The sequence below is a fragment of the Pseudocitrobacter sp. RIT415 genome, from assembly GCF_003057695.2.
GTDB classification, from domain to species: Bacteria; Pseudomonadota; Gammaproteobacteria; order Enterobacterales; family Enterobacteriaceae; genus Pseudocitrobacter; species Pseudocitrobacter faecalis.
Map to the genome: position 1 here is coordinate 461,371 of NZ_QBJC02000001.1, position 57,671 is coordinate 519,041.

Genomic DNA, 57,671 nt, shown 5'->3' on the forward strand with positions numbered 1-57,671 from the left:
CTTAACTCGATGGTGCTCACCTTCGGATTCTCTGTGGTCTGGCACATCAGATAGCCCATTGTGGTTAACGGCACGCTGCTGCTGGTGACTTTGGCGAGATCCACAAATTTATATTTACGATCGCCGATACTGTTTTTGTCAGGCGTACTGGAGTCGTATGTTTTCAGAACCGGCCAGCCGTCAACTATATGCCCTTCCCAACTGCCGGCAAGCGTCAGCAGAGCCTCCTCGGAAGGAATAAAACTTTCGCCACAACCATTGTCGTTAGTACTTGCAGCCTGCGCTTCAGTAAACAATGCCCAGGATTCATTATCCTCCTCAGGCGATTTACGATCGGTGGCGGGGCTGCCTGTTAACTCCGCAAAAAGGAGTGGACGTCTGAACGTCAGCCCGCCTGCTGACAATGTTTCCGGCATATGGCCCCACATTTTCGCCTTATCGGAGTCCGGGCTGGTGACTACAGTAAAAATGGTGTCCATAGAAGCCTGAATTGTTGGGTCGAAATAGAGCCCCGCGATGATTGCCGTTTTGGTGCCATGGGTATCCGGACGCGTGATAGTCAATGTTTTCGAACCATTACTGTCGGTGATACCTGCAAACGTAGCGGCCGTGTCATTCAGTGCTTCGCCATTAACAACGACTGAGGAGACAATACCATCGCCGCTGCCTGCGATATGTTTCTCTTTCTGACGGGTAAAACCATCACCACGGTTGATGGTAAACGGCATCTCCGGCATCGGGTTGCCCGCCGCGTCTTTCACCGTGACCTTAAGCTGCAAAGCTTCGCCTTTTTTTAGCTTCGCGGCATTAAGCGAGCTATTCCACTGCGCTTGATCCACCACTTCCAGCGTGATGCTGGCCGCCGGAGCATTCGCCGTAGCGAGACAGCTCATATAGGCTGGCGCGGTATTATTGGTTACCAGCGAACCATTATTCAGCCATTCGACAAACAGATGCGGCGTTTTATCGGCGGGGGTACTGCTCCAGTACTCCTCTCGTTGGGTCGGCCAGCCGTGTACAGTTTGAATCGTATTGCTACTGTTAGCGTCATACAGTGAAGCCAGTTGCGCCCTGCGCGGCACCATGTTGGCTCCGCAGCCGCCTGCATCGGTATTCAGGACATCCGCCTGTGCCACGCGCGTCCAGAGCTCGTTATTTTCGGTAAGCGTGCTCTTTTCATTTGCCACCTCCGCGGCAAGTTTTGGACGCCTGAAAACCAGGGAATCCACGGTAATCGTGTCATCCATATGGCCCCACATCTGTGCGCCAATAACATCCGGGCTGGTCGGGACGGTAAACACGGTATACAACTTAACGCTATTGGGAATGGCTGAATGAATTGGCGTTATGATTAGCGGCGTTCTTAACCCAACGCCCTGCGGCTGCTCAATAACCACTGTCGCGACGCCCTGCGCGTCCGTAATACCGGAATAGACCGCTGAAGGCTGCGAAGCGCCATACTGCACGCCGTTCATCGTCAGCGCGCCATTAGAGGGATCCGTATAACCCGCAGCCTTCCCGGCCCGGTTGAGGCCAATATCTTTAGTAATGGTAAAATCGGTAAAAGGGACAGGCTCATCGTTGGATGCATTGACGGTACGCACCGTCATGGTGATTTTTTCTCCCACCTTCGCTTTCGCTACCGTCGAACCTGTTTCGACATTCTTGTCCGTCGTCACCACGACGCGCGACACCAGTTCGTTGGCAGAACAGGTAAGGTAATTTGTTTTCAGACCGGAATAGCTATCAATGTTGCCGTTGCTCAGATCAACCGAATCATGAGAGTCAGGTTTTTCCACCGCGCTCAGATAATCATTATTTGCCGTTGGCCAACCGTATTCGGTGGCAATGGCATTACCCGGGTTTGCGGAATAGAGGCTTTGCAGCGAGCTTTTAGCCGGGATTTGGCCTTCCCCGCACTCTGCCACCATGCTGCTTCCCTGATCAAACAAGGCCCAATCTTCATTGTGTTCCCGCACAGAGCCAACTTCATTCGCCGTTTCTTCCGCGAGGCGCGGGCGTTTGAACAGGTTGCCTCTTGCAATGATACCGTTGCCCATATGCCCCCACATGCGGGCCTGCGGCACGTCCGGGCTGCTGACAACGGTAAAAATCACGTCTTTCGCGTCAGAGGCGGTAAAATTACTGCGCATTTGTGCCGTAATGCGCGTTTTCACCCCCGCCCCACCAGAGTTGCTCAGCACCAGCGTCGCCTGGCCGTTAACATCGGTGATGCCCTCATAGTTATGCGAATCCACTTTTCGCAAATCGCTGTTGCCGGTTATCTGCACCGGATGCGCTTCCCACTCAGCATTGGTTTCGCCCTTACGGTTGACGCCGTTATCCAGGTGCAGCGTGAAATAGTAGTACGGCAGCGGTTGGTTATTTTCTTTTTTATCGGTAATGGTCAACACCATGGTGGTTTCATCGCCAACCGCTACTTTTACGGCCTGTAAGTCCGAATCAAAATGTTCTGGGGTTAAGGTCAGTTCAGGGTCAACTTCCGGCGCTTCCTTATCCACACAACTCACCAAAAACTTTGCGTTATCAGGCTGTTGCGTTTCGCTACGGTTGGAAACGTCCGCCGCATGGTGCTGGCCGGTCATACCGGCGAGTGACGACCAGTAATAATCCCCCTGCATCGGCCAGCCCAGCACTTCCTGAATGGAAGTGGGGATCACCGTCGCCAGTGCGCCGAACTGGCGCATACCCGGCAGAATATCGCAGTGATTATCGGCCCCGATCCAGGCAAACGTCGACCAGGTTTCGTTATGATCGATAACCGTGCCGTCTTCATTAGAGACCTCCGCCGCCAGTTTCGGACGGGTGAAAGTATACTCCTGAGCCTTTACCGTCTCCGCCATATGGCCCCACATATTGGCCTGGGGGATGTCCGGGCTAGTGAGGACGGTAAAAATAACCGCCGTCTCGCTGAATTGGGAAATACCAGGCAAACTGACGGTAAGCGACGTTTTTGTCCCCGGGCCGCGGGGCTGCGTCACGCGGAGGGTTGCTATGCCGCTGGCATTCGTGGTGCCATGATATTCCGTTGCCGTGGTGCTCAGTTCGGTGGTCTCGACAACCACTGGGCCAGTGTTATTCACTGCATCCTGGCGGTTTTTCGCATCACCGCGTTTAATGATAAAGGGGAGATTGCCCGCAACGTTTCCCGCGCAGTCGTAGGTTGTCACCGTGAGCGTAATGGTGTCGCCAACCTTAGCCTTTGCCGCCTTCAGCGTGTCATCATATCCCGTCGCACTCACCGTGACTAAATCGCCCTTTGCAGCCGCAATATTGAGCGTCACCTGCTTCTCGCTTAACAAAACCGTACCCTTATTTGGTACGCCGGTAACGGTAAACAGAGCCAGTACCGGTAGCGTTTGGCTTGAATCAAATTGAGGGATTGCAACAAGTTTCCGTCCCGCCAGGTTTTGTGCGCAGAATGAGCGATCCACGCGAGGCTGGGGATCTAACGGTACATCAGGCGTGGTGGCGTCGGCCCAGACCAGTGACACAGCGGGAAGCGTCTGATTCTCCCAGCGCAGGGCGGGAGGTGTAGAAAAGCGATCGCCTTCGATATCGCGCGGGTTAAGTAAAATCATGTTGCTTGCTGTTGCGTCGACGCTGAAATCTCCCGGCTTCGCGCTAAAAGCAACATCATGTTCTTCCTCTGGAGAGAGCTGAATACTACCCTGGTAAATCGGTACACTGGCGCTGTCGGCAAGCGGGGCAGAGCCATTAAATTCACCTGTAGATTCGGGGTACATCTGCCAGGCAGTATTAGCCTGTGCAAAATCCGACAGAAAAATAGCCGTCAGTAAGCTAATCAGAACGATAATTTTACCCGGTTTAAGACATATCGACATGCAAGGCACCCCAGCCGAAAAATTGCGATTTCAACCCCTTTTGGTTAGCCTCTGCTAAGCAAAAAAGGCTGAAAACAGCACTCCCTTGCGGGAATGCTGTTTGGCTATGATTAATGGTGTTTATAAATAATGGATAAGGTATATCCCTGAACGCCATCGCCGTTATCCGGAATGGCCAGACCGGATTTACCATTACGATCGCCACCGTTAAGGCTGGTTTTCGCCGCGGTATTCGTTTGAGGAATAACGAGCTCATTATTATCGAAGCTGGAATTCGCAATGCCGCCAGCAGTGCCGAGTTGCTTACTGTTACCGTTGAAGACCCAGGCAAAGTCATAATTAGCGGTAACATCAATATCACCCGTGCTCCACTTGCCGTCGCCGTCTTCATCCGAGAACAATTTGGCCACATAGGTTTTATTAAGCGCAATCGGTGTACTGCCGCCAATAAGGTTGGTATTGGTGCCTTTCTCGAAGATAGCAACTTTCAGATTCTGGTTCACAACCGGGCCAGGATCGACATTATCGTCGTCACTACCACCACCGTTAGCCGTCGTAATATCCAGTAAACTCAATGCGGTTCCCTGATAAGGATTACCGGTTTGCGTCGTAGCCTGAATTTCGACGCCAATATAGCGTCCACGATCGCTATCCGTGATTTTATAGCTCGATTTTCCAGCTGCTGACGTGATCTCTTGTTTATCGGTACCGGCATTATCGCTATAGCTAAACCATTTAATGGTCTCCGTGGTAGCGCCATCGTTGCCTTTTGCCCCGGCATCCACGTCTTCTTCGGTATCGCCAATATCCCAGCCTAAAGTGATGGTATCGCCAACATAAAGTCGTTTATCGTTTTCACTCCCTTGCGGGCGCGCTCCCTGATTATCCGAAGTGACTTTAATGTGACCGGCGTCAGCCGAATTGATGCTTTTATCTCCACCCTCGCGATAAAGCCACGGAATGGTACCCTGAAATTCTGCAGTTGCTCCGCTCGCAACCCAGGCAGCATCACCTGCCATGGCAGAAGGAACGGCGCAATATCCGGCCACCATCAGTGCTAACGTGGCTTTTCTCAACCCACGTTTCATATGAGGTTTCATTAAACACTCTCCTTAGTTAACTTTCAGCGGTGGCCAGATCAGCCATTACGCTGACCCTATTTCTTGCTGTAGCTCACCTGTAACCCGTATCCCTGCACCCCATCACCAGGCTGAGCGTTAAATTTCTTCGCGGCTTCACCATTGGTGGCGGGTATCACAATATCTTCATTGGCCGTTTTAGCCTGTGCGCCCGTCTCGCCATGGGCGCTCTGCCCGGTAAACTCCCAGCGATAGTCATATTGTTTCATCTCTTCATCTGTCAGTTTTTCTGACTGCTGAAACACACCGTCTTTGTTGGAATCGCGCCACAAAACAAACCGATAGGTGCTATTAAGGGGAAGCGGTTCTTTATCGTTACCAATCAGATTGACCGGCTTGTCTGCACCAATCCGATAGATAAAGGCATTGAGCCCGCCAATATCTGAGCCAATAAAGGTGACATCGACATAATTACTGTCGTCATACGGCGCGGCTTTCGCCTTCCAGCGGAAGGTTCCCGGCAGGGTACTTGAGAGGGTTACCGTCCCTTTCTCTTTATCCTGTTTGGCGATAAAGACGCAGGGGTTGTCCGTTGAACAAGGCTTGTTGGTGAGCGTGACTTTCTTATCTTGCGTATCATAAAGCTGAGGAGACAGGTTATCTTCCGGCAGCGCATCGCCGTTACGATCGGTGTCATCACCGAAGCTATCAGTAACGTCGAGATCCATCACCACACCATCGACACCATCCGCCTGCGCGCTGGCTTCATGGCGATGATTGTTTTCTTCAGGCACGTCAGCGATGTTATTGACGATGAGTTCAATTTTACGATCCTGCTGAACCGTAATTTCCACCACGCCAGAGTTCTGCCGATTTCCCTTCTCATCTTCCAGAGCCAGACGTACTCGCCAGGTGTTCAGTTTTTCCTGTTCTGCTTTATCGGAACTGTACTGCCAGGCCGGAAGCACAAGATTCCAGTGATTGTTATTCCCGTCAGTAAGGGTATTTTCTTTTATGACCGGCATGACCAACGTTCGGGCGGCGTTGTTCTTTGCCTGCCAGGAGGCGGCGACGATCTTATAGTGATGATTAATGAGCGCATTTATCGTCCATTTGCATTTTTCCAGACCAATTGCTTCCTCGGGCGTATCTTTAATGACACATTCGGGATGCGTATTGGTGGTATCCGCTTTCAACCACAGAGTGACGTCCAGTGGATCTTTTTCTTTATATTCCAGAACAACGAAATTGTTACGCTCAACAAAGTCCAGCCGGCTACCCATCAGCGAATGGGCTGCACTCACATTGTCAGAATCAAGCTGTTCTTTGAGAGGAACACCGAATTGATAGGTCAGGGTTGCGTTAACGCTAATGTCAGTATTATCGCCGGTGCCGGCCTTGAAATCCGTACCGACAGAGAGTAGCGGAACGGGCTGATATTTCAGACCAACCGTCACGGCATAAGGATCTTTCTCAAGATTATCTGTGCCAAAAAGGGCAACTTCATCGCCATAATACTGCTCGAAAACAATTTTACCGCCCAATTGTGGATAGGATGGCAACCAGGCTTCCGCACGAATATCCCACCCCCGCGCGGGACGCTCTTCATAGAAGTCAAAATCCTCTGAGTCTTGCCAACTGGAAAGGGGATGATAATAGTTCCCGGAGAATTTTAAATAATCCGTCCAGGCTTCCGCTCCTAACCCTAAACGACGGTGCCCTCGGGTAAAATCATAATCATAAAATATATTTCCACCCAGCAGCCACCTCTGAGTATTATGCCTTATGCCAAAACCCAGGTTACCTATCGTTCTGTCATCTTTTCGTTGAGCTGATAATTGACTAAATAATACGTTTTGTTGGTTATCATATAAGGGAACAAAATAATCCAGCGAACTCCCAGCAAGATCGCCGCCCTGACCAAGGGAGAGGTTTGAGCGAACCTTACCAAAAGGAGAGAGCGCCCCTTCAACCAAAGATTGCGCGCCGGACGTAACCTGCCCCTGGACGTAGCTTCTGGCCTGCGACTCCAGAGCCTCTGGCGTCAGGTTATCAAAACCCTGAGTCGCGGAGTTAATAAAGTAGTCTGCGCCTTGTTCTTTAAGGGAATGTCCCTTGTCTTCTGGCGCTTCCTGCTGTGCCGCCTGACTGCCGAGATCGGGAAGGGACGTTTCCATAGTGGACTTTTTCTCAGATACAGAAATATCAGATTCGGCATAAACCGTACCTGATAAAAGCATCAGTATCGTAAGGCGCATCCATTGCACAATAAATATTCCCGAAAGAAAATTTTAACGTGCCAATTTTAATTCCCTGCGGAAATAAGTAAAACGAATTTGTCTCTAAATGAATGCCTAAAAATCATAAAACATGATAAAGAGCAAAGATGTCATCATCAAACAATATAAATACCATATAATAATGCCAGATATATTTATTTAAAAAATACCCGGCATTCTATTAATTAACAGAACCATTAATTCACGCAGGAATACGATATTCCACGCGTTTACGTGAAATCAACCCATGTCCGTTCTGGCAGAAATAATCTACCGCGCCGCAGGCTTTCAACACCTGTAACGGTAGATGGCAGTCAGGGCAACAGGCTTGCAGTTCAACATCGTTACCGCAGGATGGGCATTGCGCATGGGCGCCGTCCTGCTCCAGCAGGTGCTGACATTTAGGGCAGTGCAATTCCATAGAAGCTCCTTAATAATAATGGCCTCATAAAGAGGCCATCGATTAGTAATTACTTACTTTTCTTAATGTGTTTAATGAGACGCTTACGCTTACGCATCTGGGTGGGGGTCAGCGTATTGCGCTTATTCGCATACGGGTTCTCCCCTTCCTTGAACTGGATACGAATCGGCGTACCCATGACATCCAGCGACTTACGGAAGTAGTTCATCAGATAACGCTTGTAGGAATCCGGCAGGTCTTTTACCTGGTTGCCGTGAATCACCACGATTGGCGGGTTATAACCGCCGGCGTGGGCATATTTCAGTTTCACGCGACGACCACGCACCAGCGGCGGCTGATGATCTTCCACCGCCATAGTCATGATACGGGTCAGCATCGCGGTGCCAACACGACGCGTCGAGCTGTCATAAGCTTCACGTACGGATTCAAACAGATTACCCACGCCGCTGCCGTGCAGTGCAGAGATAAAGTGCACGCGCGCGAAATCGATAAAGCCCAGACGGTAGTCCAGCGTCTCTTTCACCTGCTCTCTGACTTCGTTGCTCAGGCCATCCCATTTGTTGACCACAATAACAAGTGAGCGCCCACTATTCAGGATGAAGCCCAGCAGCGACAAATCCTGATCGGAGATACCTTCACGGGCATCAATGACCAGCAGCACCACGTTAGCGTCTTCAATCGCCTGCAACGTCTTGATGACGGAGAATTTCTCGACCACGTCGGTTATCTTGCCGCGTTTACGCACACCGGCGGTGTCGATGAGCACGTATTCACGCTCGTCGCGCTGCATCGGGATGTAGATACTGTCACGCGTCGTACCCGGCATGTCATAGACCACTACGCGGTCTTCGCCGAGAATACGGTTTGTAAGTGTAGACTTACCTACGTTCGGGCGACCGACAATCGCCAGCTTGATAGGCAGCGTTGTCGGGTCGAAATCATCTTCCGGCTCTTCCAGCGCTTCGCCGTTCTGCTCCGCTTCAAATTTCGCCCAGTACTCCGCGTCTTCGTCTACTTCTTCCGGCGGGTTCACGTCATCAACAAACGGCAGCAACACGTGTTCCAGCAGGCTGGTCACGCCGCGACCATGGGAGGCAGCAATCGGGTAGATATCACCCAGACCGAGCGACCAGAAATCAGCGATGGCCTGATCGGCATCAACGCCGTCCGTTTTGTTCGCCACCAGGAAGGTCGGTTTTTCACGGGAACGCAGATGTTTGGCGATCGCTTTATCCGCCGGCATCAGCCCGGCGCGCGCATCGACCATAAACAGCACCACGTCAGCCTCTTCAATCGCCAGCAGCGACTGTTCCGCCATACGGGTTTCCACGCCCTCTTCCGTACCGTCGATACCGCCGGTATCGATACAGATAAACTCACGGCCTTCCACTTCAGCACGACCGTATTTACGGTCACGAGTCAGACCCGGGAAATCCGCGACCAGCGCATCACGAGTGCGCGTCAGGCGGTTAAATAGCGTGGATTTTCCAACGTTAGGGCGCCCGACAAGCGCGACCACAGGAATCATGTTAAAGCCTCATTAACTCAAAATTTGCTTTGCCTGGTGGCGCATCGCCATCAAGCACAAAAACAATAATAATAAAAATAGCAAACGGCCCCTGATTCAACAGGAGCCGTTATTCACTGAATCACCGCACTATTTTAACGCGTAATCGCGTACAGCGTACCGTCTTTTGCCTGAATCAGCAGTTTGCCATCGGCAACCACAGGCTCAGTCAGGAAGCCAGAGCTGTCCACTTTTTGCTGAGCAACAAAGCGGCCATCTTCGGTGTTAATCCAGTGCATGTAACCTTCGCTATCGCCAACCACCAGGTTGCCGTTATACAACGCTGGCGCTGTCAGCAGACGGTGCAGCAGATCGCTTTGCGTCCACAACGTTACGCCGCCGTCAGTGGTGAGCGCCAGCAGGCGGTCATTCTGATCGACCATGTAGATGCGGTTGCCATCGACGATGAAATCATTCACCGAGCCCAGCTCGCGTTTCCACAGGATCTGGCCGCTGCGCAGATCCAGCGCGGTCAGGTTACCGTTATACGCCAGCGCGTAAACGACGCCATTGGCGATAACCGGTGTGGTGTCGACATCGCTCAGACGATCAATTTCAGTGTTACCCGTTGCCTGAGAGATACGTTGCTGCCAAATCAGCTGGCCCTGCTGCATCAGCACGGCGCTAACGCGGCCGTTATCACCGCCCACAATCGCTGCACCGTAAGCGACAGCCGGAGCGGATTCACCGCGCAGAGACAGCGCTGGCATATCCAGGTTGACAGTCCATTTGATCGCGCCGTCTGCTTCGTTCAGCGCCTGCAACTGACCGTTGCTGGTGTGAACCAGCACCAGACCATCGCTGACAACCGGACGAGAGAGCACTTCACCCGCCATAGCCGTCTGCCAGGTGATGGAACCATCGCCAGCGTCCAGAGAATAGACTTTCGCTTTTTCACTGCCGACATAAACGTGACCGCCAGAAACGGTCAGGCCGCCGGAAAGCAGCGCCGGTTTACGAGACAGCCAGCCATCTTTTTCCGCCAGATCGACAGACCAGACTTCTTTGCCGTCATCCGCGTTCACCGCTTTGACGGTACCACGACGGTCAGCCGCATAAACCACGCTGTCCGCATAGGCCGGATGCAGGTTGGAATAGAAGTTGCCAATTCCGTTACCCACCGACACATCCCATGCGGTAGAAGGTGTGAACTGGTTTTCAACCGTCGGCAGCGGGGACATTTTTACGATATCTTCTTCGCCGCTAAACCAGGAACAACCACTCAACAGAGTGACAGAAAGCAGTCCTGGCAAAAGTAATTTACGCAATTGCATCGGGTCCCTCTCAGATGGACAAATTATTAATTTTCATGCGCATCATTTCGCTGAGCGCAGGTGAAGCATCGCTTTTCGCCCCTGCTTCCCAGGCCGCGCGAGCGCCTTGTTTGTCACCTTTGCTGAGCAGAATTTCCCCGCGCAAATCGGCGACGATAGCCGTCCAGCCTTCGCCTTTAATGCTTTCAATGGTCTTCAGCGCCGCATCAGGCTGCTTCATTTGCAGCTGAACGCGTGCCAGACGCATGCTGATAACCGATTTCAGATTCTCATCAGAAGCCGCAGCTAAGCCCTGGTTCAGCTGTTTTTCCGCTTTATCCAGTTCATTTTTGTCTACGTATTGCTGAGCCAGTTCCAGCGAGGCGAAAGCACCGTAGGTGTTTTTCGATTCGGCCGCGAATTTCTCCGCTCCGGCCAGCGCTTCCGGTTTCCCTGAACTGAGAGAAGAAACGGCATTTTCATAGGCCTGTGAAGATTCACGCGCCGTATTCAGCTGATGGGACGTCCAGTAACGCCAGCCAACCAGCGCTCCAATCCCTAAAATGACCCCAACGGCCAGGGCTTTACCGTTTTCGGCAAAGAAACGCTTAAGCGCGTCAACCTGGTCGTTTTCATTATTGTACATTTCCACGCAGTCCTTCTCCTGATAAAAATGTCCGGGAGATTAACCCAGAATAGTGCGCAAATGCGCGGCAACGCCGTCCTGCGTTACGGTTGTCTGTTCGCCAGAACGTAAATCCTTCACGACCACATTCGCTTGTGCGACTTCAGACTCACCTAACACCAGAGCAACGCGTGCACCCCATTTGTCCGCACGGGCGAACTGTTTCTTGAAGTTGCCGCCGCCGTGGTTTGTCATCAGTTTCACACCTGGAATGGCATCACGTACCTCTTCAGCCAGGCGCATTGCGGCGGACTGAGTATCGGCACCTGAGGCTACCAGGTATATATCGACAACAGGATCGGCTTTAAATTCCGGATTAACTGCCTGAACTAACAAAACAAGTCGTTCGAGGCCCATCGCGAAGCCCACCGCCGGAGTTGCGCGACCGCCCAATTGCTCAACCAGACCGTCATAACGCCCACCAGCACAAACGGTACCCTGCGAGCCCAGGCTGTTGGTCACCCATTCAAAAACGGTGCGGTTGTAGTAGTCCAGACCACGCACCAGACGCTGGTTGACGGTGTAAGCAATGCCTGCCGCATCCAGCAGAGCGCACAGCCCGGCAAAGTGTTCGCGAGAGTCATCGTCAAGGTAGTCACCGAGCGCAGGAGCATCATTCAGCAGCACCTGAACGTCCGGATTTTTTGAATCCAGCACGCGCAGCGGGTTGCTGTACATACGACGTTTACAATCTTCGTCCAGCTTCTCTTTATGCTGTTCGAGGAAAGCAATCAGCGCATCACGATAGTTCGCACGCGCTTCGAGGGAACCGATAGAGTTCAGTTCCAGCGCCACGTGCTCTGAAATGCCGAGCGCGCGCCACCAGCGAGCGGTAAGCATAATCAGCTCGGCGTCGATATCCGGCCCTTGCAGACCAAACACTTCGCAACCCAACTGATGGAACTGGCGGTAGCGGCCTTTCTGCGGACGTTCATGACGGAACATCGGCCCGATATACCACAGACGCTGCTCCTGATTGTACAGAAGACCATGCTCGATGCCGGCGCGTACGCAGCCCGCAGTACCTTCCGGACGCAGGGTCAGGCTATCGCCATTGCGGTCCTCAAAGGTATACATCTCTTTTTCAACCACGTCGGTCACTTCACCGATCGCGCGTTTGAATAACGGGGTCTGCTCTACAATCGGCAAACGGATTTCACTGTAACCGTAGCTGCCGAGCACGTTTTTGAGTGTGCCTTCAATGCGCTGCCAGATGGCGGTCTCGCCAGGCAGATAATCGTTCATGCCGCGAATGGCTTGAATGTTTTTTGCCACGTTTATTCTCTTTATAAATATAAAAATGAACCCTCAGCGGATTACCCGCAGGGGTTCAATCATACACGGGAAGTTCGGGTCGTCATATACACTTCATCCTTCAAGTTGCCTCTGCGTTGGCTTGCCGTCTTGACGCAACCTGAATGATTTTATGTATACCTTGAGAACGCGGCCTTCCCATCTTGTTATTTTTCGACCTGCTGAACGTCGATGCGATTAGCTTCATCCAGAATCGTCGCCTTCGCACGAATGCGGGCTTCAAGCTGGTCAATCATATCGTTGTTATCCAGACGGTCTTTACGCACGCCATCTTCGTACAGGCCGCTTTTCTTATTACCGCCTGTTACGCCCAGCGTTGACACCAGCGCTTCACCCGGGCCATTCACCACGCAGCCGATAATGGAAACGTCCATCGGTGTGATGATATCTTCCAGGCGTTGCTCCAGCGCGTTGACCGTACCAATGACGTCAAATTCCTGACGTGAACAGGTTGGGCAGGCAATAAAGTTGATGCCGCGCGAACGGATGCGCAGGGATTTCAGAATGTCGAAACCGACTTTGATCTCTTCAACCGGATCGGCCGCCAGCGAAACGCGCAGCGTGTCGCCAATTCCTTCTGAAAGCAGTAATCCTAAACCGATCGCTGATTTCACCGCCCCGCTCCGGGCGCCACCCGCTTCTGTGATCCCCAGATGCAGTGGCTGATCGATCTGCTTCGCCAGCAGACGATACGACTCAACGGCGAGGAAAACATCAGAGGCTTTCACGCTGACTTTGAACTGATCAAAGTTCAGACGATCGAGGTGATCGACATGACGCATCGCGGATTCCAGCAGCGCCTGCGGCGTCGGCTCACCGTATTTTTCCTGGAGATCTTTTTCCAGAGAACCGGCGTTTACGCCAATGCGGATAGGGATATTTTTGTCGCGCGCGCAGTCCACAACCATGCGGATACGTTCTTCGTTTCCGATATTACCGGGGTTGATGCGCAGACAATCGACGCCGTATTCCGCCACTTTTAGCGCAATACGGTAGTCGAAGTGAATATCAGCCACCAGCGGCACGCTGACCTGCTGTTTGATGAGTTTGAACGCTTCTGCCGCGTCCATCGTCGGCACGGAAACGCGAACGATATCCGCTCCGACGCGTTCTAACGCTTTGATCTGATTGACCGTGGCTTCCACATCAGTGGTGCGCGTATTGGTCATCGACTGTACGGCGATGGGAGCCCCATCGCCAATCGGCACGTTCCCAACGTAAATGCGTTTCGATTTTCTACGTTGAATTGGAGCCTGGTTGTGCATGAAAAATCTCCCGCGTTGCCGTCTGTTACTGTGCCGGTGATTGTTCGGCATTCACGGTCAGACGCGCAACCTGGTTAGTTCTGATAAAACGACTCAGATCGACAGGTTTACCCTGATACTGGATCTGCACTGCAGCCGGCGCGCCAATTTTCAGTTTGTACGGCGCCTGGCCGACGAGATTCAAGTTACCATCTTTACGCTGCAAACCGCTGAACAGTTTTTTACCGGTCGCATCGGTAACTTCGAGCCAGCAATCCGCGGTAAAGTTCATTACCAGCGCATTGGGATCCACGGCTGGCGTAGCAGACTGAGCCGGATCGGTTGGCAGGCCTGTGGCAACCGGTGCGGTCGTTTGCGCGGTCGCGGCCGGGTCGACATTCGCCTGAGACGGCGCAACAACGGCATTATTCTGCGCGTCGGTTGCTGGCGCTGGCGTTGTTGTCTGCGCTGGCGTTTGCGTCGCGGCGGTATCAGCAGGAGCGGTCGTCGGTGCCGTCGCTTCAGGTGCGGCTGGCGCGCTGGTTGCACCAGTGTCCATTGGCACATCCTGAGAACCGGTATTGCTGCTGTTATTGAGTTCTACAGAGGATTGATCCGCCATAGTAGTGATCTCTTCCTGCTGCGCTTTGTGGTTTTGCCACCACCACGCCACCGTAAGACCGACGACCACAAACAGCACCAGCCAGGTGAAGCTCATCAGCCAGCCATCACGTTTTTTACGACGTTTACCCAGCGAGAAGCTCTGCATCGGCGCGACTTTGGCGGCGCGAACCGGTGCCTGCTTTTCCATCATCGGCAGCAGTTCTTCTTCAGGAATATGAACGAGGCGAGCGTAAGAACGGATATAACCACGCAGGAATGTTGAAGCGAGTTCAGCGGGGGCTTTATCTTCTTCAATATCGCGAACGGTGGAAACTTTCAGGCATAACCGTTCAGCAACCGCCTGCTGGCTGAGTCCGAGTTGTTCACGGGCATTGCGTAAACGGGAGCCCGTGGTACGTGCATCTTGTTGATCAGGGTTGGTTTCAGTATTCATTCGCTACAACTGCTGGTTCGTGAAATTAAGACTCTGATGCAGACTACGCCTACACCGCGAAACATCCGATCGTTGACTTCGAACAGACAGGACAAGCTGCCCGGTTAGCGACCTCAAAACAGCACCGAAGACGGTAGCGGCACTGTCATTCCAGGGCTACATACTGCCTCAATACTGGCGGAAACGCACCGTAATTATTAACCAGATCAGTACGTTTCGCCTAATCCTTGCCCATTTAACGTCGCGCACGCCATTTCTGCCGTGCGCGAAGGCAGGGTTACACAGCTTTTACGTCAATAGCCTCGCCCTGCATACGCTTACGCAGGGTACGTTTGGTACGGTCGATAACGTCGCCGGCCAGCTGGCCGCACGCGGCATCGATGTCATCACCGCGCGTTTTACGCACGATAGTGGTGAATCCGTACTCCATCAGTACCTTAGAGAAACGGTCGATGCGGCTGTTAGAGCTACGGCCATACGGCGCGCCCGGGAACGGGTTCCATGGAATCAGGTTGATTTTGCACGGCGTATCTTTCAGCAATTCGGCCAGTTGATGCGCGTGTTCAGTACCGTCATTGACATGGTCGAGCATCACATACTCGATAGTCACACGCCCCTGATTGGCGTTGGATTTTTCCAGATAACGGCGCACCGCCGCCAGGAAGGTTTCGATATTGTACTTTTTGTTGATCGGTACAATTTCGTCACGAATTTCGTCGTTTGGCGCATGCAGGGAGATCGCCAGCGCAACGTCAATCATATCGCCGAGTTTATCCAGTGCCGGAACGACGCCAGAGGTGGACAAGGTGACTCGACGTTTGGACAAACCAAAACCGAAATCATCAAGCATGATTTCCATTGCCGGGACGACGTTCGTCAGGTTCAGCAACGGCTCACCCATGCCCATCATCACCACGTTGGTGATAGGACGCTGACCGGTGATTTTAGCCGCGCCAACGATTTTCGCCGCACGCCAGACCTGGCCAATAATTTCCGAAACGCGCAGGTTACGGTTAAAACCCTGCTGCGCCGTAGAACAGAATTTACACTCTAACGCACAGCCAACCTGTGAAGAAACGCACAGGGTCGCGCGATCGTCTTCCGGGATATAAACCGTTTCAACGCGCTGATCGCCCACCGCAATCGCCCATTTGATGGTGCCGTCTGAAGAGCGCTGCTCTTCAACCACTTCCGGCGCACGAATTTCAGCGACTTCTTTCAGCTTATTACGCAGAACCTTGTTGATATCGGTCATCTCATCAAAGTTATCGCTGCAGTAGTGATACATCCACTTCATGACCTGATCGGCACGGAAGGGTTTCTCGCCTAAGTCTTTAAAAAACTCGCGCATCTGCTGACGGTTGAGATCCAGCAGGTTAATTTTTCCATCTTTATTGGGAACCGCCGGGATGGCGCTCTCAGGCGTGACAATTTGTTCAGACATAATCTTTACCGGCCTCGTTGTTACACGTTATGGCCCCTGGAGGGTTAATAAAAAGAAACGCCCCGGGAGAGCGGTCTGCTCGTCCGGGGGCGTTGCATTGTACAAATTCTGGCGCACGGACGCCACGTCTGCACGTGACATTCGTAAAAATAATCATACCTGTCTCAACCGTAGCCTGATAAGTGAAGCGCCATCAGGTGTCATTCGTTGAAACTGCCGGATGGCGCTTCGCTTATCCGGCCTACAGGCTGATCAATTAGCGAGTGCGCGGGCAGACTTCGCCTTCACCGAAGAAGTAAGCGATTTCGCGCTGTGCAGATTCAACGGAATCGGAACCGTGGGTGCCGTTTTCGGTGAAGCTGTCAGCGTAATCTGCGCGCAGGGTACCTGCCAGAGCGTTAGCCGGGTTGGTCGCCCCCAGCAGATCGCGGTGACGCTGTACCGCATTTTCGCTTTCCAGTACGGAAACGACGATTGGGCCAGAGGTCATGAATTCAACCAGGCCGTCAAAGAACGGTTTGCCATCATGCTCCGCGTAGAAACCACGCGCCTGCTCAACGGTCAGATGCAGCATTTTCGTGCCAACGATTTTGAACCCTGCCGCTTCAAAACGCGCAAAGATGCTCCCAATAACGTTTTTTGCCACCGCGTTTGGCTTGATGATGGAAAAAGTACGTTCAATAGCCATGATTACCTCTAAAATGTGTTCTGTTGTTATGCATACATCGTATGACCTGGCGCGGATTATAATGAGACAAACTCGCCTTGCCTATGGACGAAGGTAACATTTTTTTAAAATAAAACGATGTTAGGCAACAAAGGAATTAGGCTTAATCACGCATGCCGTGAGAATGACGCTGACAAAACAGGCATCGTTTCGTAGTCGCGTTAAGCGACCAGAAGCGTTTATGACAGCAAACACAGTGTGATTCCGAGGCTATAAAATGTTGATGCTCTCTTTGTGAAACGAAAGGCATCAGAGTCAGCGCCTGATAGACGCAAACTGCGGCACAAGCGCCACAGCCTGTACACTTCACATCTTCAATAATCAGTTCTTCACCATTGAATATCATTAATTTTTGCGGACAGGCACGCCAGCAGGCTCCACACAGGGTGCATTTATGCTTGTCTATTGTTACCCGAAAATCACTCATCCAGGCCCACAATTGCCGCCAGCGACGTAAGCCTGGCTGAACTCTGGCAGATGCCGTCTTTTCAGGCCCCACATGAAAAAGTGCGCGTCGGGAAGTGTTAATTTTGCTTTGTGCGGGTCGTGAAAATGACCACTCAGGCTGACCATATTCCCGAAGTCGAAGATTTAGCCTGGCGATTGCCAGCATCCATTGCGGATGGCGGAGCGGATCCATTTCGACGCCGCGGATATGATTTTCCACATGCCAAAAAAGCAGCTCTTCTACCGTTGGGGCAATCACGGAGAAAGGCGCAACCAGAATATGATCGCGAAAAAAACGTTTCTCCGTTTCTACGCCTTCAATCGCCTCAACCGGACACACAAAAAGGCACGCTGCACATTTTACGCAGTGGTCATTGTCTACCACCAGTTTGCCATCTGCGCATGACAACGCCTGCGTCGGGCACACCCTGACGCAGGCGTCACACGAAGCGTAACGAAACTGGCGGCGCACGCAGCGCTCGCCAGGCTCCACGCCTTTTAACAGCGCGTTACTGATCATCAGCCGATACTGAAGAACACGCTACGCAGAACGACTTCCGCCACGAGCAACAGCACACCACCAGTCACCAGCCAGAAGGACGCGGCATTGCGGCGTACACCGCAAGCGAAGCACACAAGCCCTGCGACGCCAAGGCACCAACCAGCGATATGCACATCGCGAAGCTGCTGCAATTGGTGCAATGGAGAGTGTGGGAATGTCACGCTTTCTGTCGCTGCAGCAGTGATATCGTGTACCCAAACAGGCTGCATTAACAGGCGGATCAACATGATAATTACAATGATCCCCAGTACCCAGCGCAGCGACACGACCTGTGAAGGCAGAATGGCGAAACCTCGTAGAGCCGCCAGAACCAGGGCTCCCAACGTTCCTGCTGTACCCGCAAACATCACCAGTGTATTGATATGCTGCCAGCTGATAACCCCGGTATGGATGTAAATCTGCGCCATGCAGAACACATCAACCGCCCCCAACAATGCCGCGAGCCATAGCAGAAATTGCCAGCCTGGTTTACGGACAAATGCAACCACGATACTGAGTCCCAATGCCGCAAGGTAGAAACTGGCAAAGATAATTTCGCGGCTCAGCCATGAACTACCAAAATGGCGAAGCGCATTAAAAGCGTTAAGCGGATAGCCGAGATGGAGCGTGGAGGCCGTCAGGCCAATAGCTGCCAGAATGAAGCTTATTCCCAACGGCCACTGCATCCTGCGCCGCATATCGACAATCTTCTCCGCACGGCGGTGAGTTAATGCAAGGCCAATGGTCATACCGACCGAGCATTGCAACAGCAGCGTGAAGAGGATCAGCGGTAACTCATGCATGGCGCACCTCTTCTTTTTCCGCGCCCTGATGTGGCTTAATCACCAGATTTGGATGAGTGAGCGACGAATCCGGCAACCCCTTAACATCACACAGGTTGCCATTCTTCGCCCTCAATTCCTCAATAGGCCCAAACTGAATAGCCCCCAGCGGACAGGTTGCTACGCAAACGGGTTGTTCGCCCTTCGCCTGAAGGTCAACGCAGAAATCACACTTCGACATCTGCCCGGTCAGCTCATTCATCTGTGGCGCACCGTAAGGGCAGGACCAGGCGCAGTAGCCGCAACCGACACATTTATCCGTATTTACCCGCACGATACCATCGCCGGAACGCTTGTGCATCGCCGTAGTCGGACAGTTTTTAGTGCATATAGGATCAGCGCAGTGGTTGCAGGAAATGGAGAGCGTATAGGCAAAAACGTTATTCTGCAGCCCGCCCTGCCCGGTCGGCATAAAGCCTCCGCCATTGACCTCATAGACACGACGAAAACGACGTCCGACTTCAAGGTTATTTTTATCTTTACACGCCACCTGGCACGCTTTACAGCCGGAGCAGCGGGAAGAGTCGATAAAGAATCCCAACTGCTTGTCGCTCACCGGCGCATACTCTTTAAATTGACTCATACTTTCACAACCTCAACCAGCATCGTTTGATGGGAATTCCCTTTCGCCAGCGGCGTTATCCGTGCAGAACTGAGCACGTTGGGGCATCCGCCATGATCCACCCCTTGTTCATCCGGTTGCCACCAGGCGCCGGCCTGCATGGCCACCACGCCCGGAATGATCCTTGGCGTAACCTCTGCGGGGATCTCACACACGCCTCGATCGTTGTGAACACGAACGATCGTCCCTTGTTCGATGCCGCGCTTCTGCGCATCCTGAGGATTGATCCACAGTTTTTGCGTTTGAACTTCCTGCAGCCAGGGATTGGCGTACTGCGTAGAGTTGGCGCGATTTTTACCTTTCCAGGTGATTAACTGCAGGGGATATTTCGCCGTCAGGGGATCTTCCGGGCCTTCGTGCGCGGGTACATAGTGTGAAAGTGCCGGGATCTCCGCGTGTTTCATCTCATAAAGGCGTTGGGAAAAGATCTCAATTTTTCCTGACGGCGTCGGGAATGGATGATTCTTCGGGTCGCGGATGTTTTCTTCAAACGCGACATAAGGCCGGTCTTTAAAAAGATACTGACGCGTTTTTTGCAGCGTGGCGAAATTCGGTAGATTTTCATCCGGCATTGATTCCACCGTTTGTTGCCAGATGTGCTCAATCCACTGCTTTTCATCTCTGTTCTGACTGAATTCCGCCTCAATTCCCAGCTTTGCTGCAACTTCACGTAACCAGTCATAATCAGAGCGGCGTTCGAATTCAGGCTTAATCACTTTCTCAGACAGGATCAAATAGCTCGCCGTTCCCCAGGTCTCACCAATGTTCCACCGTTCCATAAAGCTGGTTTCCGGCAAGAGCACGTCCGCATACTTCGCGCTTGGTGTCATAAACAGATCGCTTGCGACGATAAATTTTATCTTCGACTCATCCTCCAGCACCTTCACGGCCTGGTGAAGATCAGGGTTCTGGTTCGCGAGGTAATTACCGGCCAGAGAGAAGAGCAAGCGGATATTGCTGTCGAGCTTATCCGCATCCTTCAGGCCCATCTCTGGTGTTACCTTCGAGGCATCATCTGCCGCTTGTACCCAGTTCATTACCGAGATTTTTGCTTTAACCGGATTATCAGGCATCTCTGGGCCCGTGGTGAATTTACGGCTGGCAATACCGCCATAACCCGCGGCCCAGCCGCCTTTTACCCCCACATTCCCGGTGATGGAAGCCAGCAGCGTCGAGCCACGCGCAGTACGTTCGCCACAGTTATGTCGCTGAGGCCCCCAACCTTGAATTAATGCTGCTGGCCTGGTGTTGGCATAATCGCGCGCCAACTGACGGATGGTCTGTGCCGGAACATGGGTAATTTTTTCGGCCCACTCAGGCGTCTTACGCACGCCGTCCTTTTCCCCCATCAGATAAGCGACCAGAGATTCATTTGCCGGAATACCTTTCGGCATACTCGCTTCATCGAAGCCGAGGGTGTAGCGCTGAATAAAGTCGGTATCGTGTAGATTTTCGCTGACGATGACATACATCATCGCATCCATTAGCGCGTTATCCGTCGTCGGCAACAGGGGAATCCACTGGTCAGCCAAAGATGACACCGTATCTGAGTATCGCGGATCGACCACAATGAAGCGTGTGCCGTTTTGCTTCATCTTCTGAAAGTAGTAATTCGTATGACCGAAGATGGTTTCCGTTGGATTATGCCCCCACAGGATCACCAGTTTGGTATCCATCAGTGTATCCAGGGAGCTGCCGCTGGCTGGCGTGCCATAGGTATACGGCGTGGCGGCGGCGGTGTTGCCCATACTGACCGAGTGATAGCTCTCAAGATAGCCACCGGTCAGATTCAACAAGCGCCGGGCCATTTTATCGCCGGAAAAGGTTCCGCCTGAAACAGCGGTACCCACGTGCACATAACGGGAGCTCGGGCCATATTGTTGCGTGATCGCTTTTATATTATCGGCAATAAGCGTTGTCACCTCATCCCAGGTGATACGCTCAAATTTACCTTCACCCCGTTTTCCAACCCGCTTCATCGGATATTTCAGACGGTCAGGATGATAAACAAATTTGCGGTATCCACGCCCACGAACACAGGCTCGCATTATTGGCATTTGCTCGTCCAGAGCTTCATCAGGACGCGTGGAAATACGTGTTACTACGCCGTCACGAATATGCGTGCGAATATCACACTTACCGCCACAGTCAAAGGTACTGCAAGTTTGAACAACACGCTCATCCTGGGCCCCTGATGACGTTTCATTTTTCGCCTGCGCCGCGCTGACGGAAGTTGCAAGAAAGGGAAGCGTGACCAGCGCTGAGCTGGCCTGTAAAAATCCACGTCGGGTTACCGCCGGGAAAATATCATCTTCTGTATTGCCCGTTTTATCCACTGCCACTTGTCCCTATAAATAAAAAATATTCTCTTTTCTTCTGCGGGGCGTGATAATGACAGTAATCAACTAAATTAAGATAATAACATCATGTTACATTATTATTTGTTGCGCCATTATATTAAGCGAATAAATAAATATACTGAAACACATTTACTGAATAAATAAGACAATAAACAGCAAGATAATAAACTTTATTTTTATCTTTCATTCTGGTTTTGTTACGTCAGGAAGGCGGGTTAGGGTCAGATAAAGTCAATTAAGAAGAAATGATGCGACAAAGCCGTCAAATATTAACGAGTTACTTATAACTCTGATAGTTCCTGGTCTGCCCCTTGTTCTGAATAATTTCCAGTCAAAGCTGGGATCCCGATTTAAATGAGAAATGCACCGTAGCCATTTGCCCCGCTTCATCTAATACCACCAGCTGATATTGACCTTCTTTATGCAATACCAGGGTAAAACGGCTACTGGCGCTCTCCTGAGGCTCACCATTCACGAACCACCAGCGTCGTCCCTCTCCGCCGCTGGTTTGCAACGCAAGGGTAACCTGCGACTCGCCGGGTGCACGCTGAATCACCGCGCCTTCACGCACGCCCGAAAGGAGCAATGGCGGCGCGTCCGGTGAAACTTGCGGCGGACAAACGGTTGAAGCAATAGGGAGTCTGGCAGCGCGTCGCTCGCTGACGGGAAGCCAGGGCTCCAGCGGCAGCGGCCAGACATCCAGAGTGGTTTGCCTCGCATCCGGACAATCGGCTGCGACGCGTTTGCCCTGCGCATCCAGCCAAACCGGGAAGCGAATACCACGAATACCTTCCTGACCCGGCAACAGCAGCGTGGGCGGCTGACTGTTGTCCAAAAGCCAGGTGGCGAGACGACGGCGGCAGTTCGCGTCGCCTTCAGGCAGCGACTGCCCACCCGGCCAGCATATTGTTCCACCGCTCACCGAAGCAGGACGTGGGTCGGTCGGTAATCCGTTTTTCCCCGTACTGGCGTGGGAAAGCAACAAATTGCTGACCTGATTCAATAGTGGCACCGCGCTGGCGAAACCAAACTGCCCGGCAACGGGCGTGCCGTCTGGCCTGCCGGTCCAGATACCGATGCTGTAACGCGCATTCAGGCCAACGGCCCACGCATCGCGATAGCCGTAGCTGGTGCCGGTTTTCCATGCCAGCGGAACCACCTGCGGCAGCGAATCATCCGCCATCGGTTGGTCTTCTCCCGCCAGAATACGACGGATGATCCACGCCGATCCCGGCGACAATAGCGGGCGTTCCACCAGCGGATCGTCCGCAAGTAAACGTAAGCGCCCTGCTTTACCATGACGCGCAAAAGCGCTATAGGCGGCAGTGATATCTGCAAGCCTCGCCCCCGCCCCGCCGAGGATCAACGATAAATTCGGCTCCGCGCCAGCGGGCAATATCAACGGCAGACCGGCGTTTCGCAGACGCGCGGCAAACTGTTTCGGGCCGTAGGCTTCCAGAACCTGCACCGCTGGGAGATTCAGCGATCGCACCAGCGCCTCGCTCATACTTACCGGGCCGTGAAAACCGCTATCAAAGTTGCCAGGTCGGTAATCCCCCACCCGGCGCGGAACATCCTGAAGCAGCGAGGCAGGATGGATCAACCCTTCATCCATCGCCATACCATACACAAACGGTTTCAATACCGATCCCGGCGATCGGATCGCCGACACCATATCGATATGTCCAAATCGACTGTCGTCACTGATGTCTACCGATCCCACCCAGCCGCGTACCTGCATTGTACTGTTATCCACGACGATCATCGCCAGCGAACTGCGCGGCGGCAGGCGCGATTTCCAGTTAAGCGCCATCTCTTCCAGCTGACGCTGCAACCCGGCATCGAGCGTGGTGGTGATTTTTTCGGCTTTGCTCATCGTCAGCACTTTGCGCGAGAAGAGCGGCGCCAACTGCGGCATCTGCCGTGGGAACAACCAGACCGGCTCTTCACTCGCCTCTTTCACCACCTGCGCGGGCCACACCTGCTGCGTTTCCATGCGGGCCAGCACTTTATTGCGTGCCGCCTGCGCGCGTTCCGGCCAGCGATCCGGGCGTAAACGACTGGGAGCCTGCGGCAGCACGGCCAACAGCGCAGCATCGGCATAGCTCAACTGTGCCGGCGGTTTACCCAGATAGGCCCAGCTTGCCGCGCCCACGCCCTGCAACGTGCCGCCGAAAGGGGCACGATTGAGGTAGAGGGTGAGAATCTCGCGTTTTGACAGATGCCACTCCAGCTGTAACGCACGCCAGAGCTGACGAAATTTACCGCCGAAAGTACGAGGATGAGGATCCAGCAGGCGTGCCACCTGCATGGTAAGCGTGCTGCCACCTGAGACCACGCGCCCGGAGGTCAGATCCTGCCAGGCGGCACGGAGTATGGACAAGGGGTTAACACCGGGATGATCCCAGAACCAGCGATCTTCATACTGGATCAGCGCATCAAGATAGCGCGGCGACACCTCTTCGATAGTGACCGGATAACGCCAGATTCCCTCGGCGTCAGCAAAGCGCCATAGCGGTGTGCCATCCCGTGCGACCACCACGCGGGCGGGCGTGACTTCATGTAACGGCAGCGGCCAAAGTCGATCGGCCCCCAGCACCGCCAGCCACGCCACCACCGCGCTCGCCGCCAGCCAAAGCCAGCGGCGTTTAAACACAGACCACAACCACATCTTACGGCGTAACGATCAGCGGGCCATCCGCCTGGCCGGTCGCACGCCACTGCGGCACGTACATTGACTCCACCTGTGGCTGCGGCAACTGATAGGTTCCCGGCATCACCGCACGCGCCAGATAAACCAACGTGACCGGCTGGTTCTCATTGACGGCAACGGCTGCCACAAAACGATCGTCGCGGAATTCCATATGCTGAATATCCGCCTGTTGCATCTGGTTGATCAGGTTCTGCGCTTCACCAGCGTTATCCGCAAGGCTGGCACTGCTGTTTGCCAGATTCTGATTTTCCAGCTCCAGCCCGGCAGGCAGCATATCAACGACCAGTGCATCCGGAACGTTCTGGCTGGCGTTGATCTCAAGGCGCACCAGAACCAGGTCACCGCTGCGCAGTGAAGAGATGGCTTTAGGTTTACCGTCTGTACCGAGAATCTGGCGTTCAATCTGCAACACGTTGCTGACCGGCTCCGGTGAATACTCCGGATACCCGGTTGCGTCGAGGCGCAACCACAGAGGCTGGGTGCCGCTATTCGTCACCTGCAACGCGCCCAACTGGTCTGCATCCAGATTACGAGTTTGTGCTTTATCACTTTGCAACGGCGCGGCATCCAGCGACGTTTGTGCCTGCCAGTTGCCCGGTAAATCAGCAAGACCCCGCCCCGCCAGGAAGAGCGAATTGCTCTCCTGGGTGGATAACCAACGCTCGCCAAATGCCTGTTCAGAGAGCGTTTGCAGCAGCGTGTTCTGCGCATCTGGCAGTAGCTTGTTCTCTTCCATCAACGCCAGCATCAGCGCGTTATCACGCAGCGCGCTGCCGTAATCGCCAATCCAACGAGGTGTGTCTGCACGCGGTGTTTTCAGCGCCAATTGAATCGCTTCTTCGCTACGCGGCGCGTCACCCATTGCTTTCAGGGCGACGCCCAGCTGCATCAGCGGCAGGCCGGATTTTGCCTGTGCGTGACGTTCCCAGATTTCGCGCAGTGCGCCAAGCGGCGCCTTCTGCTGACGCGCCAGCACCTGCGCGGCATAAGCCTGCACAGCAAAGCGGCTGGCAGCGTTATCATCGCTGTAGCGCATCGTCATCAACCCTGGCTCCTGCAAATACCGCAGCAGACGGTTGTTGCCTTTGTTGATGGCGTCTGCCGGCACGCTGTAACCCTGCTCGACTGCGCGTACCAGGAAGTCCATCGCGTAGGCCGTCAGCCAGTACTCTTCGGGGCCTTCTTTATCCCACAACGCGAAACCGCCATCCTGACGCTGCATTTGCAGCATACGGGAGATCCCAACGTCCACCGCCGCGCGGCGTTTCTCATCGCTGTCGCCGGTAATACCGAGCATTTTGAGCTGCGCCGCATTGGTGTACAGCGATGGGAAGAGACCGCTGGCAGTCTGCTCCAGACAACCATAGGGATACGCTTTCAACTCGCGAATATAGCGCGCCAGGTTCAGCGGCGGCTTGCCGCTCAGCAGCAGTTGCCCCTGCACCGTTGCCGGGGAGAAATTCGCCAGATAGCCCTGCGGCACACTCCAGCTTTCACCCGGCTGCAACGCCGCGCCGCTGTTCACCGTCTGTGCCGGGAAGGCCGGGCGCACGCCCAGCTTCCAGGATTTACTCACCGGTGGCAGCGTTTCACCCGGTAATGTCAGGCCACTTACCGTGATATCCACCTGACCGTCGCCAAACCCCTCTTTCGCGCTGACTGGCACAAACTGAATATTGCGCACGCCCGGCTGTAACGTAATGGGTGCGGGTTGGGCGCCTTCCAGTTGAATCAGCCCGCTTGCGGCTAATTGTACGTTCAGCGTCTGCGGTTTATCCGTCAGGTTAGTGATATCGAGCGTCAGACGCGCGGTATCGCCACCCGCCAGGAAGCGCGGCATGTTGAGCTCAGCAATGACCGGCGCGGCAACCACCACTTTATCTTCGCTGCTGCCAAAATCTTCATCGCTCCACGCCTGCGCCATCACGCGCAACTCGCCGTTAAAATCGCCGATTGGCAGAGTGACAGTGCCTTCACCATTTTCATCAAGCGTTCCCGGCTGGGCCTGTTGCGCGATAATGGTGACGTGGTTAACCGGCGGCTTACCGCCGCGTTTCAGTTCGTCACCATCACCACCAAAGCGCAGGTTCGCCAGACGTCCCTGCCCTTCAATCACCTGGCCGTAGATATCATAGATATCCGCACCATAGCGTTTCTGGCCGAAGAAGCCCTGCCACGGATCCGGCGTGGTGTAATCAGTAATGTTCAGCACGCCGCTGTCCACCGCCGAAAGCAGTACATTCACCTGTTTCGGTGCAGCGCCTTCTTTGCGATCGACTTTCACTTTCACCGTCAGCGGCTGATTTGGGCGCATTTTCGCAGGCGCATCAAGGGCGATATTGAGACGGCGGTTTTCATCGCCGAGCGGCAGATGCAGTACACCGACCGCGCGTTTTGGTGTAGCGGAACGGGATTTATCACCCGGACGCACCACCAGCGTGCTCAAATAGAGGTCATGACGATTCCAGCTTTTATCCACCGGAATGGAGAGATCCAGCCCTTCCGCCGGAACGGTTATCTCCTGCCACCACAAGGGGCCTTCACTCGATTCCACCATCGCGTAACCCTTGCCCGCCGCCGGTGCGGCAACGTGCAACTTGATGGTGTCTCCTGGTTTATAGGACGGTTTATCCAGCTTCATGGTCACCCGATCCGGACGCGCCGCGCCGCTGCCATCGCTGTTATCCTGCCAGCTGTAACCGGCCCAGAAACGAACACTACTGATGGTGTCGTTCGGCCCTTTGACTTCCAGACGATAAGCGCCCCACTCAACCGGGAAACTGACCTTACCGGTTTCATCGGCTTTTAGGTTAAGGCTCTCTTCGCCTTCCACCAGGTCTTTCTGGTCAAACTGGGATTTCCAGCCTTCATCTTCCGACCAGTTCCAGTAATAGTCGCGACGTTCGCGGATCAAGCGTACCTGAAGGCCCTCAACCGCCTTGCGCTCACCCTGAGCGTTGGCGTAAACGATATCAAATGCGGCCTGACTGTCTTCATCGACAATCGACTGATTCACCGTGGTGTCGGTGCGATAGTCATACACCGCTTTGCTGGCGAACTGCGGACGAATACCCGGCAGTTCCGGTGCAGGCCAGATAGCCTGTTCGGCACGACGCGTCACCGGACGGCCACCCGATTCCAGCAGGCTGGCCTGTAAAATGACCTGCAACGGGGAATGTGCTTCCTGCCACTGGCTGGAGGTAGTCACTTCCCCGCGCCCTTTTTCGTCCAGCGTCAGGCTGGCTTCATCGAGACTGCGCGAGAGATTCTCTTCAGCAATATCGCCAAACTGGAAACCCGGCAGGGCAGCCACCGCATCACGAAGCGGACGCAGGAACAGCTTGCCCTGTAAGGTGTTGCCATTGGCCGGTGCGCCATAGAGGTAGTAACCGACTACGCCAAACTTCACCTCATCTTCTGGCGCCAGCGGGGTTTTCTCGGCGCTCAGGTTTAGCGCCAGACGCTCTGGCATGAAATCTTCGACGTGGAAATCCCACGCCTGACGCTGGTTATCGCCGGTGTTGGCGCGGATATGCCACATCCCGGTCGCCGCACCGCTGTCGAGCGGATAGGTGAACTGATACAGACCGTTCACCGGTTTGCTGACCACGCTGCGCACCACCTGACCGTCAGGTTTCACCACCTCGATTTTGACCGGTTGTTCCGCCAGCGGTTTGCCATCGCCATCGCGAAGCAGGCCGTTAAGAATGACGGTTTCACCAGGACGATAGAGATCGCGTGGGCCAAACATGAAGAACTGTTTGCTAAAGCCAGGCGCACCGGCAATGGCGAATTCTGCGAGATCGAGCGCCGGAAGTTTGAGATCGAGAAGCGTGGTTTGACCATCTTTTCGCGCCAGCACCAGCGCCGCGTCTTTATCGGTTTGCAGCGTGGCGTGGCCCTGCGCATCGCTGTTCGCCTGCGCCAGGGTTTGCCCTTTTTCGTTCAGCAGTTGGACATCGACCGCCCCCTGCGCCGCGCCGTTTTCCAGACTTTGGGTAAAGACGTCCAGTCGATTGTGATAGCGGTGCGCAGAAAGGCCGATATCGCTCAGGGTAAAGAGCGTGGCGGCGTTGCTGTAGTTGTAGTGTCCTGCCTGATTCATCACCGCGATATACACACCGGACTGTTGCAACGGTTTAATATCTTTCAGCGGCAGCAGCAGTTTCTCGCGGGTGTTACGTTCCGGGTTGAGATCGAATCGTCCGGTATAGACTAAATCCGCCATCTTCAGCAGTTCGTCAGATTCCCAGTTACTCAGTGAGTTACGGTACTCCCACGAACTAACAAACGACGCCAGCGATTCCGGCTTCACGCGGTAGAAGTTGACATCGACGTTGTTGATGTTGAGCGCCATCACTGGCAGCCCTTCCACCACTTTACCCGGCAGCAGCGAGCCGCGGCTGGCGAAGCCGACCGTTGGCGCAATATCACGGGTAGAAATGGTTTTTTCGACGCCTTTGCCCAGCGTCTCTTTATTCACCGCGACCAGCTCAGGGTCGACGGTGACAATCAGTTCACGTTTTGGCTCCAGATGCCGCAGACGCAACTCTTTCAGATTTGGGGCAAGCTCCCAGGCACCGTCAATTTTGCCGTTCTTTTTATCAACGACATGGACGGTTTTGGCGAAATCCTGATTGGGGTCGAGCGGCACCGAGAAAGTGAGCACCAGCGCTGACGCGCCTTCAAGCTGCACTTCAGAGGCATCCAGCAGGGTTAAGGCTTTGCCCTGATTCTGTTGAGCCAGTTTGGCTAACGTCGCGCTATCAGGTTTTGCGGGAGCAGGGGCAGCCGTTGTGGCCGCAGGTGCAGGCGCAACGGTTTTCTCTTTATCGCTATTATCACAGCCGGCAAGCGTCGACGCGGCAAGCAGCGCAAGTGCCGCCAAACGGAAGGGTTTCATCCTTAGAACCTCTGGCTATGGAGCCTGTTTGTCATGAATGCTCAATAGTATTACGCGTGAACGGCCTTTTACCACCTCCCCGGACGTTTAAATGACTGTATTTTTCTGAATTATTTATTCAGTAACTTATTCGGTGTTATCACATACCAGGAGTCATTAACTTGTCACTGCCCGGCAAAACGCCGACAATTCGTTTACAACTGATAAATGGAGGCCCATATGAGCACCTCTTTCTTTGTCGCCGCCGACTGGCTGGCAGAACACATTAACGACCCGGAAGTTCAAATTATCGATGCCCGGATGGCACCGCCGGGGCAGGAACATCGTGATATGGCCGCAGAATACCACGACGGCCATCTGCCGGATGCCCTCTTCTTTGATATTGAAGCGCTCTCGGATCACACCTCTTCCCTGCCGCACATGATGCCTCGCCCGGAAGCCTTTGCCGTCGCCATGCGCGAACTGGGCGTCAGTAGCGATAAACATCTGGTGGTTTACGATGAGGGCAATCTCTTCTCAGCCCCGCGCGCCTGGTGGATGCTACGCACGTTTGGTGCGGAAAAAGTCTCGATTCTGGCGGGGGGATTAGCAGGCTGGCAACGCGATGATTATCTGCTTGAGCAGGGTAATGTCGATATGGTCGAAGGCGACTTCGAAGTGAAATTCGACGCTCAGCAGATCAAGCGGCTGACCGATGTGCTGCTGATTAGCCACGAAGGCACCGCGCAAATTGTCGATGCCCGCCCGGCCCCACGCTTTAATGCCGAAGTCGACGAGCCACGTCCGGGTTTACGTCGTGGGCACATTCCTGGGGCGCGCAACGTGCCGTGGGGCGATTTAGTCTTCAACGGTGAACTGAAAACCGTGGATGAATTAACCGCTATTTTTGACCGCGCAGGCGTTGACCTCAACCGCCCAATCGTCGCCAGCTGCGGTTCAGGCGTAACGGCTGCAGTGGTTGTGCTGGCACTGGCAACGCTGGAGGCTGATGACGTGACGCTGTACGACGGTGCCTGGAGTGAATGGGGTGCGCGCGATGACTTGCCGGTTGAGCCGGTAAAATAACGCGGGCCGCAGGATGCCGCCCTACGGGGCGGCCTTCCTCAAAACTAGATAATCCGATTCTGTTTAAAATCACGCAGGAAGCCGCCCCAGCGGCGTTCGTAGAACGGCGTGATGTGTTCGGTAATAAAGTGGCTGATTCCCTTTTCCCCTTTTACCACCTGGCAGATGTCAATCGGTTCATCGCCCGGTAGCGTATCGGTCGCCACGCTGCCTGCGGCGTGAATAATCTCTTCAATATCACCGTCTGCTTCAATACCAATCAGCAGATTCGCTTCGCCTTCTGCGCTCTCTTTAATAGAACAGATAAACGCGCGTTTCACCGGTTTGATGGTTTTAAACAGCGTCGTGAGTGAGTCGACCATTTGGGCTGGCGGCTCCGCCACTTCTGACAGGATCAGCGATTCGCCGCCTTCCAGAATTTCCTGGGTACTGAGCGGATTGCCTTCTTCACCAATTAGATGGCTGATTTCGCGCGGGGTGAACGCTTTCCCGGTTGGCAATTTGGCGTTAAGGAACAGCGTTTCGCCAAGAGTCATTTCAAACAACGTGCGAACGGGCATGACCACGAACGCCTGTTCCTCTTCAACGGCCTGCTGCAAGGCTTCCAGCGAAGTGAAAAAGGGAATAACGGAAGTGCCATCATCCTTTTCCCAGTGCTGTAAATCGAGTGCGCTGTCTTCCACAATTTGTTCGCCTTCCGCCGCTGTACCGGGCACCCACACGGTGGATTCCAGCAGCGTGCGGAAAAACGCCGGGCGATGCGCCGGTTCGGTCGCCGCCTGCTCAAGCAGGGTTTCTAATTCGTTTTTAGTGTTGGACATGGTGGGTTCCAGAATGTCGGTTTTCCCCTCACCCCGGCCCTCTCCCAAAGGGAGAGGGAGAAAACCGCACAGAACAGTTCCCTCTCCCTTTGGGAGAGGGTTAGGGTGAGGGGTAATAATTTATTCAGCGGTCAGCAGATTCGCAATCGTACGCACGCCCAGCCCGGTCGCGCCGGCGGCCCACTGCTCTACCGCGCCTTTGCGATAAGTCGCGGAGCAGTCGATGTGCAACCAGCCTTTGTGATAGTTCTCAACGAAGTGAGACAGGAAACCCGCCGCCGTGCTTGCACCCGCCGGATAGGTGGCGTTCGCAGTGTTGTTCAGCTCGGCAAAGTTGGACGGCAACTGGTTACGATGGAACTCCGCCAGCGGCAGGCGCCAGAACGGTTCGTTTTCCGCAGCCGCGCTCGCCAGCATACGATTTACCAGGCCGTCATCGAAGCTGAACAGCGCGTGATAATCGTTGCCCAGCGCCGTTTTTGCCGCCCCGGTCAGGGTTGCAGCGTCAATGATCAGTTCTGGTTTCTGCGCAGAGGCATCAATCAGGCCATCGGCCAGCACCAGACGCCCTTCAGCATCGGTGTTCATCACTTCGACGTTTTTACCGTTGCGATAGTGAATGATATCGCCCAGTTTGAAAGCGTTACCGCTCACCATGTTATCGGCGCAGCAGAGGTACAGTTTGACGCGTTTGTTCAAACCACGCGTAATTGCAAACGCCAGTGCGCCCGTTACCATCGCCGCACCGCCCATGTCGGACTTCATCGAGTCCATGAACGCGCTTTGCTTCAGGCTATAACCGCCGGAATCGAAGGTAATACCTTTCCCGACCAGGCAGGCGTAAACCGGCGCGTCTTTATCGCCGGTTGGGTTGTAGTCCAGCGCCAGCAGTACCGGCGCACGCTCAGAGCCACGGCCTACGGTGTGAATACCCATGTAATTCTGCTCACGCAGATCTTCGCCTTTGGTGATGCGATAAGAAACCTGATCACAAGCGACGCTACACAGCAGATCGACCGCACGCTGCGCCAGCTGTGACGGGCCAACCTCTTCCGCCGGGGCGTTGATGGTATCGCGCACCCAGTCGATGATGGTCAGGCGGTTATCGAGTTCCTGACGCTGCGCGTCATCCAATTCCGGCCATTCCACTTTACGCGTGCCTTTCGGCCCTTTATAACCGGCCCAGAAAGCCCACGCGCTGTCGGCGCTCCAGCCTTCGCCGGCCAATGCTACGTGTTTAATGCCCAGACCATCAATTTTACGCGCCGCGCGCTGAATCAGGCCCAGATCGTCCTTACCGGTGAGGTGCAGAGAGATTCCATTATCGTTAATGCTATAAGTCGCTTTTTCGCCCCAGCGCGCATCGGCGGGCTGCGTGGTAAGCGTAATATTCATCGCTTCGGTCATTTATTTATCCTTATTCGTAAACGGGCCGTATTAGCAATACGGGCCACCCGAAGGCAGCCCGTTATGTGACTTATTCAGCTTCGTCTAACCAGACTAGCAGAATTGCCTCAAGGATTTTTTCATTTGATGCCTGAGGGTCATCATCAAAATCCTCAAGGTCGCAAATCCATTGGTGCAGGTCAGTAAAGCGCACGGTCTTCGGATCGGTATCCGGGAAGGTGTCGTAAAGCGCTTCGCCGATTTCACGGCTGTCGGTCCACTTCAGTCCCATACTATCCTCTGTTAATGCTCACGTGCGTGGTTAATAGTGTAACGCGGGATTTCGACCACCAGATCTTCGTCGGTGACGCGCGCCTGACAGCTCAGACGGCTATCCGGTTCCAGCCCCCAGGCTTTATCCAGCATATCGTCTTCGTCTTCAGTGCTTTCCGGCAGAGAATCGAAACCTTCACGCACGATGCAGTGGCAGGTGGTGCAGGCACAGGATTTTTCGCAGGCGTGTTCAATCTCGATACCGCTACGCAGCGCCGCATCCAGAATGGTTTCACCGGTCTCAGCTTCCACAACTACGCCATCCGGACACAGATCCTGGTGGGGCAGAAAAACAATCTTTGGCATATTAAACCTCGTCCACGGATTGGCCTTTCAGCGCAGTACGGACGGATTTATCCATACGGCGAGCGGCGAATTCCTGGGTTTGTTTATCAACGTTTTTAATGGCTTGTTCTATAGCGTCAGTATCATTGCCTTCGGCTACCGCGCGCAGCTGCGCAGCGGCTTCATCAATCTCCTGACGTTCTGCGGCGCTTAACAGCGCGGCATCGGCGGCCAGAGCACCGGTCAAACTCTCCAGTACGCGTGCTGCTTCTACTTTTTGCTCCGCGAGCATACGGGCTTTAACATCGTGCTCAGCGTAGCTCATGGAATCCTGAATCATGGTGGCGATTTCACCGTCGGTCAGACCGTAGGACGGTTTGACCTGAATTGAGGATTCAACCCCGGTGGATTTCTCCATCGCGGTCACGCTTAACAGCCCGTCGGCATCCACCTGGAAAGTGACGCGAATATGCGCGCCACCCGCCGGCAGCGCCGGAATACCACGCAACGCAAAGCGCGCCAGCGAGCGGCAATCCTGCACCAGTTCGCGCTCGCCCTGCATCACGTGAATAGACATCGCCGTCTGGCCATCTTTAAAGGTGGTAAACTCCTGCGCACGCGCCACCGGAATGGTGGTGTTACGCGGGATCACTTTCTCAACCAGCCCGCCCATCGTTTCCAGGCCGAGCGACAGCGGAATAACGTCCAGCAGCAGCATTTCGCTGTCTGGCTTGTTACCCACCAGAATATCGGCCTGAATCGCCGCACCGATGGCAACGACTTTATCCGGGTCAATAGAGGTGAGCGGCGTGCGGCCAAAGAATTCACCCACTCGTTCACGCACCAGCGGCACACGGGTTGAACCACCGACCATCACCACTTCCAGCACCTCATCCGCTTCCACGCCTGCGTCTTTCAAAGCGCGGCGACAGGCCATCAGAGTACGTTTAACCAGCGGGGAAATAAGGTCGTTAAACTGTTCGCGGGTGATGTCGCCTTTCCAGCCAGCAACCTCAACCGTCACGCTGTCAGCGTCACTCAGGGCGATTTTAGCGGCGATGGCAGCATCCAGCAGTTCACGCTGGACGCGGTTATCGCTGCGATCGGGAATACCCGCCTGTTCGCGAATGTAGTCCGCCAGCAAATGGTCGAAGTCATCACCGCCGAGGGCGGAATCCCCCCCCGTCGCCAGCACTTCAAACACGCCGCGGCTTAAGCGCAGAATAGAGATATCAAACGTACCGCCGCCCAGGTCATAGACGGCAATCACGCCTTCCTGACCGGAATCCAGGCCATAGGCAATGGCCGCAGCAGTCGGTTCGTTGAGCAGACGCAGCACGTGCAGGCCCGCCAGACGCGCGGCGTCTTTGGTGCCCTGACGCTGTGCATCGTCAAAATAGGCCGGAACGGTAATTACCACGCCGTCAAGTTCACCGGCGAGCGATTCAGTTGCCCGCGCCGCCAGCGCTTTGAGGATATCGGCAGAGACGCGAATCGGGTTCAGCACACCGGCTTCAGTGACCAGCATCGGCAGGCCATTTTCGCTCGCCTCAAACTGGTACGGCAGGTGCGGATAACGCGCCTGGATGTCAGCCAGCGAGCGGCCCATCAGACGTTTGACGGAGCTTATCGTGTTAGCTGGATCCTGCGCGGCATTGGTGCGCGCATCATAACCCACGACGTGGCCCTGTGCCTGGTAATGGACAACAGAGGGCAGCAGGTGACGGCCCTGGCGGTCAGCCAGTGTTTCCGCCTGACCGCTACGGACCGTCGCAACCAGAGAATTGGTGGTGCCTAAATCAATGCCAACCGCCAGACGACGCTGATGCGGCGCGGCACTCAGACCAGGCTCACTAATTTGTAATAAGGCCATATTGAGCTTCCGAAATTAATAGTCGAGCAGTTTTTCTTCGAGTTGTTCAGCACTGCTGCGCAGTTTATCGAGAAAACGCAGTTTACGCACGGTATCGGCCGCCGTCTCCCACGCTTCATCGTCTAATTCTTTCACCATCTGCTGATGGCGAGTGTCGAACATCGCTTTCACGCGTTTAATAAACCCTTCCAGCCGCGCGTCATCCTTCGCCTGTTCAATCTCGTCCAGCTCTTCGCGCAGTTCCAGTTGTTCCATCAGAAAGGCGGTATCGCGCACCGTGTGCTGCTCGCTGCCTAAATCAAATCCGTGCAGCGAAAGCAGATACTCTGCGCGCGGCAGCGGATGGCGCAGCGTTTGCCAGGCCTGATTAATGGTTGCGGAGCGTTGTACTGCGGCCAGTTGTTCGGCCTCGCTTGCGCTGGCGAATTTGTCGGGATGGTTCTGACGTTGCAGATCCTGAAAACGGGTCGCAAGGGCCTGAGTATCGACGTGATAGTGGGCGGGTAACCCGAAGAGGCTGAAGTAATCCATAACAATCTCAGGGTAAATAAAACAAAACCCCACCCACAGATGGCCTGCGGTGGGGTTGGTGACGTTCAGTTACACGTTAAAGCTTTCGCCGCAACCGCACTCATCTTTGACGTTCGGGTTGGTGAATTTAAACCCTTCGTTCAGGCCTTCTTTAACGAAGTCCAGTTGAGTGCCGTCGAGGAATTGCAGGCTTTTACCGTCGATCACTACCTTCACGCCTTTGTCTTCGAACACGGTATCTTCTGCCGCAGGTTCATCAACAAATTCCAGTACATACGCCATACCCGAGCAGCCGGAAGTTCTCACGCCCAGACGCAGACCAAACCCTTTACCACGGTTGGCCAGGAAGGTATTGACTCGCGCTGCTGCACTGTCGCTCAATGTAATCGACATAACAAAACCTCAATTCTTATTTTGCTTCACGTTTGCTTTTGTAATCCGCAATGGCGGCTTTAATCGCGTCTTCTGCCAGGATAGAGCAGTGAATTTTCACTGGCGGCAGTTCAAGCTCGTCTGCGATGTCGGTGTTTTTAATCGCCTGTGCTTCGTCCAGAGACTTGCCTTTTACCCATTCGGTAACCAGCGAGCTGGACGCAATGGCAGAACCGCAGCCGTAGGTCTTGAAACGCGCGTCTTCAATGATACCTTCATTGTTGACTTTGATCTGCAACTTCATCACGTCGCCACACGCTGGCGCGCCAACCATGCCGCTACCGACGCTCTCATCGCTGTTGTCGAAAGAGCCAACGTTGCGCGGGTTCTCGTAATGATCAATAACTTTTTCGCTGTATGCCATGATTGAATTCCTCTTATCTACCGATTAGTGATGTGACCATTCGATGCTGTTCAGATCCACGCCCTGTTTGAACATTTCCCACAGAGGAGAAAGGTCGCGCAGACGGCCAATGGAGTTACGAACCAGTTGAATGGTGTAGTCAATCTCTTCTTCGGTAGTAAAACGACCTAAAGAGAAACGGATAGAGCTGTGTGCCAGCTCGTCGGTCATACCCAGTGCGCGCAGCACGTAGGATGGCTCGAGGCTTGCAGACGTACAGGCGGAACCGGAAGACACGGCCAGATCTTTCAGCGCCATAATCAGCGATTCACCTTCAACAAAGTTGAAGCTGACGTTAAGGATGTTCGGTGCGCCCTGCTCAAGGTCACCGTTCAGGTAAACTTCTTCCATATCCTTCACGCCGTTCCACAGACGGTTACGCAGACCGCGCAGACGGGCCATTTCGGTTTCCATCTCTTCTTTCGCGATACGGTAAGCTTCGCCCATGCCGACGATCTGGTGAACAGGCAGAGTACCGGAACGCATGCCGCGCTCGTGACCGCCGCCGTGCATCTGTGCTTCGATGCGGATACGCGGTTTACGACGCACATACAGCGCGCCAATGCCTTTCGGGCCATAGATTTTGTGGCCGGAGAAGGACATCAGGTCAACTTTCAGCTGGCTCAGGTCGATAGGCAGTTTGCCCACGCTCTGGGTCGCATCAACGTGGTAAACAATACCGCGCGCACGGCACATTTCGCCGATGGTCGCGATGTCCTGTACCACACCGATTTCGTTGTTCACGTGCATGATAGAAACGAGGATGGTGTCATCACGCATCGCCGCTTCGAGTTCTTTCAGGTCAATGATACCGTTGCGCTGAGGGGCAAGGTAGGTGACTTCAAAACCTTCACGCTCAAGCTGACGGCAGGTGTCCAGCACAGCTTTATGCTCGGTTTTGCTGGTAATAATGTGCTTGCCTTTTTTCTGATAAAAGTTGGCTGCACCTTTAATTGCCAGGTTGTCCGATTCGGTTGCACCGGAGGTGAAGACGATTTCGCGAGGATCCGCACCGACCAGATCGGCAATCTGATTACGGGCGATATCTACCGCTTCTTCAGCCTGCCAGCCAAAACGGTGAGAACGGGAGGCCGGGTTACCAAAGGTTCCGTCCAGGGTCAAAAACTGCATCATTTTCTCGGCAACACGCGGGTCCACCGGCGTGGTTGCGGAGTAATCGAGATAAATCGGTAATTTCATTGCTCTTAAACTCCGTACATCGCTTCAATGCAAGGAATCAGGCTATCGGCTGGATGTACGACCGAGGAGACGGAGCGCGGTACGCTCCGGCCTGATTCTGAAATCTCTTTATTATCCGTCGCGCGGATAGTTATTTTACGCGCGCAGTTTGACGTCGATTGCGTCTTGCGCACGGGTGCTGCGCGTGGTTTCATGGGTGTGCTGGCGACCAGACACATCCAGTACTTCCTGGTTATTCACCAGTTCGCCCAGCGTAATGTTGTTCAGGAAGCCGGTCAGGCGATCGCTCAGGTCGCGCCACAGTGCGTGAGTCAGGCATTTATCGCCACCCTGGCAGCCGCCTTTACCCTGACAACGGGTCGCATCGACGGATTCGTCAACTGCGCTGATAACTTCGCCAACCGCGATGTGGTTAGCTTCTTTACCCAGCAGATAGCCGCCGCCAGGGCCGCGAACGCTGGATACCAGACCATTTTTACGCAGACGGGAGAACAGCTGCTCCAGGTAGGAAAGTGAAATTCCCTGTCGTTCTGAAATATCGGCCAACGGCACCGGGCCCGCTTCGGAGTTGAGTGCAACGTCCAGCATCGCGGTCACGGCGTAACGCCCTTTAGATGTCAGTCTCATGTCTTACTTAACCTCAAACTCGCCCCTGCCCGGGGTTTTTAATAATATATGTGTGGGTATTGCATAGCAGGACCAAGTCTGACATTCCCGAGTAAAATGGTCAACTATTTACTTGAGTAATTTAGTCAGGTATTTAACATTCAGTGCGGTCTGATGCCCTCACCCCGGCCCTCTCCCACAGGGAGAGGGGGAACACCGCGCACAATCTGTCCTCTCTCTCAGGGAGAGGGTTAGGGTGAGGGTGGCCCTTATGACTTCTTATTCTGCTGCTCAATCGACGCCAGAATCCCGCGCAGGATGTTCAGCTCCTGGCTTTCCGGACGCGCTCGCGTAAACAAACGACGCAGTTTGTTCATGACCTGCCCCGGATGGTTTTCGCGGATAAAGCCGGTACTCAGCAGCGTTTGTTCCAGATGACCATAGAAACGTTCCAGATCATCAACCAGCGGATACGGCGTTTCGTCGTGCTCGGCTTTTGCTTCACCGCTTTCCTGCGCCGCCAGCCACGCCATGCGCACCTCATAAGAGATAACCTGCACCGCCATCGCCAGGTTCAGCGAGCTGTATTCCGGGTTAGCGGCAATCGCGACGTGATAATGGCATTTTTGCAATTCTTCGTTGGTCAGGCCAACGCGCTCACGGCCAAACACCAGCGCCACCGGCGCGTGTTCCGCTTCAGCAACGCTTTTCAGCCCACATTCGCGCGGGTCGAGCATCGGCCACGGCAGCGTGCGCGAACGCGCGCTGGTACCGACCACCAGGCTGCACCCCGCCAGCGCTTCATCGAGCGTATCGACAATATTGGCGCTACCAATGACATCGCTGGCTCCGGCAGCCAGAGCGATAGCCTGGGAGTCAGGTTTTACCAGCGGATTTACCAGCCAAAGATTGGTTAAACCCATGGTTTTCATGGCGCGGGCCACTGAGCCCATATTGCCGGTGTGAGAGGTTTCAACCAGCACAATTCGAATATTTTGCAGCATTGTCTTTCTTCGTCTAAAGATTATTCGGCCATATTATCATAAAGCGAAGACAGAGTCCGAATTCGCTGTTATGATATGCGCCGTTTTTCCCCGTTCTTTAACATCCAGTGAGAGTAACCTGATGCATCCGATGCTGAACATCGCCGTGCGCGCCGCGCGCAAGGCGGGTAACCTGATTGCCAAACATTACGAAACGCCTGATTCTGTTGAAACCAGCCAGAAAGGCAGCAACGATTTCGTAACCAACGTTGATAAAGCGGCTGAAGCCATTATCATCGAAACCATTCGCAAATCTTACCCGCAACACACCATTATCACCGAAGAAAGCGGTGAACATGTTGGCGACGATCTGGATGTTCAATGGGTTATCGATCCACTGGATGGCACCACTAACTTCGTTAAACGTCTGCCGCACTTTGCGGTCTCCATCGCCGTACGCATCAAAGGCCGTACTGAAGTTGCGGTGGTTTACGATCCCATGCGTAACGAACTCTTCACCGCGACTCGTGGTCAGGGCGCACAGTTGAACGGCTACCGTCTGCGTTGCAGCACCGCGCGTGACCTCGACGGCACGATTCTGGCGACCGGTTTCCCGTTCAAAGCCAAACAGCACGCTCCTGCATACATGAATATTCTGGGTAACCTGTTCACCGAATGTGCCGACTTCCGTCGCACCGGTTCCGCAGCGCTGGATCTGGCTTACGTTGCCGCAGGCCGCGTAGATGGTTTCTTTGAAATTGGTCTGAAGCCGTGGGATTTCGCCGCAGGTGAACTGCTGGCGCGCGAAGCGGGCGCTCTGGTGTGCGATTTCACCGGTGGTCATAACTACATGATGACCGGCAACGTGGTTGCGGGTAACGCACGCGTTGTCAAAGCGATGCTGGCGAACATGCGTGACCAGTTGAGCGAAGCGCTGAAGCGCTAAACAATTGTTGTGCCCGGTGGCGCTCACGCTTACCGGGCCGACAAAAATGTCAGTGTATCCCTCATCCCACTTTTAAAACGGCCGCATCCCCCGCCCAACCGGCACCGCACTCACCCACATCACCACTGCCGCCGTCATCAATAGCGCGCCACCGGCTAATGCCAGCGTTGTCCAGCCCACCTGTCGCCATAATACCGGCGCTCGATTTCCACTCAGCCGTACCGCCAGTTGGCGGAAACTGTGCACCAGTAGCGCGAGCGATGAGATGGTCAGAGACGTACCCGCCGCCATTGCCAGCGCCGATGCCATTCCCCAGGCAAATACGCCAATCACTTTACTGAACAACAGCACCATTATTGCGCCAGAGCACGGACGCATGCCCATCGAGAGCACCACCATCAGGCGCGCGCGCCAGTCGTCGCCGCTGCGAATTTGCTCCGGATCGGGCAGATGTTTATGCCCGCATCCGCAGTGTTCATCATGGATGTGAACCGGTTTAAACGCGGTAAAAGTCGGTTTACGCAGCAGTCGTCGTAGCGTTTTCAACGCTCGCCAACACAGCATCAGCCCCAACACGCCCACCAGCGCATAGCTGGCTTTCTCCAGCCAGAACCCGCTCACGTGAAGCTGTCGCGCGGGTAATTGCAGCAGCGTTAACACCACCACGACCAGCGCAATCGCCACCAGCCCCTGTAACAGTGACGAGGCCAGCGTCAGTCCAATACTTGATTTGAGCTTTGAGGGATGCGTAGCCAGCCAGGTGGCAATCACCACTTTTCCGTGCCCCGGCCCTAACGCATGCAGCACGCCGTAGATAAAGCTAAACAGCAGCAGCGAGCCGCCCGCCTGGGTTGGATTCTCCGACACCGCCTTCAGCAATCCGCTCATCTGCTGATTCACTTCACGCTGCCAGATGATGCTTTTTATCATGATTTGCGGCCATGCCTGCCACAGCCAGAAACCCGCCAGCACGCTCAGCAGCAGAAAAACGGCCAACGGCCAGAGCGCCAGCCAGCGGTGTGACGGGCGTTTAACGAGCGCATTCACTGACATGTTAGCGTCACCTTCTGGGCAAATTGTTTGCCAAGTTCCATGTCTTCATCCGGCGCATCTTCTTTATCGAGCGACAACGCATATGACATCATCTCTTCACTGGGCTGCGGCGTATGCACCGCCAGTTTGCAGGCCGATTGCAAACTCGCGGGCAGCGAGACATCCCCGTCCTTTTCATAGTGCATATCGACGTAATAGGTTGGATCAAACGTCGAGAAGGAATAGGTCTGCCCGGCTAACGTCTGGGGATTCGCCAGCGGCAGCGTAAACGTCAGCACCGCCTGATGCCCCTCCCGCGCCAGACCGTAGTCAGTTGGCAGATTTTCAAATTTTACCTTTTTGCCGTTGTGCCAGAATTCGGTGAAGTAGTGCTGGCCCAGCACGTTAGCCATCACCTCCGCCGCCAGTTTTTTCCACACTTCATCGCCCGGTTTAGCCTTTCCGGCGTCATACAACAGGTCTGCTGATGTTAATTCATCCATTACCCAGCGCATTTTCAGACCGCTCATCTGCCCATCCTGTGCCACGACCTGCGTCGTCAGGGTGATAAAGCTATGCGGGTGCGCCTGGGCGCTAGGCGATAAAACCGCGAAAAAGAGCAGACTTACGCTTTGTTTCACTCTCTTCATCCGTTCCTCAGTGAAAAATTCTGTGACCGACGCCGATATTCCTTACGTAAAGAGGCTGAGCACTCCGACGAAAGACTATCCTTTAGCTATTCTTATCAAAAACGCAAACTGGAATCTTTCAGATGATGACGCTTATGGAACCTCCATCTGTGCTTTCCAGTCCACAGCGCCGCTGCCAGGTGCTGCTGATGTTCTACCTTCCCGACCATACCATTACGCCCGAATTCATTGGCGAAGTGAATGGTGTCGATGCAACAACGGCCCGGCAAGATATAGCCGAGACGGGAGAGGAGATCCAGCGTTACCATCGTCTGGCGATTGCCAGCGGAGCGGACGGCAGCTATCGGATTGAAGGCACCACGCTCGATTTACGCCTGTGCTTACTGCACTGGCTGCGGCGCGCCTTCCGTTTATGCCCGCATTTTGTCAGCCACCATTTTACCCCGGCGCTTAAAACGCAGCTTAAACAGCAGGGCATCGCCCGCACGCTGTACGACGATACTAATTTGCAGGCGCTGGTTAACCGCTGCGGGCGTAGCTTACAACGCCAGTTCGAGTGCCGCGACACACAGTTCTTGCGCCTCTACCTGCAATACTGCCTGCTTCAGCATCATCAGGGAGAGAGCCCTACTTTTAACTCGCTGCAAAGTACCTGGACCCGTACCACTCAGGAGTTTCAGGTGGCCGCCGAGATTATCCGCCACTGGCAACGACGCATTCACCGGCAGCCTCACTGTAGCGAACAACAGTTTCTGGCACTGCTGTTTATGCTGATGCGCACGCCCAACCCGGTTTACGATGGTCATGCGCAGGATCGTCAGTTACATCTGGCGATTGACCAGCTTATTGACCGTTTTCAGCAACTGGCCGGGCGGCAGTTGGGTGATGAAAAAAGCCTGCGCGATCAGCTCTATATTCACCTTGCACAGGCGCTGAATCGCTGTATTTTCGGCATCGGCATTGATACGCATCTCACCGAAGAGATTCACCGGCTGTATCCGCGATTAATGCGCACCACGCGCGAGGCGTTGGCTGATTTCGAGACACGCTATACTCTGCAATTCAGTCATGAAGAGGCGGCGCTGATTGCCATTATTTTTGGTGCGGGGCTCATGCAGGAGAGCGAGTTACATGAGAAAGAAGTGGTGCTCCTGACGGGTGATAACCCGGCGCTGGAGCAAGAAATTGAGCAGCAGCTTCGGGAACTCACCCTGCTGCCGCTCAATGTAAAATATCTGGCGGCGCGAACCTTCCAGAAAGAGGGCGCGCCGAAAAGTGCCAGCCTGGTGGTGTCGCCCTACGCAATCGCCCTGCCGTTGTTCTCACCGCCGCTGATCCATGCCGATCGGCCATTAAGCGATCATCAGCGGCAGCACATCTGCAAGATCCTCGACGCTTAAGCGGTTACCGCTTTCGGGCGCAGAATCAACGCCGGCAGCGCGACCAGCGCCATCACCCAGAATACGCCCTGGTGCAGATGCTGGTACAGGAAACCGGCGAATACCGTCATCACCGCGATACTGCCGCCCATCGCCACCGCAGAGTACACGGCCTGCAGGCGAATCACTTCATTTCCCTGACGCGCGGCGATATAACGCATGGCCGCCAGATGGCAGACGGTAAAGGTTCCGCAGTGCAGGATCTGCGCGACAATCAGCCACAGTAGTTCTGTAGTCCAGCCCATGATTCCCCAGCGAATCACGCCGCACACCGCCGACAGTAGCAGCAGGTCACGCGCGCTAAAGCGGCGGAAAACTTTTTTGCTCAGAGCAAAAATCACCACTTCAGCCACCACGCCGAGCGACCAGAGGTACCCTACCGACGAAGCAGAATAACCCGCCCCCTGCCAGTAAATAGCGCTGAAACCATAGTAGGCCGCATGCGCGCCTTGTAATAAGCACACGCAGGCGAGGAAACGCCAGCTCTGCGCCACCAGCGTTCGCCAGGCGCGCCACCCCGCCGCCTCCTGATGACGAGATGCCCCTTGCGGCATGACTGAAGGCCGCAACAGCATACCGAGCAGCATAGAAGCGATCCCCAGGCTTAGCAGCACCAGAATCGCATGATAATCAAACAAGCTAACCAGTTTGCCCGTCAACGCCGAGCCAATCACAAAGGCAATCGAGCCCCAGAGGCGCACCCGGCCATAATCCATGGTGATTTGCTTCTGCCAGGTATTGGCAAGCGCATCGGTCAGCGGCACCAGCGGCGAGAAAAAGAGGTTAAAGCCAATCATCACCACCATCAACCAGGCAACGTGACTACCGGCCCAGAAGGCCATCGCAAACAGCAGCGTTAGCAGCGCCAGAACACGCAACACGCTGATTAATCGGGAGGGATCGCTCACACGCGGCGCAATCAGCAGGCTACCAAGAAAACGTGCTACCAGGCCCGCGCCAAGCAGAACGCCGATGGTTTCAGGCGTTAGCCCTGCGCCCTTGAGCCAGACGCTCCAGAAAGGCAGAAAAATACCGTAGCTGAAAAAATAGGTGAAGTAACTGAGCGCCAGCCAGCGCGTTGAGTGCAAGACCATGATTTCCTCCAGAATGGAGGCGACAGTCTGGCGGTAAAACGTTTGCCTGGCGCGAGTACGGATTAAAAATCGTGATCTTCGTCACTTATTTTCGATGACCGCACACCGGATTCACAGAAATATGAGAGTTACAGCAACTCACATCGCGTCTTCACAATATCAATAAAGTCGCGCAGCGCCGGTTTCAACTCGCCCTTTTTCCACGCCATCAGCAGGGCGATTGTCGGCGCATCGCCCGCCAGCGGGCGAAACACCACCTGCCCGGTGTTGAAACTCTGCATGTAACCGGGGATGAGCGACACGCCGAGCCCCATGCCCACCAGGTTCATGGTGACCAGAATATTGGTCGCCATCTGCACTATCTTCGGCTGACACTGCTGATCGGTAAGCCACTTATCGACGATCGACGCCAGCGCGCCGGAATAAGCGGGATCGGTACTGATAAAATCAACGCCGTTTAGCTGTGCCGCACTAATTTTACGCTCCCGCGCCAGCGGATGCGTGGCGGGCATCACCACCGCCAGCGGTTCATGAAACAGCTCCAGATAATCAATTTCCGGGTTATAGATGGGATGGCGCATCAGGCCGACATCCAGCTCGCCGCTGCGCAATTTTTCTTCCTGCTGGGTGGTTATCAGGCTCACCAGTTCGATGTGCGTTTCGGGTTGACGCAAGCGCAACAGCGGCATCACTTTCGGCAGCAAATTGACTTCCGCCGAAGGTACAAAACCAATCACCAGATGATTTCCCTGCATGGCAGCGCTACGTGCGCGAACCTTCGCCTGCTCTGCCTGATCAAGGATCGCGAGCGCATCGGTTAGAAAACATTCACCCGCCGTGGTCAGCGTTACTTTGCGTTTATCTCTCTCCAGCAACGAGACGCCCACGCACTGCTCCAGGTCGCGGATCTGACTACTGAGCGACGGCTGCGAGGTATGCAGTTTTTCCGCCGCGCGCGTGAAGTTTAGCTCCTGCGCGACGGCCACAAAGTAGCGAAGGTGTCTCAGTTCCATGCCCTTCTCCCTGTCATAGATAAAACGTCTCAGCTGGTAGAAATTAAGTATTTCACATAACAACAACCAATTAGCAACATAGTAAAGACACAAAAACCAGAAGGTCAATACCTCTTACCCACGAGATAACGATATGACCACGAAAACACCTGTAGACATCTACTCTCTGATCGATACCCACAACGGTAGCGTGACCCCGCGCATTTACACCGATCCTGACATCTATCAACTGGAGCTTGAACGCATTTTTGGTCGTTGCTGGCTGTTCCTGGCGCACGAAAGCCAGATCCCAAAAGCTGGCGACTTTTTTAACACCTACATGGGCGAAGACGCAGTCGTTGTCGTGCGCCAGAAAGACGGCAGTATCAAAGCCTTTTTGAACCAGTGTCGCCACCGCGCCATGCGCGTGAGCTATGCCGATTGCGGCAATACCAAAGCATTCACCTGCCCCTACCACGGCTGGTCTTACGGCATTAACGGCGAGCTGATTGATGTGCCGCTGGAGCCACGCGCCTATCCGCAGGGCTTGTGTAAATCCCATTGGGGATTAAACGAAGTGCCCTGCGTAGAAAGCTACAAGGGGCTGATTTTTGCCAACTGGGATACCTCCGCCCCGCCGCTGCTGGATTATCTGGGTGATATGGCCTGGTATCTCGACGGTATGCTGGATCGCCGGGAAGGCGGTACCGAAATCGTCGGCGGCGTGCAGAAATGGGTGATCAACTGCAACTGGAAATTCCCGGCAGAACAGTTCGCCAGCGACCAGTATCACGCCCTCTTCAGCCATGCTTCCGCCGTGCAGGTGCTCGGTGCGAAAGATGACGGCAGTGATAAACATCTTGGCGACGGCCAGACCGCGCGTCCGGTGTGGGAAACGGCGAAAGATGCCTTACAGTTCGGCCAGGACGGGCACGGCAGCGGCTTCTTCTTCACTGAAAAACCGGACGCCAACGTTTGGGTAGACGGCGCTGTCTCCAGCTATTACCGCGAAACCTACGACGAAGCCGAGCAGCGACTGGGTAAAGTGCGCGCCCTGCGTCTGGCCGGTCATAACAATATTTTTCCGACGCTCTCGTGGCTGAACGGCACCGCCACACTACGCGTCTGGCACCCCCGCGGCCCGGATCAGGTGGAAGTGTGGGCCTTCTGTATCACCGATAAAGCCGCCTCTGATGAGGTTAAAGCGGCCTTTGAAAACAGCGCCACCCGCGCCTTCGGCCCGGCGGGTTTCCTCGAGCAGGATGACTCGGAAAACTGGTGTGAAATCCAGAAGCTGCTGAAAGGCAACAAAGCCCGTAACAGCCAGCTCTGCCTGCAAATGGGGCTGGGCCAGGAGAAACGTCGCGAAGACGGCATTCCGGGCATGACCAACTACATCTTCTCAGAAACCGCCGCGCGCGGGATGTATCAGCGTTGGGCCGATCTCCTCTCCAGCGATACCTGGCAGGAAGTGGATGAGAAAACCGCCGCCTACCAGCAGGAGGTGATGAAATGAGCAATCCCGTCTCTTTAGAACTGCATCATCGCATCGCCCAGTTTCTCTATCTGGAAGCGTCACTGCTCGACGACTGGCGTTTCCGCGACTGGCTGGATCAGCTTGATGACGACATCATCTACACCATGCGCACCACGGTAAACGCACAAACCCGCGATCGTCGTAAAGGGAAACAGCCGCCGACGACCTGGATCTTTAACGACAACAAAGATCAGCTCGAGCGCCGAATCGCCCGCCTGGAAACCGGGATGGCGTGGGCCGAGGAGCCGCCGTCACGCACGCGCCATATGGTCAGTAATATCCAGGTGAGCGAAACAGCGCAGCCGGATGTGTTTGCCGTTCGCGTGAATTATTTGCTCTATCGCGCGCAAAAAGAGCGTGATGAAACCTTTTACATCGGAATGCGCTTCGACAAAGTGCGCCGCCTGGATGGCGAACAGTGGCGTCTGCTGGCACGTGAAATCGTGCTCGACCAGGCGGTGATCACCTCCCACAACCTGAGTGTATTGTTCTGATGAGCCGTGTATTTGCCTGCTCCACTGCGGAGTTGCCGGAGGGCGAAGCGCTCCGGCTGGAAACGTCCCCCGTTATCGCCCTGTTTCACGTCGGCGGGGAATTCTTTGCCATCAACGACCGTTGCAGCCACGGCAACGCGTCGATGTCTGAAGGGTATCTGGAAGATGATGCCACTGTGGAATGCCCGTTACACGCCGCCAGTTTCTGCCTGAAAACCGGTAAAGCGCTGTGCCTGCCCGCAACCGATGCTATCGCCACATACGCGGTGTATGTGGAAGGCGGCGAAGTGTTTGTTGATCTTCCGGAGGAGGCGTCATGAGTGATTTAAAAGATGAAGTGGTTTTCATCACCGGTGGCGGCTCCGGCCTGGGGCTCGCGCTGGTCGAGCGCTTTATTGAAGAGGGTGCAAAGGTTGCCACGCTCGAACTGTCGGGCGCGAAGGTTGCCAGCCTGCGCCAGCGTTTTGGCGAACATGTGCTGGCGGTCGAGGGGAACGTCACCTGTTACGCCGATTATCAGCGTGCGGTTGACCAGACGCTGACGCAGTTTGGCAAGCTGGACTGTTTTATCGGTAACGCGGGCATCTGGGATCATAACGCCTCGCTGGTGAACACACCTGCCGACGCGCTGGAGAGCGGCTTCCACGAGCTGTTTAACGTCAACGTGCTCGGGTATTTACTGGGTGCGAAAGTCTGCGCCCCGGCGCTGATCGCCAGCGAAGGCAGCATCATTTTCACGCTCTCAAACGCCGCCTGGTATCCGGGGGGCGGCGGCCCGCTGTATACCGCCAGCAAACACGCGGCGACGGGTTTAATTCGCCAGCTTGCCTATGAACTGGCGCCAAAAGTGCGCGTCAACGGCGTCGGCCCTTGTGGCATGGCAAGCGATCTGCGTGGCCCGCAGGCGCTGGGGCAGAGCGATACCTCGATTATGCAGTCGCTGACGCCGGAAAAAATTGCCGCCATTCTGCCGCTGCAATTCTTCCCCGACCCGGCAGACTTCACCGGGCCCTATGTGATGCTGGCGTCACGGCGCAATAATCGGGCGCTGAGTGGCGTCATGATTAACGCCGACGCGGGCCTGGGCATTCGCGGCATTCGCCACGTTGCCGCCGGACGCGATCTCTAAGGAGCCACCATGAATAATGAAATTATTGCCATTATCGGTGGTGGTCAGGCCGCAGCGATGGCGGCGGCATCACTGCGTCAGTTGGGTTTTGGCGGCGAAATACATCTTTTCTCCGATGAACAGCAACTCCCCTATGAACGCCCACCGTTGTCGAAAGCGATGCTGCTTGACGATAATCCGCAACTGCAACCAGTCCTCGCCGCCGACTGGTGGCTGGCGAATAACGTTCAGTTGCATCTGGGCGTGACAATCCGCCATCTTGACCGCCAGGCCAAAACGGTGGTGCTGGCGGACGGTCAACACTATCCCTGGACGAAATTGCTGATAGCCACCGGGGCAGCGGCGCGTCCTCTGCCGATGCTGGATGCGCTGGGCGAACGCTGCTTTACGCTGCGTCATGCCGCTGATGCTGAACGGCTACGCCCGGTGCTGGACGCCGGAAAATCGCTGGTGATTGTCGGCGCGGGAACCATTGGCCTTGAGCTGGCAGCCAGCGCAACACAGCGTGGATGCCAGGTGACGGTAGTAGAACTTGCGCCAACCGTGATGGGCCGAAACGCCCCGCCGCCGGTGCGTGACTATTTGATTCGCCGCCACCAGCAAGCAGGCGTGCGTTTGCTGCTCAACAGCGCCATTGAACACGTTGAGGCCGGCGAAAAGGTCATGCTGACATTACAAAGCGGCGAACAGCTGCAGGCGGATGCGGTGATTTACGGCATCGGCATTGTGGCGAACGACACCCTTGCCCGCGATGCCGGGCTGGAAACGGCCAACGCTATCGTGGTGGATGCACGCGGTATGACGTCCGATCCGGCCATTTTCGCCGCCGGTGATGTGGCGATAACGCGTCAACCTGACGGCTCCCTGCATCGCATTGAAAGCTGGGAAAATGCCAATTTTCAGGCGCAAACCGCTGCGGCTGCCATGTTAGATCAACCGCTTCCCGTTGCCACACCGGGCTGGTTCTGGAGCGATCAATTCAGCGATAACCTGCAGTTCGTGGGCAAGATGCAGGGTGAAAACTGGATTTGTCGCGGGAACCCGGATGAGCGAAAAGCTATCTGGTTTCAGCTGCGCGATGGGGCGCTGGTTGGGGCTGTGGCGCTTAATCAGGGCCGCGAAGTGCGCGTGCTACGCAAGCTGATTCAGTCGGGCAAACCGCTTGCGCGCGATGCACTCACCGATGAACGCGTGGCGCTTAAGTCGCTGTAAGTCAGTAAAAAGGTCGCGCTGGCGACCTTTTCAACAATCAGTAAACATAACGTCGCATCGCGTGGCAGAGTGTCACATTGTGTATTACGTTTTAAGAACACGTCTTAACATAATGGAAGACTATGAACACACTACGTTATTTCGACTTTGGCGCATCACGTTCGCTGATGCTGCTTATCGCGCGCATCGCTCTCGTTTTGCTGTTTATCCTTTTCGGTTATCCGAAAATGCTCGGCTTTGATGGCACGGTTCAGTATATGGCGTCCTCGGGCGCACCAATGCCAACCCTGTCGGCGATTATCGCCATCATCATGGAAGTACCGGTCGCCATTCTGATTGTGCTGGGCTTCTTCACGCGCCCGCTGGCGGTTATCTTTATTTTCTATACGCTGGGTACGGCGGTGATTGGCCACCATTACTGGGATATGACCGGTGATGCAGTGGTACCGAATATGATTAACTTCTGGAAAAACGTCAGTATCGCGGGCGGCTTCCTGCTGCTGGCGATGACCGGGCCGGGCACAATTTCTCTGGATCGCCGGTAAATCAATACCGGACACAAAAAAGGCCGCTTGCGCGGCCTTTTCTTATTCTGCAAAACAGAATTATGCGTAAACCGGGAAGCGTGCGCAGATATCCAGAACTTTACCTTTGATGCGCTCGATAACCGCTTCATCATTGATGTTGTCCAGAACGTCACACATCCAGCCAGCCAGTTCCTTCGCTTCCGCTTCTTTGAAGCCACGGCGAGTGATTGCCGGAGAACCGATACGGATACCGGAGGTCACAAACGGGCTCTTCGGATCGTTCGGCACGCTGTTTTTGTTGACGGTAATGTTAGCGCGGCCCAGGGCTGCGTCAGCTTCTTTACCGGTCAGGTTTTTGTCGACCAGATCCAGCAGGAACAGGTGGTTTTCAGTACCGCCGGAAACCACTTTGTAGCCACGATTCAGGAACACTTCCACCATCGCTTTGGCGTTTTTCGCAACCTGCTGCTGGTAAACTTTAAACTCAGGCTCCATCGCTTCTTTCAGTGCTACCGCTTTACCAGCAATCACGTGCATCAGCGGGCCGCCCTGTGCGCTTGGGAAGACAGCGGAGTTCAGTTTTTTATACAGCTCTTCATCACCGCCTTTCGCCAGGATCAGGCCGCCACGCGGGCCCGCCAGAGTTTTGTGGGTGGTGGTGGTCACGACATGCGCGTGAGGAACCGGGTTCGGGTAAACGCCTGCGGCAATCAGACCCGCAACGTGGGCCATATCGACGAACAGATATGCGCCGATGCTGTCAGCGATTTCGCGCATTTTAGCCCAGTCAACGATGCCGGAGTAGGCAGAGAAACCACCGATAATCATCTTCGGTTTATGTTCCTGAGCCAGCTTCGCCATTTCGTCATAATCGATTTTACCGGACTCATCAATACCGTAAGGCACGATGTTGTACAGTTTACCGGAGAAGTTTACCGGGGAGCCGTGAGTCAGGTGACCGCCCTGCGCCAGGTTCATACCCAGAACGGTATCGCCCGGCTGCAGCAGCGCGGTGTAGACGGCGAAGTTAGCCTGAGAACCGGAGTGCGGCTGAACGTTAGCGTAGTCTGCGCCAAACAGCGCTTTCGCGCGGTCGATAGCCAGTTGCTCAACGATATCCACATACTCGCAACCGCCGTAGTAGCGTTTGCCCGGATAACCTTCAGCATATTTGTTGGTCAGCTGAGAACCCTGTGCCTGCATAACGCGCGGGCTGGTGTAGTTTTCGGAGGCGATCAGTTCGATGTGCTCTTCCTGACGTACTTTTTCCTGCTCCATAGCCTGCCACAGTTCGGCATCATAATCGGCAATGTTCATTTCACGCTTTAACATCCGCATCTCCTGACTCAGCTAACAGTAAATTTTTTTAAGCCCTGATGGACAACGGCCAACAGTATAACTGATTAGTTCTGCGATAACAGGTCTTGACAAACGATTTTACGCAAACGTTTTCCTTCGCGTCACACAAGGGCTTGAGGAATAAAGGCTCGCCAAATTTCAACGGATAACTTTTCAGGTTTGTGATGCAAATTCTTCACGTTGTAACCAACACGATGCATTGTTACAAAGAACCATTTACAAAGCAGGGGTATTTTTATAAGATGCATCCAATATGCAACAATAGATAATCGTAAAAAGGAAGCCTGCCATGCTTGATGCTCAAACCATTGCTACCGTCAAAGCCACCATTCCCCTGCTGGTTGAAACCGGCCCTAAACTCACCGCCCACTTTTACGACCGGATGTTTACCCACAACCCGGAACTGAAAGAGATTTTCAATATGAGCAACCAGCGCAACGGCGACCAGCGTGAAGCGCTGTTCAACGCCATTGCCGCCTACGCCAGCAATATTGAAAACCTGCCTGCCCTGCTGCCTGCGGTTGAGAAAATCGCCCAGAAACATACCAGCTTCCAGATTAAACCTGAGCAGTACAATATTGTTGGCGAACATCTGCTGGCGACGCTCGACGAAATGTTCAGCCCAGGCCAGGACGTGCTGGATGCATGGGGTAAAGCTTACGGTGTACTGGCGGGAGTATTTATCAACCGTGAAGCAGAAATCTACGAGCAGAACGCCAATAAAACCGGCGGCTGGGAAGGCACACGCCCGTTCCGCATCGTGGCAAAAACGCCGCGGAGCGCGCTCATCACCAGCTTCGAATTTGAACCCGTGGACGGCGGCGCGGTAGCAGATTATCAACCGGGCCAGTATCTGGCAGTCTGGCTGAAACCGGAAGGCTTCCCGCATCAGGAGATTCGTCAGTACTCCCTTACTCGTAAGGCGGATGGCAAAGGCTACCGCATTGCGGTGAAACGCGAAGACGGCGGCCAGGTATCAAGCTGGCTGCACAACTCCGCGAATGTCGGCGATGTGGTGCATCTGGCGGCACCTGCGGGCGATTTCTTTATGTCCGTGGAAAACAACACGCCGGTGACGCTGATCTCCGCCGGTGTCGGTCAGACACCGATGCTGGCGATGCTCGATACGCTGGCGAAATCCAGCCATACCGCGCAGGTAAACTGGTTCCACGCGGCAGAAAATGGCGATGTGCATGCCTTTGCTGACGAAGTGAAAAATCTGGGAGCAACCTTGCCGCGCTTTACCGCGCATACCTGGTATCGTCAACCGACCGACGCAGACCGTCAGGCAGCAGCGTTTGACAGCGAAGGATTGATGGATTTAAGCGCGATGGAAGGAGCCTTTAGCGACCCGGCGATGCAGTTTTATCTCTGTGGCCCGGTCGGCTTTATGCAGTTCGCCGCAAAGCAGTTGGTTGAGCTGGGCGTGAAGCAGGAAAGTATTCATTACGAGTGCTTTGGGCCGCATAAGGTGCTGTGATTTTTGCCCTCACCCCGCCCTCTCCCACAGGGAGAGGGAGAAAACCAGCGCAAGAATTGACGCCTGCACAAACCATTCCCTCTCCCTGCGGGAGAGGGTTAGGGTGAGGGGCATACGGTGTTAAATCGCCGCGTCGTCCTCTTCACCTGTACGAATACGGATCACGCGCGCCACGTCAAAGACAAAGATTTTGCCGTCGCCGATTTTGCCGGTCTGAGCCGTGCGAATAATGGTATCCACACAGGTATCAACGATATCGTCGCTGACCACAATTTCAATTTTGACTTTCGGCAGGAAGTCCACCATGTATTCCGCACCGCGATAGAGCTCGGTGTGGCCTTTCTGACGACCAAAGCCTTTCACTTCCGTTACCGTCATGCCGGTAATACCGACTTCCGCCAGCGCTTCACGTACATCATCCAGTTTGAAGGGTTTAATAATCGCATCAATTTTTTTCATGGTGTTCCTGTTTTTCAGTCGCGTAACCGGTTGCTCACCGTATCATAAATCACGCAAAAGTACGGTGCTACTCTTTAAAATCATTTGCGTCCAGTTCGTGGCGTGAGAGCAGCTTATAAAACTCCGTGCGGTTACGCCCCGCCATTCTCGCCGCATGCGTCACATTCCCTTTGGTGATTTGCAGCAGCTTGCGCAGGTAGTTGAGTTCAAACTGGTTTCGCGCTTCCACAAAAGTTGGCAGTGCGGTGTTCTCGCCCTCTAAAGCCTGATCGACCAGCGCGTCGCTGATCACCGGCGACGACGTCAGCGCCACGCACTGTTCAATTACGTTCACCAGTTGACGCACGTTGCCCGGCCAGTTGGCCGCCATTAAGCGCTTCATGGCATCGGTGGAAAACGCGCGCACGAACGGTTTGTGGCGGTCGGCGGACTGGCGCAATAGATGGTTTGCCAGCAGCGGAATATCTTCCGTGCGCTCGGCAAGCGTCGGAATTTTGAGGTTGACCACATTAAGGCGATAAAAGAGATCTTCACGAAACTCGCCGCGCGCCATCGCTTTTGGCAGGTCGCGGTGAGTCGCGGAGATAATCCGCACGTTAATGTCGAGGTCGCGGTTGCTGCCCAGCGGGCGGACTTTGCGCTCCTGCAACACACGCAGCAGTTTGACCTGCAGCGGCGCAGGCATGTCGCCAATCTCATCGAGGAACAGCGTGCCGCCTTCCGCCGCCTGAAACAGCCCTTCCCGATTGCTTACCGCGCCGGTAAACGCCCCGCGCGCGTGGCCGAAAAGTTCCGATTCCAGCAACTGTTCCGGTAATGCACCACAGTTAATCGCGACGAACGGTTTACTGCTACGCGGGCTGGCGTTGTGAATCGCCTGCGCCAGAATCTCTTTTCCGGTACCGCTCTGGCCGTTAATCAGCACGCTAACATCCGACTGCGCCACCATTTGTGCCTGCTCCAGCAGCCGTAACATAATCGGGCTGCGGGTGACGATGGACTCCCGCCAGCGCTCGTCCACCGCCGGCGCGGTTCGCGCCAGCGCTTCATCGATGGCTTTATACAGCGCGTCTTTATCGACCGGTTTGGTCAGAAAACTGAATACGCCCTGCTGGGTGGCAGCCACGGCATCCGGAATCGAGCCGTGAGCGGTGAGGATAATCACCGGCATACCCGGCTGCACTTTCTGGATTTCACTGAACAGCTGCAAGCCGTCCATTTCATCCATTCGCAGATCGCTGATAACAAGGTCGATACGTTCTTTTGCCAGCACGCGTAACCCCTGCTGACCGCTCTCGGCGGTATCCACCTGATAGCCTTCACTGTTCAGGCGCATCCCCAGCAGCTTCAGCAGCCCGGGGTCGTCATCCACCAGCAGCAGGCGAGCTGTTTTCCGTGGTGTCATTGCTTCTCCTCCGTGTCAGCGGGCGTATCCGTACCGTGTGTGCTGTCCGGGTTAAAACCGGACGAGGGTTTTCGGCTGGAGAGCTGGCGCTCTATGTCGGTCAGGTTTTGCAGCTTGCGGGTCGTCAGATCAAGTTCGCCCTTCAGCGCCTGCTGCTGCTGGCGCAGTTCATCCAGCGCGGCATCGCTCGTTTCCTGAAGCTTACTGTAGCGCGTGCGCTGGTCAGACAGCTTCAGTTGCAGCATCTGATTATCGCGCCACACCTGGTAAAGGGGACGGATGCGCGTTGGAATTTGTGCGCTTTTCGCATCAAGGCGTGAAACGATCAGCTGGCGTTCGGACGGCGTGATTTTGGCATTGGCCAGCAGCACACCACGCTTGAAAGCATCTGACCAGCTTTCATCGCCCAGTTGGTTAGCCTGCGCCCGCGCTTGAGTAGGAGTGAGACGTTCGGCGCAATCCATACCGCGCAGCCAGTACAGCGGATTGTTTTCCGCGACGGTTCCATCAAGCGTCCAGAGCTCGTCACAGGTGGTCGACAGGTAATCCGCCACCTGTTCATGAGGAACTTTCTCTGCGCTGACGCCGCCAATATGCGGCGTCAGGCCAGAGCTACAGCCGACGAGCGCCAGACAGGATAAGCCCGACAACCAGAAGCGGCGGACACCCTGTACAACGCGCGTACTTAAAAAGTGGGACATATGCACCCGATATGTAGTCATGAGTTTGTTTTATCCGGCCCGGGGACAGGGAGTTCAATGCGAAAACAGATATCGCCCGCACTATCGTCAATCAGATGAAGCTCGCCGTGCATCTTACGCACGCAATCTCGGGCAATACTCAACCCCAGGCCACTGCCCTTCACGGCCCCTTTTCGCTGGCGACTGCCCTGGAAAAAGGGCTCAAAAATCATTGTCTTTTCGGCATCCGGGATCGGCGTCCCGGTATTGGCCACATCAATAGCGATTCGCCCGCTGGAGACGTGGCTACGGATATAAATGTTACCGGATTCAGTACCATAGTGCACCGCATTGGAGTAGAGATTGTCCAGTGCACTCATCAATAGCGTCGATTCTGCCAGGCATGCCGGGGCTTCCAGCGCGACCTGGGTATGCATCATTTTAGCTCGCGCCGGCAAACTGTGCGCAGAAACAACGGCTTCCACCAGCGGGGTCAGTTCCACGCGGCTCATGGGCACCGCGCCATCGCTCAGTTTACGGTTGTAATCAAGCAGTTGTTCAATTAGCTTTTGCAAATTACGGCTGCTATCATCGAGGATATCCACCACTTCTTTTTGCTCCGGCGTGAGCGGGCCGACAACCTGGTCTGCCAGCAATTCGGTTCCTTCACGCATGCTGGCGAGCGGCGTTTTAAGTTCGTGGGAGAGATGGCGTAAAAACTGGTGGCGCTGTGACTCCAGCCAGGAGAGCCGATCGCTTAACCAGACGATACGCTGGCCGACCGACCGCAGTTCGCGCGGGCCTCGGAAGGACACGCCCTCTTTGAGGGTCTCCCCCTCGCCGAGACGATTAATCATACTCTCAATGCCTTTGACCGGGCCGATGATCATGCGGGTAAACAGTAACACCATCGCGAGGCTCACCAGGAACAGCACCAGTGCTTGCCATCCGAAGAACTGACCCCGCTCGGCTATTTCCTGCTGCAACTGCTGGCCGCGCGAGAAGACCACCGTACGCGTCGCCTGCACCATTTCGGTATTAGCATTGGCAAACGCTTCCAGTTTGCTGGCCGCCTGCTTTTCCGGGCCGCTGTTGTGGCATTGAAGCTGAGCCAGATCGTTCAGATCCTGTCTTAACGCCTGATACAGTTTTTCATCGGGCAGCACGCCCGCGTGCGCGTCAAGCATATCGCTGTAGCGCTTACGCTGACTCTGGTAAACCCGCGCCAGCGTCGGGTCATCGAGCACACAGTACTGGCGATAACTGCGCTCCATTTCCAGCGCAATATTGGTCATTGCTTCGCTGCGACGTGCGTCAATCAGGGTGGTACGGTTGGTTTTTTCCGCCTGCGCGCTGAGCGCATTCAGGCTCTGCCATGCCTGCCAGGCCAGCACCAACAATGGCAGCAGGATCAACAGAAACGCCAGCATAACCAGCTGTCGCAGCGAACGGGGAGAAAGAGAGACGCGTTTCACAAGGAGTTCCCAAAAAATCAACCTGTAAGGATGCTAACTGAGGAAGTGACGCGGGGAAAGGCAGAAATAACAAAGCCGGGTCGAAACCCGGCTTTGTTATGGAATAAGGCGGTGCCTAACTCAACGTTTCGCCCGATGGTTGATATGCAAAGATATCAGAAGCTGGACGGCAGGCACCTTGTTGTGCGTCATTCGAAGTTTATGTAGCACGTCCCGAAGGGGCTGACATAAGAGGGTGAATGAGCCACTGAGTATATTAATGCAGGATATGTGCCAACATGGAAAATAAAATGTTAACTTTATGATAATTAAAGATAATGTTAATTATATCACTCATTGTAGAAATGATTACTTTTTGCGCTTTTCGTCGCTAATTAGCAACACTTTATGCACCGTTAATTAAAATAGATTTAAATCAATAAGTTAAATGTCGCCTTTTAGAGACACCCTTAATAAGGATTGTCTGTCATTCACGACAC

The 57,671-nt window shown here is 54.6% G+C and carries 48 protein-coding genes (1 of these 48 running past the window's edge); 10 read left to right on the top strand and 38 right to left on the bottom strand.

The window, feature by feature from the left end:
- The 18 genes from DBY68_RS02075 to DBY68_RS02160 form a co-directional block, all read right to left on the bottom strand.
- Window positions 1–3,866: the 5' portion of a DUF823 domain-containing adhesin gene (locus DBY68_RS02075; protein ID WP_108473407.1), read on the bottom strand. It extends 1,699 nt beyond the left edge of the window; the window shows 3,866 of its 5,565 coding nt (coding positions 1–3,866); the start codon lies at window positions 3,864–3,866; the stop codon falls past the left edge of the window.
- A 110-nt stretch (window positions 3,867–3,976) separates the two neighbouring features.
- Entirely contained in the window at window positions 3,977–4,966 is a 990-nt protein-coding gene (locus tag DBY68_RS02080) for a SinI family autotransporter-associated protein (protein WP_108473406.1), read from the bottom strand.
- Window positions 4,967–5,022: 56 nt separating this feature from the next.
- Window positions 5,023–7,215, bottom strand: coding sequence for an intimin-like inverse autotransporter SinH (sinH, locus tag DBY68_RS02085; RefSeq protein ID WP_108473405.1), 2,193 nt, complete (start codon window positions 7,213–7,215; stop codon window positions 5,023–5,025).
- 211 nt (window positions 7,216–7,426) lie between these two features.
- Window positions 7,427–7,645, bottom strand: a complete 219-nt coding sequence (locus DBY68_RS02090) for a zinc ribbon domain-containing protein (protein ID WP_108473404.1) — start codon at window positions 7,643–7,645, stop codon at window positions 7,427–7,429.
- Between the two features lie 49 nt (window positions 7,646–7,694).
- Entirely contained in the window at window positions 7,695–9,173 is a 1,479-nt protein-coding gene (gene der / locus DBY68_RS02095) for a ribosome biogenesis GTPase Der (protein WP_108473403.1), read from the bottom strand.
- Between the two features lie 134 nt (window positions 9,174–9,307).
- Window positions 9,308–10,486 (bottom strand): outer membrane protein assembly factor BamB, encoded by a 1,179-nt coding sequence (gene bamB / locus DBY68_RS02100; protein WP_108473402.1) that lies wholly within the window; start codon window positions 10,484–10,486, stop codon window positions 9,308–9,310.
- Between the two features lie 10 nt (window positions 10,487–10,496).
- Complete coding sequence (locus DBY68_RS02105) at window positions 10,497–11,117, bottom strand: YfgM family protein (RefSeq protein ID WP_041686196.1); 621 nt, start codon at window positions 11,115–11,117, stop codon at window positions 10,497–10,499.
- Window positions 11,118–11,150: 33 nt separating this feature from the next.
- A complete protein-coding gene (gene hisS, locus DBY68_RS02110) occupies window positions 11,151–12,425 on the bottom strand; it encodes a histidine--tRNA ligase (protein WP_108473401.1) in 1,275 nt (424 codons plus the stop codon).
- A gap of 185 nt (window positions 12,426–12,610) precedes the next feature.
- On the bottom strand, window positions 12,611–13,729 hold the full coding sequence (gene ispG / locus DBY68_RS02115) for a flavodoxin-dependent (E)-4-hydroxy-3-methylbut-2-enyl-diphosphate synthase (protein ID WP_108473400.1): 1,119 nt from the start codon (window positions 13,727–13,729) through the stop codon (window positions 12,611–12,613).
- A 25-nt stretch (window positions 13,730–13,754) separates the two neighbouring features.
- Window positions 13,755–14,765 (bottom strand): cytoskeleton protein RodZ, encoded by a 1,011-nt coding sequence (gene rodZ / locus DBY68_RS02120; RefSeq protein ID WP_108473399.1) that lies wholly within the window; start codon window positions 14,763–14,765, stop codon window positions 13,755–13,757.
- A gap of 277 nt (window positions 14,766–15,042) precedes the next feature.
- Complete coding sequence (locus DBY68_RS02125) at window positions 15,043–16,209, bottom strand: bifunctional tRNA (adenosine(37)-C2)-methyltransferase TrmG/ribosomal RNA large subunit methyltransferase RlmN (RefSeq protein WP_108473398.1); 1,167 nt, start codon at window positions 16,207–16,209, stop codon at window positions 15,043–15,045.
- 256 nt (window positions 16,210–16,465) lie between these two features.
- Window positions 16,466–16,897, bottom strand: coding sequence for a nucleoside-diphosphate kinase (ndk, locus tag DBY68_RS02130; protein WP_015963434.1), 432 nt, complete (start codon window positions 16,895–16,897; stop codon window positions 16,466–16,468).
- A 142-nt stretch (window positions 16,898–17,039) separates the two neighbouring features.
- Window positions 17,040–17,768: a 4Fe-4S binding protein gene (locus DBY68_RS02135; RefSeq protein ID WP_158529098.1), complete on the bottom strand. Its 729-nt coding sequence runs from the start codon at window positions 17,766–17,768 to the stop codon at window positions 17,040–17,042.
- 134 nt (window positions 17,769–17,902) lie between these two features.
- A complete protein-coding gene (locus DBY68_RS02140; RefSeq protein ID WP_108473396.1) occupies window positions 17,903–18,727 on the bottom strand; it encodes a DmsC/YnfH family molybdoenzyme membrane anchor subunit in 825 nt (274 codons plus the stop codon).
- Entirely contained in the window at window positions 18,720–19,349 is a 630-nt protein-coding gene (locus DBY68_RS02145) for a DMSO/selenate family reductase complex B subunit (protein WP_108473395.1), read from the bottom strand. The genes DBY68_RS02140 and DBY68_RS02145 overlap by 8 nt, the downstream gene beginning before the upstream one ends.
- Window positions 19,346–21,724, bottom strand: coding sequence for a DMSO/selenate family reductase complex A subunit (locus DBY68_RS02150; protein WP_233503868.1), 2,379 nt, complete (start codon window positions 21,722–21,724; stop codon window positions 19,346–19,348). The genes DBY68_RS02145 and DBY68_RS02150 overlap by 4 nt, the downstream gene beginning before the upstream one ends.
- Window positions 21,725–22,079: 355 nt before the next feature.
- On the bottom strand, window positions 22,080–24,419 hold the full coding sequence (pbpC, locus tag DBY68_RS02155) for a peptidoglycan glycosyltransferase PbpC (protein ID WP_108473393.1): 2,340 nt from the start codon (window positions 24,417–24,419) through the stop codon (window positions 22,080–22,082).
- A 1-nt stretch (window position 24,420) separates the two neighbouring features.
- Complete coding sequence (locus tag DBY68_RS02160) at window positions 24,421–29,364, bottom strand: alpha-2-macroglobulin (RefSeq protein WP_108473392.1); 4,944 nt, start codon at window positions 29,362–29,364, stop codon at window positions 24,421–24,423.
- Between the two features lie 219 nt (window positions 29,365–29,583).
- On the opposite strand from DBY68_RS02160, the gene sseA reads away from it, so the two are divergent.
- Window positions 29,584–30,429, top strand: coding sequence for a 3-mercaptopyruvate sulfurtransferase (gene sseA, locus DBY68_RS02165; protein WP_108473391.1), 846 nt, complete (start codon window positions 29,584–29,586; stop codon window positions 30,427–30,429).
- A 44-nt stretch (window positions 30,430–30,473) separates the two neighbouring features.
- Here the strand turns inward: sseA and sseB are convergent, their stop codons facing one another.
- From sseB to trmJ, 11 genes are all read right to left on the bottom strand, one after another.
- Window positions 30,474–31,250, bottom strand: a complete 777-nt coding sequence (gene sseB, locus DBY68_RS02170) for an enhanced serine sensitivity protein SseB (RefSeq protein ID WP_108473390.1) — start codon at window positions 31,248–31,250, stop codon at window positions 30,474–30,476.
- Between the two features lie 120 nt (window positions 31,251–31,370).
- The gene (gene pepB / locus DBY68_RS02175; RefSeq protein WP_108473389.1) at window positions 31,371–32,657 is read right to left on the bottom strand and encodes an aminopeptidase PepB; all 1,287 of its coding nucleotides are present in this window, start codon (window positions 32,655–32,657) and stop codon (window positions 31,371–31,373) included.
- Between the two features lie 70 nt (window positions 32,658–32,727).
- Window positions 32,728–32,928 (bottom strand): Fe-S cluster assembly protein IscX, encoded by a 201-nt coding sequence (gene iscX / locus DBY68_RS02180; RefSeq protein ID WP_015963428.1) that lies wholly within the window; start codon window positions 32,926–32,928, stop codon window positions 32,728–32,730.
- 11 nt (window positions 32,929–32,939) lie between these two features.
- Window positions 32,940–33,275, bottom strand: a complete 336-nt coding sequence (gene fdx, locus DBY68_RS02185) for an ISC system 2Fe-2S type ferredoxin (RefSeq protein ID WP_015963427.1) — start codon at window positions 33,273–33,275, stop codon at window positions 32,940–32,942.
- A 1-nt stretch (window position 33,276) separates the two neighbouring features.
- Window positions 33,277–35,127, bottom strand: a complete 1,851-nt coding sequence (gene hscA, locus DBY68_RS02190) for a Fe-S protein assembly chaperone HscA (RefSeq protein ID WP_108473388.1) — start codon at window positions 35,125–35,127, stop codon at window positions 33,277–33,279.
- A gap of 15 nt (window positions 35,128–35,142) precedes the next feature.
- On the bottom strand, window positions 35,143–35,658 hold the full coding sequence (gene hscB / locus DBY68_RS02195) for a co-chaperone HscB (RefSeq protein ID WP_108473387.1): 516 nt from the start codon (window positions 35,656–35,658) through the stop codon (window positions 35,143–35,145).
- Between the two features lie 69 nt (window positions 35,659–35,727).
- On the bottom strand, window positions 35,728–36,051 hold the full coding sequence (gene iscA, locus DBY68_RS02200) for an iron-sulfur cluster assembly protein IscA (protein WP_004104506.1): 324 nt from the start codon (window positions 36,049–36,051) through the stop codon (window positions 35,728–35,730).
- 16 nt (window positions 36,052–36,067) lie between these two features.
- Window positions 36,068–36,454 (bottom strand): Fe-S cluster assembly scaffold IscU, encoded by a 387-nt coding sequence (gene iscU / locus DBY68_RS02205; RefSeq protein WP_005120408.1) that lies wholly within the window; start codon window positions 36,452–36,454, stop codon window positions 36,068–36,070.
- 24 nt (window positions 36,455–36,478) lie between these two features.
- Window positions 36,479–37,693, bottom strand: coding sequence for a cysteine desulfurase (iscS, locus tag DBY68_RS02210; protein WP_015963424.1), 1,215 nt, complete (start codon window positions 37,691–37,693; stop codon window positions 36,479–36,481).
- Between the two features lie 135 nt (window positions 37,694–37,828).
- On the bottom strand, window positions 37,829–38,320 hold the full coding sequence (iscR, locus tag DBY68_RS02215) for a Fe-S cluster assembly transcriptional regulator IscR (protein WP_015963423.1): 492 nt from the start codon (window positions 38,318–38,320) through the stop codon (window positions 37,829–37,831).
- 248 nt (window positions 38,321–38,568) lie between these two features.
- Window positions 38,569–39,303, bottom strand: a complete 735-nt coding sequence (gene trmJ / locus DBY68_RS02225; protein ID WP_108473386.1) for a tRNA (cytosine(32)/uridine(32)-2'-O)-methyltransferase TrmJ — start codon at window positions 39,301–39,303, stop codon at window positions 38,569–38,571.
- 121 nt (window positions 39,304–39,424) lie between these two features.
- Between trmJ and suhB the strand changes: the two genes are divergently transcribed.
- A complete protein-coding gene (gene suhB, locus DBY68_RS02230) occupies window positions 39,425–40,228 on the top strand; it encodes an inositol-1-monophosphatase (RefSeq protein ID WP_108473385.1) in 804 nt (267 codons plus the stop codon).
- A gap of 72 nt (window positions 40,229–40,300) precedes the next feature.
- On the opposite strand, the gene DBY68_RS02235 is transcribed toward suhB, so the two are convergent.
- Window positions 40,301–41,281, bottom strand: coding sequence for a nickel/cobalt transporter (locus DBY68_RS02235; RefSeq protein WP_108473384.1), 981 nt, complete (start codon window positions 41,279–41,281; stop codon window positions 40,301–40,303).
- A complete protein-coding gene (locus DBY68_RS02240) occupies window positions 41,272–41,910 on the bottom strand; it encodes a DUF1007 family protein (RefSeq protein WP_108473383.1) in 639 nt (212 codons plus the stop codon). Before DBY68_RS02240 ends, DBY68_RS02235 begins: the two co-directional genes overlap by 10 nt.
- A gap of 122 nt (window positions 41,911–42,032) precedes the next feature.
- Here DBY68_RS02240 and csiE point away from each other — a divergent pair, with 122 nt between their 5' ends.
- Window positions 42,033–43,310, top strand: coding sequence for a stationary phase inducible protein CsiE (csiE, locus tag DBY68_RS02245; protein WP_108473382.1), 1,278 nt, complete (start codon window positions 42,033–42,035; stop codon window positions 43,308–43,310).
- On the opposite strand, the gene DBY68_RS02250 is transcribed toward csiE, so the two are convergent.
- Together DBY68_RS02250 and hcaR are read right to left on the bottom strand one after the other, a co-directional pair.
- Complete coding sequence (locus tag DBY68_RS02250; RefSeq protein WP_108473381.1) at window positions 43,307–44,443, bottom strand: 3-phenylpropionate MFS transporter; 1,137 nt, start codon at window positions 44,441–44,443, stop codon at window positions 43,307–43,309. The genes csiE and DBY68_RS02250 overlap by 4 nt on opposite strands.
- A gap of 128 nt (window positions 44,444–44,571) precedes the next feature.
- Entirely contained in the window at window positions 44,572–45,456 is an 885-nt protein-coding gene (gene hcaR, locus DBY68_RS02255) for a DNA-binding transcriptional regulator HcaR (RefSeq protein ID WP_108473380.1), read from the bottom strand.
- A gap of 133 nt (window positions 45,457–45,589) precedes the next feature.
- Between hcaR and hcaE the strand changes: the two genes are divergently transcribed.
- The 6 genes from hcaE to DBY68_RS02285 all read left to right on the top strand — a co-directional run bounded on the left by hcaE (window position 45,590) and on the right by DBY68_RS02285 (window position 50,352).
- Window positions 45,590–46,951 (top strand): 3-phenylpropionate/cinnamic acid dioxygenase subunit alpha, encoded by a 1,362-nt coding sequence (hcaE, locus tag DBY68_RS02260; RefSeq protein WP_108473379.1) that lies wholly within the window; start codon window positions 45,590–45,592, stop codon window positions 46,949–46,951.
- Window positions 46,948–47,466, top strand: coding sequence for a 3-phenylpropionate/cinnamic acid dioxygenase subunit beta (gene hcaF, locus DBY68_RS02265; RefSeq protein WP_108473378.1), 519 nt, complete (start codon window positions 46,948–46,950; stop codon window positions 47,464–47,466). The genes hcaE and hcaF overlap by 4 nt, the downstream gene beginning before the upstream one ends.
- Entirely contained in the window at window positions 47,466–47,786 is a 321-nt protein-coding gene (hcaC, locus tag DBY68_RS02270) for a 3-phenylpropionate/cinnamic acid dioxygenase ferredoxin subunit (RefSeq protein ID WP_108473377.1), read from the top strand. Before hcaF ends, hcaC begins: the two co-directional genes overlap by 1 nt.
- The gene (gene hcaB, locus DBY68_RS02275) at window positions 47,783–48,595 is read left to right on the top strand and encodes a 3-phenylpropionate-dihydrodiol/cinnamic acid-dihydrodiol dehydrogenase (RefSeq protein ID WP_108473376.1); all 813 of its coding nucleotides are present in this window, start codon (window positions 47,783–47,785) and stop codon (window positions 48,593–48,595) included. The genes hcaC and hcaB overlap by 4 nt, the downstream gene beginning before the upstream one ends.
- Window positions 48,596–48,604: 9 nt before the next feature.
- Window positions 48,605–49,807: a phenylpropionate dioxygenase ferredoxin reductase subunit gene (gene hcaD / locus DBY68_RS02280; protein WP_108473375.1), complete on the top strand. Its 1,203-nt coding sequence runs from the start codon at window positions 48,605–48,607 to the stop codon at window positions 49,805–49,807.
- A 122-nt stretch (window positions 49,808–49,929) separates the two neighbouring features.
- Window positions 49,930–50,352: a DoxX family protein gene (locus tag DBY68_RS02285; RefSeq protein WP_108473374.1), complete on the top strand. Its 423-nt coding sequence runs from the start codon at window positions 49,930–49,932 to the stop codon at window positions 50,350–50,352.
- 60 nt (window positions 50,353–50,412) lie between these two features.
- On the opposite strand, the gene glyA is transcribed toward DBY68_RS02285, so the two are convergent.
- Window positions 50,413–51,666: a serine hydroxymethyltransferase gene (gene glyA / locus DBY68_RS02290; protein WP_108473373.1), complete on the bottom strand. Its 1,254-nt coding sequence runs from the start codon at window positions 51,664–51,666 to the stop codon at window positions 50,413–50,415.
- A gap of 316 nt (window positions 51,667–51,982) precedes the next feature.
- On the opposite strand from glyA, the gene hmpA reads away from it, so the two are divergent.
- Window positions 51,983–53,173, top strand: a complete 1,191-nt coding sequence (gene hmpA / locus DBY68_RS02300) for an NO-inducible flavohemoprotein (RefSeq protein ID WP_108473372.1) — start codon at window positions 51,983–51,985, stop codon at window positions 53,171–53,173.
- Between the two features lie 120 nt (window positions 53,174–53,293).
- On the opposite strand, the gene glnB is transcribed toward hmpA, so the two are convergent.
- The 4 genes from glnB to qseE form a co-directional block, all read right to left on the bottom strand.
- A complete protein-coding gene (gene glnB, locus DBY68_RS02305; protein ID WP_003860685.1) occupies window positions 53,294–53,632 on the bottom strand; it encodes a nitrogen regulatory protein P-II in 339 nt (112 codons plus the stop codon).
- A gap of 67 nt (window positions 53,633–53,699) precedes the next feature.
- On the bottom strand, window positions 53,700–55,037 hold the full coding sequence (gene glrR / locus DBY68_RS02310; RefSeq protein WP_108473371.1) for a two-component system response regulator GlrR: 1,338 nt from the start codon (window positions 55,035–55,037) through the stop codon (window positions 53,700–53,702).
- Window positions 55,034–55,759, bottom strand: coding sequence for a two-component system QseEF-associated lipoprotein QseG (gene qseG / locus DBY68_RS02315; protein WP_108473370.1), 726 nt, complete (start codon window positions 55,757–55,759; stop codon window positions 55,034–55,036). The genes glrR and qseG overlap by 4 nt, the downstream gene beginning before the upstream one ends.
- Window positions 55,756–57,192: a two component system sensor histidine kinase QseE/GlrK gene (gene qseE / locus DBY68_RS02320; RefSeq protein ID WP_189622663.1), complete on the bottom strand. Its 1,437-nt coding sequence runs from the start codon at window positions 57,190–57,192 to the stop codon at window positions 55,756–55,758. The genes qseG and qseE overlap by 4 nt, the downstream gene beginning before the upstream one ends.
- Between the last annotated feature and the right edge of the window lie 479 nt (window positions 57,193–57,671).

Excerpts from the sequence above, each read along its gene's own strand:
- DBY68_RS02080 (WP_108473406.1), bottom strand. The coding sequence starts at position 4,966 with ATGAAACCTCATATGAAACGTGGGTTGAGAAAAGCCACGTTAGCACTG.
- DBY68_RS02090 (WP_108473404.1), bottom strand. The coding sequence starts at position 7,645 with ATGGAATTGCACTGCCCTAAATGTCAGCACCTGCTGGAGCAGGACGGC.
- der (WP_108473403.1), bottom strand. The coding sequence starts at position 9,173 with ATGATTCCTGTGGTCGCGCTTGTCGGGCGCCCTAACGTTGGAAAATCC.
- bamB (WP_108473402.1), bottom strand. The coding sequence starts at position 10,486 with ATGCAATTGCGTAAATTACTTTTGCCAGGACTGCTTTCTGTCACTCTG.
- ispG (WP_108473400.1), bottom strand. The coding sequence starts at position 13,729 with ATGCACAACCAGGCTCCAATTCAACGTAGAAAATCGAAACGCATTTAC.
- rodZ (WP_108473399.1), bottom strand. The coding sequence starts at position 14,765 with ATGAATACTGAAACCAACCCTGATCAACAAGATGCACGTACCACGGGC.
- DBY68_RS02125 (WP_108473398.1), bottom strand. The coding sequence starts at position 16,209 with ATGTCTGAACAAATTGTCACGCCTGAGAGCGCCATCCCGGCGGTTCCC.
- ndk (WP_015963434.1), bottom strand. The coding sequence starts at position 16,897 with ATGGCTATTGAACGTACTTTTTCCATCATCAAGCCAAACGCGGTGGCA.
- DBY68_RS02140 (WP_108473396.1), bottom strand. The coding sequence starts at position 18,727 with ATGCATGAGTTACCGCTGATCCTCTTCACGCTGCTGTTGCAATGCTCG.
- DBY68_RS02145 (WP_108473395.1), bottom strand. The coding sequence starts at position 19,349 with ATGAGTCAATTTAAAGAGTATGCGCCGGTGAGCGACAAGCAGTTGGGA.
- pbpC (WP_108473393.1), bottom strand. The coding sequence starts at position 24,419 with ATGTGGTTGTGGTCTGTGTTTAAACGCCGCTGGCTTTGGCTGGCGGCG.
- DBY68_RS02160 (WP_108473392.1), bottom strand. The coding sequence starts at position 29,364 with ATGAAACCCTTCCGTTTGGCGGCACTTGCGCTGCTTGCCGCGTCGACG.
- sseA (WP_108473391.1), top strand. The coding sequence starts at position 29,584 with ATGAGCACCTCTTTCTTTGTCGCCGCCGACTGGCTGGCAGAACACATT.
- sseB (WP_108473390.1), bottom strand. The coding sequence starts at position 31,250 with ATGTCCAACACTAAAAACGAATTAGAAACCCTGCTTGAGCAGGCGGCG.
- pepB (WP_108473389.1), bottom strand. The coding sequence starts at position 32,657 with ATGACCGAAGCGATGAATATTACGCTTACCACGCAGCCCGCCGATGCG.
- iscX (WP_015963428.1), bottom strand. The coding sequence starts at position 32,928 with ATGGGACTGAAGTGGACCGACAGCCGTGAAATCGGCGAAGCGCTTTAC.
- fdx (WP_015963427.1), bottom strand. The coding sequence starts at position 33,275 with ATGCCAAAGATTGTTTTTCTGCCCCACCAGGATCTGTGTCCGGATGGC.
- hscA (WP_108473388.1), bottom strand. The coding sequence starts at position 35,127 with ATGGCCTTATTACAAATTAGTGAGCCTGGTCTGAGTGCCGCGCCGCAT.
- hscB (WP_108473387.1), bottom strand. The coding sequence starts at position 35,658 with ATGGATTACTTCAGCCTCTTCGGGTTACCCGCCCACTATCACGTCGAT.
- iscA (WP_004104506.1), bottom strand. The coding sequence starts at position 36,051 with ATGTCGATTACATTGAGCGACAGTGCAGCAGCGCGAGTCAATACCTTC.
- iscU (WP_005120408.1), bottom strand. The coding sequence starts at position 36,454 with ATGGCATACAGCGAAAAAGTTATTGATCATTACGAGAACCCGCGCAAC.
- iscS (WP_015963424.1), bottom strand. The coding sequence starts at position 37,693 with ATGAAATTACCGATTTATCTCGATTACTCCGCAACCACGCCGGTGGAC.
- iscR (WP_015963423.1), bottom strand. The coding sequence starts at position 38,320 with ATGAGACTGACATCTAAAGGGCGTTACGCCGTGACCGCGATGCTGGAC.
- trmJ (WP_108473386.1), bottom strand. The coding sequence starts at position 39,303 with ATGCTGCAAAATATTCGAATTGTGCTGGTTGAAACCTCTCACACCGGC.
- suhB (WP_108473385.1), top strand. The coding sequence starts at position 39,425 with ATGCATCCGATGCTGAACATCGCCGTGCGCGCCGCGCGCAAGGCGGGT.
- DBY68_RS02235 (WP_108473384.1), bottom strand. The coding sequence starts at position 41,281 with ATGTCAGTGAATGCGCTCGTTAAACGCCCGTCACACCGCTGGCTGGCG.
- DBY68_RS02240 (WP_108473383.1), bottom strand. The coding sequence starts at position 41,910 with ATGAAGAGAGTGAAACAAAGCGTAAGTCTGCTCTTTTTCGCGGTTTTA.
- csiE (WP_108473382.1), top strand. The coding sequence starts at position 42,033 with ATGATGACGCTTATGGAACCTCCATCTGTGCTTTCCAGTCCACAGCGC.
- DBY68_RS02250 (WP_108473381.1), bottom strand. The coding sequence starts at position 44,443 with ATGGTCTTGCACTCAACGCGCTGGCTGGCGCTCAGTTACTTCACCTAT.
- hcaR (WP_108473380.1), bottom strand. The coding sequence starts at position 45,456 with ATGGAACTGAGACACCTTCGCTACTTTGTGGCCGTCGCGCAGGAGCTA.
- hcaE (WP_108473379.1), top strand. The coding sequence starts at position 45,590 with ATGACCACGAAAACACCTGTAGACATCTACTCTCTGATCGATACCCAC.
- hcaF (WP_108473378.1), top strand. The coding sequence starts at position 46,948 with ATGAGCAATCCCGTCTCTTTAGAACTGCATCATCGCATCGCCCAGTTT.
- hcaC (WP_108473377.1), top strand. The coding sequence starts at position 47,466 with ATGAGCCGTGTATTTGCCTGCTCCACTGCGGAGTTGCCGGAGGGCGAA.
- hcaB (WP_108473376.1), top strand. The coding sequence starts at position 47,783 with ATGAGTGATTTAAAAGATGAAGTGGTTTTCATCACCGGTGGCGGCTCC.
- hcaD (WP_108473375.1), top strand. The coding sequence starts at position 48,605 with ATGAATAATGAAATTATTGCCATTATCGGTGGTGGTCAGGCCGCAGCG.
- DBY68_RS02285 (WP_108473374.1), top strand. The coding sequence starts at position 49,930 with ATGAACACACTACGTTATTTCGACTTTGGCGCATCACGTTCGCTGATG.
- glyA (WP_108473373.1), bottom strand. The coding sequence starts at position 51,666 with ATGTTAAAGCGTGAAATGAACATTGCCGATTATGATGCCGAACTGTGG.
- hmpA (WP_108473372.1), top strand. The coding sequence starts at position 51,983 with ATGCTTGATGCTCAAACCATTGCTACCGTCAAAGCCACCATTCCCCTG.
- glnB (WP_003860685.1), bottom strand. The coding sequence starts at position 53,632 with ATGAAAAAAATTGATGCGATTATTAAACCCTTCAAACTGGATGATGTA.
- glrR (WP_108473371.1), bottom strand. The coding sequence starts at position 55,037 with ATGACACCACGGAAAACAGCTCGCCTGCTGCTGGTGGATGACGACCCC.
- qseG (WP_108473370.1), bottom strand. The coding sequence starts at position 55,759 with ATGACTACATATCGGGTGCATATGTCCCACTTTTTAAGTACGCGCGTT.